The 53,148-nt window shown below is 53.7% G+C and carries 67 protein-coding genes, 3 tRNA genes and 5 pseudogenes; 44 read left to right on the top strand and 31 right to left on the bottom strand.

All coding sequences use genetic code 11. The features are described from left to right. Positions 1-71 precede the first annotated feature (71 nt). The 4 genes from TRICHSKD4_RS03170 to TRICHSKD4_RS03155 form a co-directional block, all read right to left on the bottom strand. Complete coding sequence (locus TRICHSKD4_RS03170) at positions 72-653, bottom strand: NADH-quinone oxidoreductase subunit B family protein (protein WP_009465963.1); 582 nt, start codon at positions 651-653, stop codon at positions 72-74. Further along, the gene (locus tag TRICHSKD4_RS03165) at positions 644-1,009 is read right to left on the bottom strand and encodes an NADH-quinone oxidoreductase subunit A (RefSeq protein ID WP_009465962.1); all 366 of its coding nucleotides are present in this window, start codon (positions 1,007-1,009) and stop codon (positions 644-646) included. Before TRICHSKD4_RS03165 ends, TRICHSKD4_RS03170 begins: the two co-directional genes overlap by 10 nt. Before the next feature lie 414 nt (positions 1,010-1,423). Further along, positions 1,424-1,500: transfer RNA gene (locus TRICHSKD4_RS03160), tRNA-Asp, on the bottom strand. Positions 1,501-1,539: 39 nt separating this feature from the next. Beyond that, positions 1,540-1,616 (bottom strand) — tRNA-Asp (locus TRICHSKD4_RS03155). 501 nt (positions 1,617-2,117) lie between these two features. Between TRICHSKD4_RS03155 and TRICHSKD4_RS03150 the strand changes: the two genes are divergently transcribed. The 4 genes from TRICHSKD4_RS03150 to TRICHSKD4_RS03135 all read left to right on the top strand — a co-directional run bounded on the left by TRICHSKD4_RS03150 (position 2,118) and on the right by TRICHSKD4_RS03135 (position 4,931). Further along, complete coding sequence (locus TRICHSKD4_RS03150) at positions 2,118-2,699, top strand: LuxR C-terminal-related transcriptional regulator (protein ID WP_009465960.1); 582 nt, start codon at positions 2,118-2,120, stop codon at positions 2,697-2,699. A 474-nt stretch (positions 2,700-3,173) separates the two neighbouring features. Beyond that, on the top strand, positions 3,174-3,659 hold the full coding sequence (locus tag TRICHSKD4_RS03145) for a J domain-containing protein (RefSeq protein WP_247642773.1): 486 nt from the start codon (positions 3,174-3,176) through the stop codon (positions 3,657-3,659). After that, positions 3,652-4,698 carry a phage Gp37/Gp68 family protein gene (locus tag TRICHSKD4_RS03140; protein WP_009465958.1) on the top strand — a complete coding sequence of 349 codons (1,047 nt, stop codon included), beginning with the start codon at positions 3,652-3,654 and terminating at the stop codon, positions 4,696-4,698. Before TRICHSKD4_RS03145 ends, TRICHSKD4_RS03140 begins: the two co-directional genes overlap by 8 nt. Continuing rightward, positions 4,695-4,931: a hypothetical protein gene (locus tag TRICHSKD4_RS03135; protein WP_009465957.1), complete on the top strand. Its 237-nt coding sequence runs from the start codon at positions 4,695-4,697 to the stop codon at positions 4,929-4,931. Before TRICHSKD4_RS03140 ends, TRICHSKD4_RS03135 begins: the two co-directional genes overlap by 4 nt. 42 nt (positions 4,932-4,973) lie before the next feature. Here TRICHSKD4_RS03135 and TRICHSKD4_RS03130 read toward each other — a convergent pair whose 3' ends face one another. The 3 genes from TRICHSKD4_RS03130 to TRICHSKD4_RS03120 form a co-directional block, all read right to left on the bottom strand. Continuing rightward, positions 4,974-6,500, bottom strand: a complete 1,527-nt coding sequence (locus tag TRICHSKD4_RS03130) for an IS66 family transposase (protein WP_009465942.1) — start codon at positions 6,498-6,500, stop codon at positions 4,974-4,976. Between the two features lie 69 nt (positions 6,501-6,569). Continuing rightward, positions 6,570-6,917, bottom strand: coding sequence for an IS66 family insertion sequence element accessory protein TnpB (gene tnpB, locus TRICHSKD4_RS03125; RefSeq protein ID WP_009465831.1), 348 nt, complete (start codon positions 6,915-6,917; stop codon positions 6,570-6,572). After that, on the bottom strand, positions 6,914-7,183 hold the full coding sequence (locus tag TRICHSKD4_RS03120) for a hypothetical protein (protein WP_009465502.1): 270 nt from the start codon (positions 7,181-7,183) through the stop codon (positions 6,914-6,916). Before TRICHSKD4_RS03120 ends, tnpB (TRICHSKD4_RS03125) begins: the two co-directional genes overlap by 4 nt. Between TRICHSKD4_RS03120 and TRICHSKD4_RS32175 the strand changes: the two genes are divergently transcribed. Together TRICHSKD4_RS32175 and TRICHSKD4_RS03115 are read left to right on the top strand one after the other, a co-directional pair. After that, positions 7,161-7,394: a hypothetical protein gene (locus TRICHSKD4_RS32175; RefSeq protein ID WP_009465956.1), complete on the top strand. Its 234-nt coding sequence runs from the start codon at positions 7,161-7,163 to the stop codon at positions 7,392-7,394. The two genes, TRICHSKD4_RS03120 and TRICHSKD4_RS32175, sit on opposite strands and share 23 nt — an antisense overlap. An 87-nt stretch (positions 7,395-7,481) precedes the next feature. Continuing rightward, entirely contained in the window at positions 7,482-7,850 is a 369-nt protein-coding gene (locus TRICHSKD4_RS03115; RefSeq protein ID WP_168156970.1) for a helix-turn-helix domain-containing protein, read from the top strand. Here TRICHSKD4_RS03115 and TRICHSKD4_RS28935 read toward each other — a convergent pair. Beyond that, positions 7,838-8,023, bottom strand: a pseudogene (locus TRICHSKD4_RS28935) (transposase); the annotation flags it as partial. The gene TRICHSKD4_RS03115 and the pseudogene TRICHSKD4_RS28935 sit on opposite strands and share 13 nt — an antisense overlap. A gap of 68 nt (positions 8,024-8,091) precedes the next feature. Between TRICHSKD4_RS28935 and TRICHSKD4_RS28930 the strand changes: the two are divergent. Further along, complete coding sequence (locus tag TRICHSKD4_RS28930) at positions 8,092-8,316, top strand: DNA cytosine methyltransferase (protein WP_009465953.1); 225 nt, start codon at positions 8,092-8,094, stop codon at positions 8,314-8,316. On the opposite strand, the gene TRICHSKD4_RS30145 is transcribed toward TRICHSKD4_RS28930, so the two are convergent. Further along, positions 8,310-9,665, bottom strand: coding sequence for a hypothetical protein (locus TRICHSKD4_RS30145; protein ID WP_009465952.1), 1,356 nt, complete (start codon positions 9,663-9,665; stop codon positions 8,310-8,312). The genes TRICHSKD4_RS28930 and TRICHSKD4_RS30145 overlap by 7 nt on opposite strands. A 282-nt stretch (positions 9,666-9,947) precedes the next feature. Between TRICHSKD4_RS30145 and TRICHSKD4_RS03100 the strand changes: the two genes are divergently transcribed. From TRICHSKD4_RS03100 to TRICHSKD4_RS30140, 3 genes are all read left to right on the top strand, one after another. Then, on the top strand, positions 9,948-10,238 hold the full coding sequence (locus tag TRICHSKD4_RS03100) for a hypothetical protein (protein WP_040615985.1): 291 nt from the start codon (positions 9,948-9,950) through the stop codon (positions 10,236-10,238). Between the two features lie 84 nt (positions 10,239-10,322). Further along, positions 10,323-11,072 carry an IS5 family transposase gene (locus TRICHSKD4_RS03095; protein WP_009465951.1) on the top strand — a complete coding sequence of 250 codons (750 nt, stop codon included), beginning with the start codon at positions 10,323-10,325 and terminating at the stop codon, positions 11,070-11,072. A gap of 107 nt (positions 11,073-11,179) precedes the next feature. After that, positions 11,180-12,361 carry a hypothetical protein gene (locus TRICHSKD4_RS30140; RefSeq protein WP_139051948.1) on the top strand — a complete coding sequence of 394 codons (1,182 nt, stop codon included), beginning with the start codon at positions 11,180-11,182 and terminating at the stop codon, positions 12,359-12,361. Positions 12,362-12,628: 267 nt separating this feature from the next. On the opposite strand, the gene TRICHSKD4_RS03080 is transcribed toward TRICHSKD4_RS30140, so the two are convergent. The 4 genes from TRICHSKD4_RS03080 to TRICHSKD4_RS27885 form a co-directional block, all read right to left on the bottom strand. Further along, entirely contained in the window at positions 12,629-12,928 is a 300-nt protein-coding gene (locus TRICHSKD4_RS03080; RefSeq protein WP_009465948.1) for a hypothetical protein, read from the bottom strand. After that, entirely contained in the window at positions 12,921-13,283 is a 363-nt protein-coding gene (locus TRICHSKD4_RS03075; protein WP_009465947.1) for a hypothetical protein, read from the bottom strand. The genes TRICHSKD4_RS03080 and TRICHSKD4_RS03075 overlap by 8 nt, the downstream gene beginning before the upstream one ends. A 138-nt stretch (positions 13,284-13,421) precedes the next feature. Beyond that, a complete protein-coding gene (locus TRICHSKD4_RS03070; protein WP_040616127.1) occupies positions 13,422-13,715 on the bottom strand; it encodes a hypothetical protein in 294 nt (97 codons plus the stop codon). Further along, entirely contained in the window at positions 13,712-14,500 is a 789-nt protein-coding gene (locus TRICHSKD4_RS27885) for a lysozyme (protein WP_009465945.1), read from the bottom strand. The genes TRICHSKD4_RS03070 and TRICHSKD4_RS27885 overlap by 4 nt, the downstream gene beginning before the upstream one ends. Before the next feature lie 129 nt (positions 14,501-14,629). On the opposite strand from TRICHSKD4_RS27885, the gene TRICHSKD4_RS03060 reads away from it, so the two are divergent. The 3 genes from TRICHSKD4_RS03060 (at position 14,630) to TRICHSKD4_RS03050 (ending at position 16,956) form a co-directional block, all read left to right on the top strand. After that, positions 14,630-15,016: a transposase gene (locus TRICHSKD4_RS03060; protein ID WP_009465943.1), complete on the top strand. Its 387-nt coding sequence runs from the start codon at positions 14,630-14,632 to the stop codon at positions 15,014-15,016. Beyond that, complete coding sequence (gene tnpB / locus TRICHSKD4_RS03055; protein WP_009465831.1) at positions 15,013-15,360, top strand: IS66 family insertion sequence element accessory protein TnpB; 348 nt, start codon at positions 15,013-15,015, stop codon at positions 15,358-15,360. The genes TRICHSKD4_RS03060 and tnpB (TRICHSKD4_RS03055) overlap by 4 nt, the downstream gene beginning before the upstream one ends. A gap of 69 nt (positions 15,361-15,429) precedes the next feature. After that, complete coding sequence (locus tag TRICHSKD4_RS03050) at positions 15,430-16,956, top strand: IS66 family transposase (protein WP_009465942.1); 1,527 nt, start codon at positions 15,430-15,432, stop codon at positions 16,954-16,956. Positions 16,957-17,035: 79 nt separating this feature from the next. On the opposite strand, the gene TRICHSKD4_RS03045 is transcribed toward TRICHSKD4_RS03050, so the two are convergent. Genes TRICHSKD4_RS03045 through TRICHSKD4_RS30135 form a run of 3 tightly spaced genes read right to left on the bottom strand, consistent with a single transcriptional unit; the run spans position 17,036 to position 18,566 of the window. Further along, complete coding sequence (locus TRICHSKD4_RS03045; RefSeq protein WP_050763322.1) at positions 17,036-17,275, bottom strand: tail protein X; 240 nt, start codon at positions 17,273-17,275, stop codon at positions 17,036-17,038. 5 nt (positions 17,276-17,280) lie between these two features. After that, entirely contained in the window at positions 17,281-18,402 is a 1,122-nt protein-coding gene (locus TRICHSKD4_RS03040) for a phage late control D family protein (RefSeq protein ID WP_009465940.1), read from the bottom strand. Further along, the gene (locus tag TRICHSKD4_RS30135; RefSeq protein WP_009465939.1) at positions 18,402-18,566 is read right to left on the bottom strand and encodes a phage tail protein; all 165 of its coding nucleotides are present in this window, start codon (positions 18,564-18,566) and stop codon (positions 18,402-18,404) included. Before TRICHSKD4_RS30135 ends, TRICHSKD4_RS03040 begins: the two co-directional genes overlap by 1 nt. A gap of 90 nt (positions 18,567-18,656) precedes the next feature. Here TRICHSKD4_RS30135 and TRICHSKD4_RS03030 point away from each other — a divergent pair. The 5 genes and pseudogenes from TRICHSKD4_RS03030 to TRICHSKD4_RS28915 form a co-directional block, all read left to right on the top strand. Next, positions 18,657-20,008, top strand: a protein-coding gene (locus tag TRICHSKD4_RS03030; protein WP_371256671.1) for an IS3 family transposase whose coding sequence is annotated in 2 segments (ribosomal slippage) — positions 18,657-18,992 and positions 18,995-20,008 — 1,350 coding nt in all. Because the reading frame shifts where the segments join, the coding sequence is not laid out codon by codon here. A 100-nt stretch (positions 20,009-20,108) separates the two neighbouring features. Beyond that, positions 20,109-20,402, top strand: coding sequence for a hypothetical protein (locus TRICHSKD4_RS03025; RefSeq protein ID WP_009465936.1), 294 nt, complete (start codon positions 20,109-20,111; stop codon positions 20,400-20,402). A gap of 17 nt (positions 20,403-20,419) precedes the next feature. After that, a complete protein-coding gene (locus TRICHSKD4_RS03020; protein ID WP_208992984.1) occupies positions 20,420-20,728 on the top strand; it encodes a hypothetical protein in 309 nt (102 codons plus the stop codon). A gap of 91 nt (positions 20,729-20,819) precedes the next feature. Beyond that, positions 20,820-21,125 (top strand): helix-turn-helix domain-containing protein, encoded by a 306-nt coding sequence (locus TRICHSKD4_RS31985; protein ID WP_371256664.1) that lies wholly within the window; start codon positions 20,820-20,822, stop codon positions 21,123-21,125. Positions 21,126-21,217: 92 nt separating this feature from the next. Then, positions 21,218-21,388 (top strand): annotated as a pseudogene (locus TRICHSKD4_RS28915) (DUF2585 family protein); the annotation flags it as partial. 23 nt (positions 21,389-21,411) lie between these two features. Here the strand turns inward: TRICHSKD4_RS28915 and TRICHSKD4_RS03010 are convergent. The 3 genes and pseudogenes from TRICHSKD4_RS03010 to TRICHSKD4_RS03000 form a co-directional block, all read right to left on the bottom strand. Further along, positions 21,412-21,687, bottom strand: coding sequence for a helix-turn-helix domain-containing protein (locus TRICHSKD4_RS03010; RefSeq protein ID WP_139051961.1), 276 nt, complete (start codon positions 21,685-21,687; stop codon positions 21,412-21,414). Between the two features lie 133 nt (positions 21,688-21,820). Further along, positions 21,821-22,111, bottom strand: coding sequence for a hypothetical protein (locus TRICHSKD4_RS32170; protein WP_009465931.1), 291 nt, complete (start codon positions 22,109-22,111; stop codon positions 21,821-21,823). Then, positions 22,108-23,459 (bottom strand): annotated as a pseudogene (locus TRICHSKD4_RS03000) (IS1380 family transposase). The gene TRICHSKD4_RS32170 and the pseudogene TRICHSKD4_RS03000 overlap by 4 nt, the downstream one beginning before the upstream one ends. A gap of 144 nt (positions 23,460-23,603) precedes the next feature. Here TRICHSKD4_RS03000 and TRICHSKD4_RS27880 point away from each other — a divergent pair. The 12 genes from TRICHSKD4_RS27880 to TRICHSKD4_RS02950 all read left to right on the top strand — a co-directional run bounded on the left by TRICHSKD4_RS27880 (position 23,604) and on the right by TRICHSKD4_RS02950 (position 28,752). Continuing rightward, positions 23,604-23,843: a tellurite resistance TerB family protein gene (locus tag TRICHSKD4_RS27880; protein ID WP_009465928.1), complete on the top strand. Its 240-nt coding sequence runs from the start codon at positions 23,604-23,606 to the stop codon at positions 23,841-23,843. 2 nt (positions 23,844-23,845) lie between these two features. Then, positions 23,846-23,971 (top strand): hypothetical protein, encoded by a 126-nt coding sequence (locus TRICHSKD4_RS31535; protein WP_009465927.1) that lies wholly within the window; start codon positions 23,846-23,848, stop codon positions 23,969-23,971. Between the two features lie 41 nt (positions 23,972-24,012). Further along, a complete protein-coding gene (locus tag TRICHSKD4_RS02990; protein WP_009465926.1) occupies positions 24,013-24,417 on the top strand; it encodes a hypothetical protein in 405 nt (134 codons plus the stop codon). A gap of 353 nt (positions 24,418-24,770) precedes the next feature. After that, on the top strand, positions 24,771-24,998 hold the full coding sequence (locus tag TRICHSKD4_RS02985) for a hypothetical protein (RefSeq protein WP_009465925.1): 228 nt from the start codon (positions 24,771-24,773) through the stop codon (positions 24,996-24,998). A gap of 170 nt (positions 24,999-25,168) precedes the next feature. Then, positions 25,169-25,390, top strand: a complete 222-nt coding sequence (locus tag TRICHSKD4_RS30130) for a hypothetical protein (protein WP_139051945.1) — start codon at positions 25,169-25,171, stop codon at positions 25,388-25,390. 18 nt (positions 25,391-25,408) lie between these two features. Continuing rightward, a complete protein-coding gene (locus tag TRICHSKD4_RS02980; RefSeq protein ID WP_009465922.1) occupies positions 25,409-25,630 on the top strand; it encodes a hypothetical protein in 222 nt (73 codons plus the stop codon). Between the two features lie 17 nt (positions 25,631-25,647). Continuing rightward, entirely contained in the window at positions 25,648-25,833 is a 186-nt protein-coding gene (locus TRICHSKD4_RS02975) for a hypothetical protein (protein ID WP_009465921.1), read from the top strand. A gap of 9 nt (positions 25,834-25,842) precedes the next feature. Then, the gene (locus TRICHSKD4_RS02970) at positions 25,843-26,037 is read left to right on the top strand and encodes a helix-turn-helix transcriptional regulator (RefSeq protein ID WP_009465920.1); all 195 of its coding nucleotides are present in this window, start codon (positions 25,843-25,845) and stop codon (positions 26,035-26,037) included. A 12-nt stretch (positions 26,038-26,049) separates the two neighbouring features. Next, positions 26,050-26,556 (top strand): class I SAM-dependent methyltransferase, encoded by a 507-nt coding sequence (locus tag TRICHSKD4_RS02965; protein ID WP_040616125.1) that lies wholly within the window; start codon positions 26,050-26,052, stop codon positions 26,554-26,556. A 4-nt stretch (positions 26,557-26,560) separates the two neighbouring features. Continuing rightward, positions 26,561-26,830, top strand: a complete 270-nt coding sequence (locus TRICHSKD4_RS02960; protein WP_009465918.1) for a hypothetical protein — start codon at positions 26,561-26,563, stop codon at positions 26,828-26,830. 13 nt (positions 26,831-26,843) lie between these two features. Continuing rightward, entirely contained in the window at positions 26,844-27,482 is a 639-nt protein-coding gene (locus TRICHSKD4_RS28905) for a hypothetical protein (protein ID WP_208992983.1), read from the top strand. A 193-nt stretch (positions 27,483-27,675) separates the two neighbouring features. Beyond that, entirely contained in the window at positions 27,676-28,752 is a 1,077-nt protein-coding gene (locus tag TRICHSKD4_RS02950) for a site-specific integrase (RefSeq protein WP_009465916.1), read from the top strand. A 75-nt stretch (positions 28,753-28,827) separates the two neighbouring features. Here TRICHSKD4_RS02950 and TRICHSKD4_RS02945 read toward each other — a convergent pair. The 8 genes from TRICHSKD4_RS02945 to TRICHSKD4_RS02900 form a co-directional block, all read right to left on the bottom strand. Then, positions 28,828-28,903 (bottom strand) — tRNA-Val (locus TRICHSKD4_RS02945). A 191-nt stretch (positions 28,904-29,094) separates the two neighbouring features. After that, on the bottom strand, positions 29,095-29,370 hold the full coding sequence (locus TRICHSKD4_RS02940; RefSeq protein WP_009465915.1) for an HU family DNA-binding protein: 276 nt from the start codon (positions 29,368-29,370) through the stop codon (positions 29,095-29,097). Positions 29,371-29,556: 186 nt separating this feature from the next. Next, positions 29,557-31,986, bottom strand: coding sequence for an endopeptidase La (gene lon, locus TRICHSKD4_RS02935; protein WP_009465913.1), 2,430 nt, complete (start codon positions 31,984-31,986; stop codon positions 29,557-29,559). Positions 31,987-32,312: 326 nt separating this feature from the next. Then, a complete protein-coding gene (gene clpX / locus TRICHSKD4_RS02930; protein WP_040616197.1) occupies positions 32,313-33,578 on the bottom strand; it encodes an ATP-dependent Clp protease ATP-binding subunit ClpX in 1,266 nt (421 codons plus the stop codon). A gap of 257 nt (positions 33,579-33,835) precedes the next feature. Next, entirely contained in the window at positions 33,836-34,471 is a 636-nt protein-coding gene (locus tag TRICHSKD4_RS02925) for an ATP-dependent Clp protease proteolytic subunit (RefSeq protein WP_009465911.1), read from the bottom strand. Between the two features lie 230 nt (positions 34,472-34,701). Continuing rightward, positions 34,702-36,051, bottom strand: a complete 1,350-nt coding sequence (gene tig, locus TRICHSKD4_RS02920) for a trigger factor (protein ID WP_040616195.1) — start codon at positions 36,049-36,051, stop codon at positions 34,702-34,704. 321 nt (positions 36,052-36,372) lie between these two features. Further along, positions 36,373-37,130 (bottom strand): IS5 family transposase gene (locus tag TRICHSKD4_RS28900; protein ID WP_371256663.1). Its coding sequence is split into 2 segments (ribosomal slippage): positions 36,373-36,789 and positions 36,792-37,130, totalling 756 coding nucleotides; the frame shifts between segments, so codons are not numbered across the junction. Between the two features lie 163 nt (positions 37,131-37,293). Next, a complete protein-coding gene (locus TRICHSKD4_RS02900) occupies positions 37,294-37,740 on the bottom strand; it encodes an Lrp/AsnC family transcriptional regulator (protein ID WP_009465517.1) in 447 nt (148 codons plus the stop codon). A gap of 145 nt (positions 37,741-37,885) precedes the next feature. Between TRICHSKD4_RS02900 and TRICHSKD4_RS02895 the strand changes: the two genes are divergently transcribed. Continuing rightward, a complete protein-coding gene (locus TRICHSKD4_RS02895; protein WP_009465518.1) occupies positions 37,886-38,497 on the top strand; it encodes a LysE family translocator in 612 nt (203 codons plus the stop codon). Between the two features lie 356 nt (positions 38,498-38,853). Here TRICHSKD4_RS02895 and TRICHSKD4_RS02890 read toward each other — a convergent pair whose 3' ends face one another. From TRICHSKD4_RS02890 to TRICHSKD4_RS02880, 3 genes are all read right to left on the bottom strand, one after another. Beyond that, complete coding sequence (locus TRICHSKD4_RS02890; protein ID WP_009465908.1) at positions 38,854-39,375, bottom strand: CBS domain-containing protein; 522 nt, start codon at positions 39,373-39,375, stop codon at positions 38,854-38,856. 319 nt (positions 39,376-39,694) lie between these two features. Beyond that, the gene (gene nqrM, locus TRICHSKD4_RS02885; RefSeq protein WP_009465906.1) at positions 39,695-39,919 is read right to left on the bottom strand and encodes a (Na+)-NQR maturation NqrM; all 225 of its coding nucleotides are present in this window, start codon (positions 39,917-39,919) and stop codon (positions 39,695-39,697) included. A 21-nt stretch (positions 39,920-39,940) separates the two neighbouring features. Next, positions 39,941-40,966, bottom strand: coding sequence for an FAD:protein FMN transferase (locus TRICHSKD4_RS02880; protein ID WP_009465905.1), 1,026 nt, complete (start codon positions 40,964-40,966; stop codon positions 39,941-39,943). A gap of 172 nt (positions 40,967-41,138) precedes the next feature. Here TRICHSKD4_RS02880 and TRICHSKD4_RS02875 point away from each other — a divergent pair, with 172 nt between their 5' ends. The 7 genes from TRICHSKD4_RS02875 (at position 41,139) to TRICHSKD4_RS02845 (ending at position 47,903) form a co-directional block, all read left to right on the top strand. Continuing rightward, positions 41,139-42,482 (top strand): Na(+)-translocating NADH-quinone reductase subunit A, encoded by a 1,344-nt coding sequence (locus tag TRICHSKD4_RS02875; protein WP_009465904.1) that lies wholly within the window; start codon positions 41,139-41,141, stop codon positions 42,480-42,482. 3 nt (positions 42,483-42,485) lie between these two features. After that, positions 42,486-43,694 carry an NADH:ubiquinone reductase (Na(+)-transporting) subunit B gene (locus TRICHSKD4_RS02870; protein ID WP_009465903.1) on the top strand — a complete coding sequence of 403 codons (1,209 nt, stop codon included), beginning with the start codon at positions 42,486-42,488 and terminating at the stop codon, positions 43,692-43,694. Next, entirely contained in the window at positions 43,687-44,508 is an 822-nt protein-coding gene (locus TRICHSKD4_RS02865; protein WP_009465902.1) for a Na(+)-translocating NADH-quinone reductase subunit C, read from the top strand. The genes TRICHSKD4_RS02870 and TRICHSKD4_RS02865 overlap by 8 nt, the downstream gene beginning before the upstream one ends. Then, positions 44,508-45,161: an NADH:ubiquinone reductase (Na(+)-transporting) subunit D gene (locus TRICHSKD4_RS02860; RefSeq protein ID WP_009465901.1), complete on the top strand. Its 654-nt coding sequence runs from the start codon at positions 44,508-44,510 to the stop codon at positions 45,159-45,161. The genes TRICHSKD4_RS02865 and TRICHSKD4_RS02860 overlap by 1 nt, the downstream gene beginning before the upstream one ends. Then, a complete protein-coding gene (gene nqrE, locus TRICHSKD4_RS02855; protein WP_009465900.1) occupies positions 45,161-45,769 on the top strand; it encodes an NADH:ubiquinone reductase (Na(+)-transporting) subunit E in 609 nt (202 codons plus the stop codon). Before TRICHSKD4_RS02860 ends, nqrE begins: the two co-directional genes overlap by 1 nt. 10 nt (positions 45,770-45,779) lie before the next feature. After that, entirely contained in the window at positions 45,780-47,003 is a 1,224-nt protein-coding gene (gene nqrF, locus TRICHSKD4_RS02850; RefSeq protein ID WP_009465899.1) for an NADH:ubiquinone reductase (Na(+)-transporting) subunit F, read from the top strand. Positions 47,004-47,360: 357 nt separating this feature from the next. Next, on the top strand, positions 47,361-47,903 hold the full coding sequence (locus TRICHSKD4_RS02845; RefSeq protein WP_139051944.1) for a hypothetical protein: 543 nt from the start codon (positions 47,361-47,363) through the stop codon (positions 47,901-47,903). A gap of 186 nt (positions 47,904-48,089) precedes the next feature. Here TRICHSKD4_RS02845 and TRICHSKD4_RS32165 read toward each other — a convergent pair whose 3' ends face one another. Next, positions 48,090-48,338, bottom strand: a complete 249-nt coding sequence (locus tag TRICHSKD4_RS32165) for a hypothetical protein (RefSeq protein ID WP_009465896.1) — start codon at positions 48,336-48,338, stop codon at positions 48,090-48,092. Here TRICHSKD4_RS32165 and TRICHSKD4_RS02840 point away from each other — a divergent pair. From TRICHSKD4_RS02840 to TRICHSKD4_RS28875, 6 genes and pseudogenes are all read left to right on the top strand, one after another. Beyond that, a complete protein-coding gene (locus TRICHSKD4_RS02840; protein WP_009465502.1) occupies positions 48,316-48,585 on the top strand; it encodes a hypothetical protein in 270 nt (89 codons plus the stop codon). The two genes, TRICHSKD4_RS32165 and TRICHSKD4_RS02840, sit on opposite strands and share 23 nt — an antisense overlap. After that, entirely contained in the window at positions 48,582-48,929 is a 348-nt protein-coding gene (gene tnpB, locus TRICHSKD4_RS02835; protein ID WP_009465831.1) for an IS66 family insertion sequence element accessory protein TnpB, read from the top strand. Before TRICHSKD4_RS02840 ends, tnpB (TRICHSKD4_RS02835) begins: the two co-directional genes overlap by 4 nt. A gap of 69 nt (positions 48,930-48,998) precedes the next feature. Further along, positions 48,999-50,408, top strand: coding sequence for an IS66 family transposase (locus tag TRICHSKD4_RS02830; protein ID WP_009465895.1), 1,410 nt, complete (start codon positions 48,999-49,001; stop codon positions 50,406-50,408). Positions 50,409-50,473: 65 nt separating this feature from the next. After that, positions 50,474-51,534 (top strand): IS630 family transposase gene (locus tag TRICHSKD4_RS28885; protein WP_085979595.1). Its coding sequence is split into 2 segments (ribosomal slippage): positions 50,474-50,966 and positions 50,966-51,534, totalling 1,062 coding nucleotides; the frame shifts between segments, so codons are not numbered across the junction. A gap of 17 nt (positions 51,535-51,551) precedes the next feature. After that, positions 51,552-51,692, top strand: a pseudogene (locus tag TRICHSKD4_RS30125) (transposase domain-containing protein); the annotation flags it as partial. A 308-nt stretch (positions 51,693-52,000) separates the two neighbouring features. Next, a pseudogene (locus TRICHSKD4_RS28875) lies at positions 52,001-53,148 on the top strand (IS5 family transposase); the annotation flags it as partial.

Below are 53,148 nucleotides of genomic sequence, written 5' to 3'. Positions count from 1 at the left end.
CTCACTCCGTTGGAGCCAGAACAGGTAGCGGACGCCCCTGCCCTACAGTCGTCTAGGTTGTCCGAGCGCTGTCAGCGCTCGATTGTGCCTGTGCGGCGGATCTTCTTCTGCAGCATCAGCACACCGTAAAGGAGCGCCTCTGCTGTTGGAGGACAACCTGGAACATAGATATCGACTGGCACTACGCGATCACAACCACGAACCACCGAATAGGAGTAATGGTAATACCCGCCACCATTGGCGCAGGACCCCATCGAAATCACATAACGTGGCTCTGGCATCTGGTCGTAGACCTTGCGAAGGGCCGGAGCCATTTTGTTGGTCAGTGTGCCCGCAACAATCATCACGTCAGATTGGCGCGGCGATGCGCGAGGCGCAAAACCAAACCGCTCAACATCGTATCGCGGCATGGACATCTGCATCATCTCAACAGCGCAACAGGCCAGACCAAATGTCATCCACATCAACGATCCCGTGCGCGCCCACTGGATCAGATTGTCGGTGGAGGTGACCAGAAAGCCCTTGTCAGCGAGCTGATCATTGACCTCAAGAAAGAATGGATCGTCAGCGCCAACAGGCTTGCCGGTATTAGGGTCGATAATGCCCTTCGGCTGCTCGGCGATCAAAGGCTTGGAAGTCTGGGTCAATCCCATTCCAATGCTCCCTTTTTCCATTCGTAGGCAAATCCAATGGTTAGAACACCAAGAAACACCATCATCGACCAAAAGCCGTACCAGCCCAGATCACCGAACACCACTGCCCAGGGGAACAGAAACGCGACCTCAAGATCGAAAATAATGAAGAGAATAGCGACCAGATAGAACCGCACATCAAACTTCATGCGCGCGTCATCAAACGCATTAAAGCCACACTCGTAGGCCGAGAGTTTTTCCGGATCCGGATTTTTGTAGGCAACAATGAAGGGCGAAATCAACAAGGCCAGACCGATCACCAGCGATATGCCGATGAACACGACGATCGGGATATAGTCCCGGAGCAGTTCTTCCATGTCTTTCGCGTCCTTGCATATGTACCAGCTCTGAAGAAGAGCTTGGGGCCAAGGCGTTTTCCCTCTGCGCTACCTTGCAGCAACCTTGGAACCGGTCAGCTTGGTTAAAGCCGACATGCGAAGGCACGCTTATAATACGTATAGGTGCAACGCAAGACCCCTAGCCAATCTAACAATTGCCATGTTTGCCAGAAGATTAGCAGACAGCGGCAATATGCTGGCGTTTCCGACAGTTGTAGAGCGGAAACATAATCGCGCAATGACAGCTGCCAATCTGTCGCACGCATCCTCGAGAGAATCACTAGATTGCACAGTAGCGCGGTTATATTGGAGTTAAACGAAAAAAAATCCACATGCGCACAAGGCGCTGCAGACTTTATCGATATCAAAGATAGATAGACGGTGTTCCGTGAGTGGCGCGAGTGACGGGGCTCGAACCCGCGACCTCCGGCGTGACAGGCCGGCACTCTAACCAACTGAGCTACACCCGCACATTCACGGAATAACGCCAACTTCCTGCTCAAGGGAAGTGGCGCGAGTGACGGGGCTCGAACCCGCGACCTCCGGCGTGACAGGCCGGCACTCTAACCAACTGAGCTACACCCGCTTCGGTGAGCGACTGAGTTGTCGCTGCGAAGTGGCGCTGATGTACGGCGGCACGATTTGGAAGTCAAGCACTCACAAGGCGCTAATGTGACGTTTTTATAATTATCCGGAAATCCCTTGGGTTAGCGACGCAGATTTCTGCCCTTGGTACTGTGGATAAAGAGCGCCATCAAATATGCAGAAACCATCAGTGTGACGCACATCATTGCTCCCCATCGGACACTGCCTTTGGATTTGATGGGGGCGCCCGATCTCATGTTTCGAACAATGTTGCCAGAACCAAGCGATCACTCCTTCATTCGAATGCTCTACAATTTTTTACGTACAGCTTTAGTAGAAGGCGCGGTCTGATTGAAATTGAACCATCCCCACTACATTTGTACGGTAGTAATCCCGTATCGTGCGGGTATATGGTTGTACTAAGAGATTCTTCGCGCTTCGATACTTTTAAGCCTGTTTAACCGAAGCCGAAGAGGAGTCTGTTTGAAGTCTAGGTGCCTTAATGGCGAAAACATTTGCTGAACTTGCCAAAGAAGCTGTTGGTATTTGGAAGAACACCCCGCTGGACGCTGTCGAAACAGCGGCAGATGACGCGGAACGATACCGCGAACTGGCGTCTTTGCCAGGCATGAATCTCCACTACCTTTCCCTCGAGCATGAAGATCCATTGGATTTTGTCATGCACCGGGTCGTGCTGAAGACGCTCATAGGAGCCGACAAACCATTTCGCCTCGGCGACCACGAGGACATCGAATTTATCAAGGACAATATGCTGGACGCGTATTGCGCAGCCAGAGACAAAAAAGAAACGTGTTACGAGCGGATCAATTCAAGCATGGACGGATCTCATGTCGTTTATGATAGATTGATCCTACCAGAGCGCACAGAGGCTCTGAGAGCTCGCTGGGCAGTCGTTTTATTCCACCCTCGTCTCATCCTACCTGCAACCGATGCCTCTGCGCTGGTAACCAACAGGGAGCACGATGTGCTGTCTTTGGTCTTGCAGGGACAAACAGCGCGGGAGATTGCCGAGGCGCTGAACCTCTCGCCAAAATCGGTCGAACATCGCATTGCTGATTTGTAACGAAAATTCCGCGCCCGCAACCTACCTCATCTGGTCAGTCTGGCGGTCAGCGCCGGCCTCAAATGAGTTTTGAAATCGCGTCTTCCCATACCGGAAAAACCGGCTGAACGCACATAACAATGTTCGGAGGGAATGGTGGGCGGTGAGAGACTCGAACTCCCGACATCCTCGGTGTAAACGACCTACTCATTATAATGCATGGCGACATACAGCCATTTTGCTTTTGGAACAAAGTTAGAAAATCGCGAAATGTTCCGTGGTTTCCTGGCAGTTTCATGGCGAACTTAGGTCAACATCGACATATCACTTTTCAATAGCGTTGCCTTCAACCCGGCTAAAACATCCGCCGAGAAATGAGGCAATATGAAAAATGGATACGCCCCACCAACCGCATTCCCGTTGTCATGGCCCGAAACTCTCCCACGCACGGCCAAGCCCACAGCCTCTCGGTTCAATACGAATCTGAATAAGGCAATGAGCAACGTGAAGAATGCCCTCAGACTGTTCAGTGAGGACAGCTCGAAGGGCGTGGCAAATGTTGTGATTTGCTCAAATGTCACACTCGGCGCCAACAACCCTGCCGATCCGGGTGTAGCGATTTGGTTTCAGTGGGATGGCTTGTCTGTCTGCATCGCTGTCGATCGGTACTGCGACGTTCAGGACAACGTACAGGCGATCTACCACATCATCGAAGCCCGTCGCACTGAACTACGCCACGGTGGCCTGAATATCGTCCGTGCATCCTTCGCCGGCTTCAGGGCCCTTCCCTCCAGCGGTAAAAAAGTACACTGGCGTATGGCGCTGAACATCGGCCCAGGAACCACCCCCGACAAGTCGATCATTGAAGAAGCATATCGACAGCTCGCCAAGAAACATCATCCAGATGCCGGTGGCTCTGACGAGCAAATGTCGGAATTGAACCAAGCCCGTACTGAAGCGCTGGAGGAGATCAATGGCTGAGACCTCAATTGAATGGGCGCATTTTACGTACAACCCATGGATTGGCTTTACAAAGGTCAGTCCCGCCTGTGACCACTGTTATGCAGAGACACAAAACAACCACCGAAAATGGGCGGAAGGCTGGGGACCGCATGCGGCGCGGAAGCGGACGAAGACCCGATCCAACCTGCAGAAATGGGACAAGAAGGCCAAAGAACTTGGCGTTCGATACCGCGTCTTCTGTGCCAGCCTCGCCGACATTGGCGACAACCACAAATCCATTGATCCGGAATGGCGCCGTCAACTGGTCGAGGATATCCGCCAGTACACCAATCTGGACTTCCTGCTTCTGACCAAGCGACCGCAGAACATCGCGAAGCTTTATCCCGACCTCATAGAGGACTGGCCGTCAAATGCTTGGATCGGGACAACGGTTGAGAACCAGGTGGAAGCGGATCGGCGGATACCGCGTTTATTGGAGCTACCAGCACCGGTGCGCTTTGTGTCGGTTGAACCCCTGCTCGGCCCTGTCGATCTAACCTCGATCCCTTATGGGTGCCCAATTGGGAACGCACCGAGCTACCAGGATGCATTGTGCGGCAAAATTTGGATGCCAGAGGGTTCAGTTACCTGGGCGACCGACAAATGTGCCACAGCGAATGGCCGTACCTACGTCGACTTATGCGGCTATCTCTCATGGGTCATAGTCGGCGGTGAAACCGGCAAAGGTGGCAGACCGATGCACCCTGACTGGGTCCGGTCAATCCGGGACCAATGCGCCGCCGCTGGTGTTCCATTTTTGGTGAAGCAGTGGGGCGATTGGCTACCGTGGGAACCGGAATATGATCCCTGCTGGAAATCGCAAAACGGCAAGTCCGAAGACCAACACGTCCTATTCCCCTCCGACATAGATAACGATCCCAAATGGGACGATGGCCTTTCATTCATCAATGAAGGACAGGAACACGCCGTGTTTCAGAAGGTGGGAAAGAAGGTAGCAGGCCGCCTGCTCGATGGCGTTCTGCATAACGAGTACCCGACAACAGGAGATATACGATGACCGCGCAACCCAAATGGACGCCTGGGCCTTGGCATGTCGTAAAAGGCTCTCCGGATATTCGAGGAAGCGTTGGACACAAAATCGCCGAAGTCAATATCGGTTTTGATTTTCTCATTCACTGTCGCTCTTCGATCGAAGCGGTTTGCAACTCCTACTTGATCGCAGCAGCACCAGAGTTATACGGCGCCGCGCAGCTGGCTCTTCAAATAGCTGAAGACACAATCCGCAGGTGACCGTCCGGCGAAGGCGCTCTGGCGCGACACCGATGCGGCCTGTTACGCTGCCTGAGCAGCGTAACGCCAGGGCAGAAGTTCGTCGAGGCGTGTGATTTTGTGGTCGGCGACTTGACCGAGGACCCAGGTCAGCCAGGCCTGAGGGTCAACACCGTTGAGCTTGGCCGTTTCGATCAGGGTATAAGCGATAGCCATGGCTTTGCCGCCGCCTTGGGAGCCTGAGAACATCCAATTTTTGCGTCCGATGGCGACGGGTTTAACGGCGCGCTCGGCGGTGTTGTTATCCAATTCCAGATGGCCGAGCTCAAGGTATGGGCGTGCTTTCGGCATTCGGCCCAAGGCATAGCGGATGGCCTGCGCGAGTGGTGACTTTCCCGAGATTTTGGGCAATTGCGTCTGCAACCATTCTTCCAAGGCGTCAAAGATCGGTTTTGCCCTAGCCTGCCGGATGGTAGCGCGGTCTTCGGGGGGCATGCCCCTGATCTCTTTCTCGATAGCGTAAAGCTCAGCAATCCGGCGGATGACTTCTTCGGCAATGGCGCTGCCCTGCGAGGAGAAGACATCCACGAACTTGCGTCGTACATGCGCCATGCAGGCCATCTCATCGGCTTTGTCGTCACCGAACACACCGTTGAACCCGGAATATCCATCCGCATGGACCCAGCCCTTGTATCCCGACAAATGAGCAACGGGATGCTCTCCTTTGCGATCCACCGTGAACTGATACCATGCACAGGGTGGCGATTGGCCAGACCAGGCACGCTCATCCCGCACATAGGTCCAGACCCGCGCCGTTTTGGTCTTCTTGTTGCCGGGGGCCAGCATTTTGATGGGCGTATCGTCGGCAAAAAGCGCAGGTCCTTGCCGCACCATCCGTCCGATGGCATCGGCAAGAGGTTCCAGCAGGGCCGTCGAGCGACCAACCCAGTCGGCCATGGTCGAGCGGTCCAGATCGACGCCTTCACGGGCAAAGATCTGGCTCAGGCGATAGAGGGGTAAATGATCGGCATATTTGCTTACCAGAACATGGGCCAACAATCCCGGTCCGGGCCGCCCACGCTCAATGGGGCGCGATGGCAGCGGCGCTTGCACAATCGCCTCGCACCATGAACAGGCTTTGCGGGGCCGGATGATCCGCTTCACCTTGAAGCGTCCCGGCACGTATTCCAACTCTTCGGTGACATCCTCACCCAGGGTGCGCAAGTTGCCACCACAACGACCGCATTCATCACCGGGAGAGAGCTCCTCGTCTTCCCGATCCAGATGATCCGGCAAGGGCTTGCGGCTGTGTTTGCGCTTCGGCTTTGGATCAACTCCCTCCTGCGACGGGGCGGGCTGTTTTGCCTGGTCTTCAGCGGCCTCAACAATCTCGGCGTCCTCGAGCAGATCGAGATTGAGCTGATCCAGACCCTCAGACTTGGAGCCGAACCGATGCCGATTGGCCCCGTGCAACTGGTGTTGAAGCTGCTCGACCTTGAGGCTCAGAGCCTTGACCTCGTCGGCCAGAAGGCGGTTCACCGCCCTCAATTCGGCGGGGTCCTCCGGGGTGATATCAAGGTCCTTCAGCATCTTCGATCTTATATCAGATCAAGGGCGTAAGTTGAATCCCGAGAGGCGCGCAAACGCCAATATATTGGCCTATCCGACGCTCAGGGGCCGCCATGTTTTTTGCGGCATCCGCCAGTCTATGCCTTCAAGCAACATCGACAATTGCGCGGGCGTCACGCTGACCTTACCGTCCTTCGCAGCAGGCCAAACAAACCGGCCCTTCTCAAGGCGCTTGCTGAACAGGCATGCGCCCTGTCGATCCCACCAGATGATCTTCAGCAGATCACCGCGCCGTCCCCGGAACACAAACAGATGTCCAGAATAGGGATCAAGCTCCAGAACCTTCTCCGCCTGAGCCGCCAAAGTGTTGAACCCGCGCCGCATGTCCGTCACCCCGGCAGCCAGCCAAACCCGCGCGTTGGACGGCACGGGGATCACGGCATTAGACCTTCAACCAAAGCCAGCACCGTCGGCAGCGCCGTCGTCCCTTCCACCAATACCCGCCGCCCGTCCGACAGCGTGATATCAACCCGCTGAGCCGACAACGGCATATCCGAGGCAAGCGCCGCGATCTGGTGGCCTGGTGCGGCCTGCGGGCCCTCTATCTCCACTGGTAGAAACGCCGCTCCATCAAGGACGCAATCGCTGTCTTCTGGCGCAAACCGCTCATCACGCAGCCAGTTGTGGATCAGGTTCGCATTCATCGCAGAGCGGCGCGCAACCTGCGCAACCGAAACCCCCGGCACTCTGGCCTGCAAACAGATCGACCGCTTCTCGTCATCCGACCAAAACCGCTTCTTGCTGCCCTTCTTCGTACCCAAAATGTGCCTCACAATGTCCATTAACGAAAATGGACATTATCACCCCACTGCGCTCCCCGTCAGAGCGGGAATACCGAACGCTCACCGCCCTTGATACCAACCGTCAGATGAAGTGACTCATATTTAGGCTTTCCGTTTTGGCGCGAATATGATTCCAGATGGCAAACGAGAGGAGTTTGCCATGGGAGCCGCGATTTCGCTTCGGAATGACTTTGACGGATGCGACCTTCGCCAGTTGGCGAAACATTGCCGGGATGCCAAGCAGACACGCCGCTTACTTTCACTGGCCGTTATCTATGATGGCGGGAGCCGTACGGACGCGGCCCGCACGGGCGGTGTGACGCTTCAGATTATTAGGGATTGGGTGTTGCGTTTCAATGCATCTGGTCCCGATGGTTTGAAGGATGCGCCCAAGGCCGGTCGCCCCTCCAAACTTGACGAGCAGCAGCGGCGTGCGTTGATCGAGATTGTCCAACGCGGCCCGTATCCCTCGGTGGACGCAGTAGTGCGTTGGCGCCTAATACCAACCAGCCTAATTCAGAACCGATGAGCCCAATCTCGTAGTCCGATGGACATGATTGTCCATGGCTGGTCGGTTAACCTGTTCCATGCCCGGCAGCAGATATCGACGACTTGTTCGTAGGATTTGAAGAGCCGATTTGACAGCCAGTTGTCCCGCATGAACTGCCAGAGGTTCTCGACCGGGTTCAATTCGGGAGATCTCGGCACCATGCAAGGGGTTTTCTGGCCTGTTATCGGAGAAACAATCCCGAAACCTGAAATACCAGGCATTGAATGAGCTGACCCTTCGAGCCGTCTGGCTCGCCATGGAAGCGTACAAGGATGATCCGGTGGAGTTCGTCCTGTTTGAAAACGTTCCGAGGATTGCCACTCGTGGCCGTCAGTTACTCGACAAAATCCAAGCAATCTTGGCGCACTACGGCTATGCCTTCGCTGAAACCACTCATGATTGCGGTGAGTTGGGTGGGGTTGCCCAAATTCGGCGGCTCTACTGAGGTTTCAGAAGCGCTCGATCATCGTCTTGCCCATTTGTAAGTAACTTAGTCTCAGTTTCAAATTCTGGCGTTTGAGATTCTTCTTCTTCATGCTGTATTTTGTCCTCAAGATGGAGTAATTCATGAGCAAGAACATGTTTGATAAAATCTGGCTGCTTATCAAAAAGCCTTTTATCTAGTCTAATGTTGTCTCCTCCTAACTCAGCATCTCCAAAACGTATTTTCCCATTCTTATCGTATTCGCTTAGATCAGAAACAGATATTGTTATATTTTTGTGTTGAGTTTGCGTCAGAATTAAGCGTCTGAAATCTGGGTCTGAATTATAGATTTCATCGAAATATTTAGATATAATTTCTGTTTCCTTTTCACCATTTGGTTCAAATATTACTTTTTCGGGGTCGTATGGAACGACTTCTTTTTCTTTATCATCGCCCTCTTTATTATGAGATTTTAGAACCTGATCAGAAGATGTATTGGGATCCTTGTCGTCAGTATTTTCTTCTTTTGCATCTTTTTCCACCCTATTAGGCAGCATGCACATTCCTTGATCCGCGCTTCCCTGGAACTCACTTTCGTAGGGCATGGGCTTGTTCATCTCGGCAAAGATTAAATTGACAAGATGTTTCACCAAACGCCTCATCAGATTAGGTAAAAATTCATCTCCAAACAGCTGTGTCAGGACAGCTTCAACCGCTCCGGTGATCACGCCAACTTCGCGGCTCAGCTTTGGAGTTGCTGCATCTTGTTCAACGGGCTGCCTCCTATCTTCCTTATCCTTAACAGGTGGGAGACTGACAGAGTAAGAGTTGGAACTGGATTCATAAGAGACCGGCGGCGTGGGTGCTGGTCGAGGCTGCTCTGTGTATGTGAACCGAATGGTTGGCACGCGGTTTTCGCTTGGTGCACTGGAGCGTGTGGTGACAGGTTGGTTCCTCGCCGGAGCAAGCGATGGTGATTCATGCTGCTGTAGCAATTGCCTGAAAATGGATGAACCATTGTAAAAAGTTCTAATCGTATTCCGGTCTGCTGATTGGGATTGCGGATATTTGGTTTCTGTCGATTCAGGAAATAGGCTGTCTAGAACGCTCTTGGTGCTTGAGCCAGCTGGACCTGGGACACTCTGTTGCCACCCTTCTGGAAAAATTCTGTTTACTGCATTACGCAAGTTCTCGCTGACCGCGTATTTCGAAGGAAAATCGGAGATCAAATTGCCAAACCGGCTTAGAACCGGGCTATTGTTTTGGGGGATTGGCGCTAACCGTGGTGATGCTGTCGTGGGTGCAGATCCTGGAACACTGTTTGGAGCTGGTTGAGGAGGTGTTCTGGGCGTGCTGGAAATATCAACCATTTCGAGAACCTATCATGATGACGAGTTAGCATCGGGCGCTAGAACTTCGTCATCTTTGGCCAGATTGGTCTATTCGGATATTTTACGGTCTAAGGCCATAACCCATTGAAGTCATTGTTTTCAGTTAGTAATTCTATTTAATGGGCCAAACCAATAACTGCAATGGGTTTCCCAAGGGCCGAGTGCACTGAGAGTTGCTAAGTAGATAACACTGATTCACATACTGTTAAATATAAGGCAAATCGTTTGATTGGTTGGAATGATTTGTAGGAGGGGCGAAGTATGCTTATTGGGCCCAATAGTGCACACGACGTTTTCGAGAGCGAACGCAAAAAATCAAGTGTGCCTAATACAGCTGAGATTTTTGGAAATCTGTTGCAAGATTTGACTCGAGAACTAGGGTTAAGCCGCCCAGAAGTCATATCTAAACAGGAAGTAAAAGAGATCGTGGATAATAAAGAAGCGCAGAATATGTACTTGATTGATCACAAAGAGCGGACAAATTCGGAAGCGCGCGTCCAAAATATTCAAAACAATAAGCGATATGTAGATAATATACCTCCGAAACAATGACTTGGGGGCAATTCCCATTGAAATCATTGATTTGATGTAGCAAATCAGATTCAAGGTTCCAAAATATGTGATTTGGAGGCTTGTATGGGACATCTGTTTTGGCTGTCGGATGAGCAATGGGCAACGATCGAGCCACTTCTGCCGAGGAACATAGGGGGCGCTCGCAGGGTCGATGACCGCAGGGTGATTTCAGGCATCATCCATGTTCTCAAAGTGGGATGCCGCTGGTGCGATTGCCCGTCAGCCTATGGGCCTTCGACGACGATCTACAACCGCTTCAACCGCTGGTCTCGCAAACGGTTCTGGACCGATCTGGTCGAGACGCTGGCAACGTCGGGCGCGGTGACCAAAAGCACCTCCATCGACAGTACCTACGTCAAGGCGCATCGCTCGGCCCACGGCGGTAAAGGGGGCGAAAAATCAGGCGGTCGGGCCGTCGCGGGGTGGGCAAACCACAAAATCCATGCTCTTACCGACGTGATCGGCCGTCCTTTTGCGTTCCTGCTGACTGGCGGCAATGCCGCAGACACTCCGGTTGCGCCTCATCTGCTGGCAGGCTTGAAGGGAGCAAGGTACCTGCTCGCTGACAAGGGATACGATGCCAACAGCTTGCGCAGACATCTGCGCCAGCGCGCAATCGTCCCGGTCATTCCCGGCCGCTCAAACCGTAAACGCGCCATCCGCTATGATACCGAACGCTACAAGAACCGCCATCTCATCGAAAACGCCTTCTGCCGCCTGAAGGATTTCCGCCGGGTCGCAACCCGCTACGACAAACTCGCCAGAAACTTCCTGTCCGCTGTAGCCATCGCAACACTCGTTGCATTCTGGTAATGAATGTGTCTGAACCCTAAGCACTACGTAGTGACTGTAAGTAATGTTAACGGATTTAAATGAAATAATATAAAATTTAATATAAATATCATAAAAGGGGTTTAGCTATGACTAACAAAGTCAACGACGTAGACGTCTATAATCGTCAACTTACAGATTACCGCGCTGAAAACTTCAAAGCTCACTTGAAAGGGCATAGTGTCAGCCACAAAAACTCCCTCACTAGGCATAGATTAATGAATTTGGCTAATATTATTAACCAGGCGACTGGAGGCCGAATTAAAATTGTGTCGGGTCCCTCAGACACGAGGGAAATTGGTAGCAGAATTTTTGTTCAAAATAATACCATACAAAGTGTTAGTATCGTTGGAAAACCTCAGCTATCTGCAAAACTAACCGCAGCGCTTAAAGGCGTTCGAATAGCTGATAGTTCTATCCCCGAAATTCCAGATGCAGCGCCCTATCTTGTTCTCACAAGGACTTCGAACGGCGCATATGGGACGTTGCGGGCGGTCGGTGATGGCTGGAGAAAGAACGTAAAGCACGATTGCAATACTCATCCCTCACACAAACCAGAAAAACATCACAAGACTGAAAAACATCACAAGACTGAAAAACATCACAAGACTGAAAATCACCACAAACCAGAAAAACATCACAAGACTGAAAAACATCACAAGACCGAAAAACACCATGCAAAGGGCGCTTTGGTCGCCGGCGCAGCGCTAGGCGCCGGGGCTGCTGTTCTGGGTGGGCTAGCAGCAATGGCTTTAATGTGTCCCGTGGCAGTCGATTTGAATGGGGATGGCAAAATTTCGACAACGGGGTCTTCAACTGCAAAGAATAGAACAACAAATGACGTCGGCGATACTATTGCTTTCGACTTGGACGGCGACGGCACTAAGGAGCAAGTTGAATGGATCACAGGTGGTGATGGCCTTGTTGTCGACATGACTAAGATCGGCGCCAATGGCGAAATCGACGGCAACGCTCTGATGGGTGACCAAGGCGGTCGTTACTCAGATGGATACCAGAAGATGGCCAGCTACGACCAGAACGGGGACGGTCAGCTGACCGACGGCGAGATGACCAATATGGGTGTCTGGGTTGATGCAAACGCTAACGGCAAGGTTGATGCTGGCGAACTTCGCTCTGCAGCTGAAGCTGGTGTTACCCAGCTCTCCACACAACGCAAAGACGTTGTGAACGGGCGCGGCGAGACTCTGATGCAATCTTCTGCCAACAACGGTCAGATACTCACTGAAGACGTCTGGTTCGCTAAAGCCTAAATAGCTGATTTAAGAGTAGTTGAGTGATATCCATGAGGTTATTATTCAACTGTCATTGTCGAGAAGATCAAGGATCGGATTTGCGAGAGGATGACGCCGAAGACACTATTCGAGCGCTTAGGATGGTTCGCGGCGTGATTTCGGTAGAGCCTATTGTCGGCAGTGTCGAAGTAGCAATTGCAAAAAACCGAGCCGACAATGAATGGAAGAGGAAACTCTGGGAGTTGACGTCGGAATAGAAAATAACGAGGCGGGGATTATCCCGCCTCACCTAATTCTGCGTTTCTTCAAACACAAAAACAGAAAATAGAACGCTAGGAATGCCAACCCGAAATCCTTCAGAACCCACCAGGGCATCTCGATATCCCTTGGCGGCACACCGGTGGTGATTGTCAGGTAGTTTCTGGCGGTCTGGCCATAAAGCCCCACAGCGGAAAGGATCATACCAAAACGATGCCAGAGCGGTGCGGTCCGAAGCCATTCATTTTGAAATAATGCAAAGATCATCACGGTACCGGCGATTGGGTTGATAATGGACGTTGCCCAGAGAATAACATTCTCAATCATCTTTCCCGTCCTTGACTTTGTTTTCCTTCGCGGGTGGTTGCTGCACGCCTTTGATAGAATGCAGTGTTTTGATTGGCTCGTGCCGGAACCGCTCACTGATCTTGAACAATCCAGCAAGGACGTTCATTCCGACCAGCCCGGTCAGAAAGGCAGCTCCATTCTCAATGGGTTCAGTTATCCCCATCCACTTCACGACAATCGGTGTGCCGTAAATCGCGCAGGCCGTCCCCGTGACTATGTAGAGAAATGCACGACCAGCTGTGAGGTCGCGCATAAAGGTCAAGCTGACAATCGAACCGATCAAGCCAGCAATCATGACAGACACCTTGGCCCCGAGGTGTTGTTCAATATCCATTATCGTTCCTCGTGCTTTTTGCATTCCGATGTGGTCCAAGTGCCAGTCCCGCACAGACCAGCGACCGTGCTGTCGATTTTTTCTTGATCTGCCTCGGTCGCCCCCTTTGCACCGACCAGATCAGTCCCGATGATCTGCCTAGCGCTGAGATTGAGTTTCGGCTTTGACGCACTCGTTGTTTGCGAAGGACCAGGACATCCCCCGACGAGCACGGCACTCCCGACGGCGCAAGCGAGCGCGGTCAGCTTCTTCAGCCAGTTCATTGATTGCGTCCTCTGTGTTGGACTTTGCATCACCCAGCGCACGCTCGACGGCGGCCTCAGTCAGAGCGCCAGCATCGATACGGCCATAGACGTATGCGCCAGTAATCAAAAAAAAGGCGACCACCGCGGCCGCTGCGAGTAGTTTCCACATCATGGGATTGAGCATCATCCCCTCCCCGTCCAGCGGTCGATGTATCCGCCGTCATCCAATCGGGCGTAAAGGGCGAGCAATGCACCGGCTACGACAATGCCACCGACAACAAGTGTCGTGATGTCATCGCTGCTGAGCGCTGCTTTCTGTCCTTCAATGACAGCAATGCACTCACGGACCGGTTCGACGAGGAGAACGGCGCCCCCTGCTCCAGCGACACCGCTACCAGCAGCGGTACGACTCTTGGAAACAGGTTTCGGATTCGGGATCGCCACTCGGGTGGCGGTATTCAGGCTTACCCGCGTACCTTTGGACCACAACACCTTGCCTGCCAGTGTGGCTGGATATGTGTTGACCCTTCCGCCGCCGGAATAAACTCCGTCAAAGAACAGGTTCCGCTCTTTTTTCCGACGAGGAATGATCTCGGTCGGCTTGCGCCATGCCATGAATGACTTCCGAGCGCCGTCCAAATCACCTTTATTGAAAAGCTTGACCCACGTTGCCCGGTGAATGCCACCTGTATTGAAGTCAAAGGATACCGCCGCATCGAACTGTTCTTGTGTCAATGGCTGGGTAAAAGCCTTTCGGACCCGAGCTTCGAACCTAGCGATATCACGGGCGAAAATCTCCATAACCTCCCCAACGGAAAACACACGCCGTTCCTCTTCCGGGTTTGGTGCGCCCGCGCCTGCTGTGTGACCGATGCCAACAGTCCAAACGCCGACACTGTCCTTGTAGGGAGACAATACCATTCCTTCATGGCCAGCGATTTCCGCCAACCCACGCTCGCTAACCGTTTGCATGGCTCGTACCTTCGTTGTTGAAAAGAAAAAGGCCCGCGATAGCGGTGAGCGTTCGGTATTCCCGCTCTGACGGGGAGCGCAGTGGGGTGATAATGTCCATTTTCGTTAATGGACATTGTGAGGCACATTTTGGGTACGAAGAAGGGCAGCAAGAAGCGGTTTTGGTCGGATGACGAGAAGCGGTCGATCTGTTTGCAGGCCAGAGTGCCGGGGGTTTCGGTTGCGCAGGTTGCGCGCCGCTCTGCGATGAATGCGAACCTGATCCACAACTGGCTGCGTGATGAGCGGTTTGCGCCAGAAGACAGCGATTGCGTCCTTGATGGAGCGGCGTTTCTACCAGTGGAGATAGAGGGCCCGCAGGCCGCACCAGGCCACCAGATCGCGGCGCTTGCCTCGGATATGCCGTTGTCGGCTCAGCGGGTTGATATCACGCTGTCGGACGGGCGGCGGGTATTGGTGGAAGGGACGACGGCGCTGCCGACGGTGCTGGCTTTGGTTGAAGGTCTAATGCCGTGATCCCCGTGCCGTCCAACGCGCGGGTTTGGCTGGCTGCCGGGGTGACGGACATGCGGCGCGGGTTCAACACTTTGGCGGCTCAGGCGGAGAAGGTTCTGGAGCTTGATCCCTATTCTGGACATCTGTTTGTGTTCCGGGGACGGCGCGGTGATCTGCTGAAGATCATCTGGTGGGATCGACAGGGCGCATGCCTGTTCAGCAAGCGCCTTGAGAAGGGCCGGTTTGTTTGGCCTGCTGCGAAGGACGGTAAGGTCAGCGTGACGCCCGCGCAATTGTCGATGTTGCTTGAAGGCATAGACTGGCGGATGCCGCAAAAAACATGGCGGCCCCTGAGCGTCGGATAGGCCAATATATTGGCGTTTGCGCGCCTCTCGGGATTCAACTTACGCCCTTGATCTGATATAAGATCGAAGATGCTGAAGGACCTTGATATCACCCCGGAGGACCCCGCCGAATTGAGGGCGGTGAACCGCCTTCTGGCCGACGAGGTCAAGGCTCTGAGCCTCAAGGTCGAGCAGCTTCAACACCAGTTGCACGGGGCCAATCGGCATCGGTTCGGCTCCAAGTCTGAGGGTCTGGATCAGCTCAATCTCGATCTGCTCGAGGACGCCGAGATTGTTGAGGCCGCTGAAGACCAGGCAAAACAGCCCGCCCCGTCGCAGGAGGGAGTTGATCCAAAGCCGAAGCGCAAACACAGCCGCAAGCCCTTGCCGGATCATCTGGATCGGGAAGACGAGGAGCTCTCTCCCGGTGATGAATGCGGTCGTTGTGGTGGCAACTTGCGCACCCTGGGTGAGGATGTCACCGAAGAGTTGGAATACGTGCCGGGACGCTTCAAGGTGAAGCGGATCATCCGGCCCCGCAAAGCCTGTTCATGGTGCGAGGCGATTGTGCAAGCGCCGCTGCCATCGCGCCCCATTGAGCGTGGGCGGCCCGGACCGGGATTGTTGGCCCATGTTCTGGTAAGCAAATATGCCGATCATTTACCCCTCTATCGCCTGAGCCAGATCTTTGCCCGTGAAGGCGTCGATCTGGACCGCTCGACCATGGCCGACTGGGTTGGTCGCTCGACGGCCCTGCTGGAACCTCTTGCCGATGCCATCGGACGGATGGTGCGGCAAGGACCTGCGCTTTTTGCCGACGATACGCCCATCAAAATGCTGGCCCCCGGCAACAAGAAGACCAAAACGGCGCGGGTCTGGACCTATGTGCGGGATGAGCGTGCCTGGTCTGGCCAATCGCCACCCTGTGCATGGTATCAGTTCACGGTGGATCGCAAAGGAGAGCATCCCGTTGCTCATTTGTCGGGATACAAGGGCTGGGTCCATGCGGATGGATATTCCGGGTTCAACGGTGTGTTCGGTGACGACAAAGCCGATGAGATGGCCTGCATGGCGCATGTACGACGCAAGTTCGTGGATGTCTTCTCCTCGCAGGGCAGCGCCATTGCCGAAGAAGTCATCCGCCGGATTGCTGAGCTTTACGCTATCGAGAAAGAGATCAGGGGCATGCCCCCCGAAGACCGCGCTACCATCCGGCAGGCTAGGGCAAAACCGATCTTTGACGCCTTGGAAGAATGGTTGCAGACGCAATTGCCCAAAATCTCGGGAAAGTCACCACTCGCGCAGGCCATCCGCTATGCCTTGGGCCGAATGCCGAAAGCACGCCCATACCTTGAGCTCGGCCATCTGGAATTGGATAACAACACCGCCGAGCGCGCCGTTAAACCCGTCGCCATCGGACGCAAAAATTGGATGTTCTCAGGCTCCCAAGGCGGCGGCAAAGCCATGGCTATCGCTTATACCCTGATCGAAACGGCCAAGCTCAACGGTGTTGACCCTCAGGCCTGGCTGACCTGGGTCCTCGGTCAAGTCGCCGACCACAAAATCACACGCCTCGACGAACTTCTGCCCTGGCGTTACGCTGCTCAGGCAGCGTAACAGGCCGCATCGGTGTCGCGCCAGAGCGCCTTCGCCGGACGGTCACCGATAGCGAGCCTTTGGGAGTGTCTGATCGACGTTAGGACCAGAGAGTGATGAGTGGTTTTGGCTTGGGTGGCGGTGCCTCGGGAAGAATGATCTCAACTCCGGCCGGCAACACCAGCCCGCGGTTTGCCAGTCCCCGATTTGCCTCAAGGATCAATTCAGTCGTTCCTTGATGGCGGCCATAGAATTTCCAAGCGATGTGGTCGACAGTATCCCCGTCCGACGTGATGTAGCGGGTTTTACCGTCTGGACCGGTATGGAATCTGGATGTCATTCTGATCACTCTGGTCCGTCACCAAGAAGACCACTCCCTACCAAGGTTGGGCCGGTTGGCTCTGGTGTAGGGACGGGTGCGGTAGATGCACTGCCTGTCACTTTCGGCTGTTCGCCCAGGCCTTTCTTCGCGCCTCCAGTCGGGGCTTCACACTCGATTTCAGTGGTGTAAGCGGATGATCCGGAAAAGGTATGAACGACGCGGACCGCATGCCATTTTCCATAAACACCGTATCCCAATCCGGAAACCTCGACCTCGGCGCCGGCCATCGCGAACGGATCTCCGTTAATTGTGAAACGCGCAGACCCCTCTGAACGTGTAATTTCACGTGCTTTTGACCTGGCAGCCCGCCTCGCCTCTTCCTCTGTTTGGAATGGGTGACGGATGTGGAACGTCGGCCCTTCTTCACTGGCAGCAGAAGACTGGAACTTGTGCTCGACCTTGTTACGATCAAACCAGGAGGCCTCGACTTTCGAGAACTTTGGCTTGTCGACTTCCGACGCTGAAAAACTGATCAAGTTCACGCCCAACGCCACATTGATCGCAGGGATTTTCTTGCCCGTAACGGACTCGCCAGAGGCCTTGTCGTTGATCACCATATGCCCGTCCTTGATGCTGACACCGGCATCCAGCTTTTCCTTGAGACGGGTGGCAAAGGCGATATCGTTTTCTTCCGATTGAGCCTCGTAGTCGTTCGGCTCGTTGTCGATACGGTCCGCAATCGCAGGTGACCAACCATTACGGGAAGCTATCTCGCGAAAGATATCCCCGTATGTCGGGTAGTCTTTATTGGGATACGCCTTGGTTCGCTGTTCTTTGACTGCAGATTTGGCGTCGATGGTCTGGGCTGAGATGGAAATCGTGACGGGAAACCCATTCACCGAACGCTGATCAATGCGGAACTTCCCAAATTTCCGTGGCTCGCCCTGCTCTTCCCACCCAGCTTCAATATAGACTTCTGCCCCCGTCTCCGGACGTTGCAGGATCATGTTCGGATCAGTGATGTCGATCTGCGCTGTATCTGCGTGGCTATCTAGCTGATCCGTTATCGTGAGGGTGAGACCCAAGTCCTTGAGCTTTTTAGTTACGTTCTCACCATTCACCTTGATCAGATAATACGGCTTCATCAGAACAGCCCTGTTCTGAGTTCGGTGCTGATAGGTCCAGGAACATACCGGGTCAGTCGCAACTGTGTTTCGACTTTGGACGGCATTCCATTGGCATCGAACAGAGTTCGCGTTTCCTGAAGACTGGTGCCGACCCACCTCCCGAGAACTGCGCCGGACAGCATTACTGTCCTCCGTCAGCGCTTAATGGACAAATTGGTTTGATTTCGTAAGGGAGTGATTTTGGCTCATCATTGCTGACTCAGGAGCAAATGATGAGACGAAAGAAGGACCGAGTGACCGACGATGCGGATCGGATCGTAAAAGACATCAAACGCCAGACCCGCCGTCGGTTTTCCGCTGAAGAGAAGATCCGCATAGTGGTTTCTGGTCTTCGAGGCGAAGACAGCATTGCAGAACTTTGCCGCCAGGAAGGTATCGCCCAGAGCCAGTATTATTCCTGGTCCAAGGACTTCATGGAAGCGGGCAAGAAACGGCTTGCTGGGGACGCAGCTCGTGAAGCCAGTTCTGATGAAGTAAAGTCTCTTCGCAAAGAGACGAGGGACTTGAAGGAAGTGGTTGCAGAACAGGCTCTGGAACTTCGCCTTCTCAAAAAAAGCATGATCGGGGATGGGGTCGACGACGAATGAGATATCCCGCCTCCGAGAAACTTGAAATCATTCGACTGGTGGAGCAGTCCCATCTTCCAGTCAGACAGACGCTGGATCGGCTGGGTATTCCAAGGTCAACCTTCTACGTCTGGTATGACAAATATCAAACCGGTGGCATAGATGCCTTGCAGGACACGGCCCCCATGCCTGCACGGGTCTGGAACCGGATCCCCGATGATATCCGCCAACAGGTCATTGATCTGGCCCTGGAAGAACCGGAACTCTCACCTCGGGAGCTGGCTGTCCAGTTTACGGACACAAAGCAGTACTTCGTGTCTGAGGCCAGTGTTTACCGGTTGCTGAAAGCCCATGACCTCATCACCAATCCGGCCTTTATCGTGGTCAAGGCAGCTGACGAGTTCAAGAACAAGACCACAGCGCCCAATGAGCTGTGGCAGACAGACTTCACCTATCTGAAGGTTATTGGCTGGGGTTGGTTTTACCTGTCAACAATCCTTGATGATTACAGCCGCTATGTCATCGCGTGGAAGCTGTGTACGACGATGTTGGCCAGTGATGTCACGGATACGTTGGAACTGGCCTTACAGGCTTCAGGCTGTAATCAGGCCAGTGTCCGCCACCGGCCAAGACTGTTGTCGGACAATGGGTCAAGTTACTTCGCCGGTGAGCTGGCCGACTGGCTCGACGACAAAGGCATGGACCATGTGCGTGGAGCCCCATACCACCCCCAAACGCAGGGCAAGATCGAAAGATGGCATCAGACCTTGAAAAACCGGATCCTTCTGGAGAACTACTTCCTGCCCGATGACCTCAAAGCCCAAATAAGCAAGTTCATCAGCCACTACAATCATCACCGATATCACGAGAGCTTGAAGAACCTCACACCCGCTGACGTCTACTTCGGGCGCGGCGAACAAATCCTGCGCAAACGAGAAAGGATCAAACAAAGCACCATCGAACAACGCCGCTTGCAACACCGCAAACAGGCCGCCTAATATCGACAAACAGATGAGCCAGATACTCCCTTAAACAAAACTCATATCTGCCCAAAAATCCCTGACGATGGACACCTCTTGGGTCCACGGGCTCCCATGCGTGGTGACAGGGCGCATCGGTGAAGGTGTCCAACAGGCGCACATCCGTTACGTCGATCATGAAGCCGACAAACCCCTGACCGGCATGGGACGCAAACCGGATGATCGGTACTCGTTACCGCTGTGGTGGGAACAACACCAGCGTCAGCACTCCATGAATGAACGGGAGTTTTGGGAACGGGAGGGAAAGAACCCGCTCTTGATCTGCGCTCGGCTTCAAGAGCTGTTCCCAGATACGCATGCAGCGACAATTTTCATTCTCGCGCAAATCGATCCGAAGTGGAGAAGACGATGAACGCACATGACCCCAACATGAAAACCGAAAAATCCGGATTCCCCAAAAGCGATAGTCGTTTCGGACGTGCGGATTACAATCTGGCTCCGGGACAACCCGCGCGAAAACCGGCGCCCGAAATCCGAAAAGTGATGTCGGACTTTTTGGATCAACAAGAGACCGCACTTAAAGAGGCAACAGGCCAGCTCGAAGTTAAACATGCCGAACTAGCTTCGCTCACTGCAGATATCTCTGATCTGACCACAAAACAAAGCGAGGCGAAACAGCAAGTCACCGCCCTGCGCGCCGCCCTCTCCGCGCTCTACAGCGACCAATCAACCGACTGAACAGGCAGGTAGACCAATGACTACAAGGAAACCCAACCCAGTAGACACCTATGTCGGTATTCGCGTCAGACAGCGCCGACAGGCATTGAACATGAGTCAAGAAACCTTGGCCGACAAGCTGGGAACATCGTTCCAGCAACTCCAGAAATACGAAAATGGCACCAATCGCATTAGCGCCGGACGCCTTCATGCCATTGCATCCGCACTCGGTGCAACACCTGGCCATTTCTACGAAGGTCTTCCGGATGCACCGGAGGAAGTCGAGACCGATCTTGACGTTCAGAAGCTCCTGACCATTCCCGGCGCCACAGACCTGTTGATGACTTTCTCCAGATGCACTGGCAATGCACAGCGCAGTCTCGTCAACGTAGCGGAGGCTGCGGCAACGACCGCTTGACCTTCGAAGAATCCCCCTGCCCACGACCGCTAAACCATGGACAGGGGCGCAACGGCCGCAAGCGGCCATCACCAACCTAAGTCGATATTATCTGGATGTTGGCAGGCTATTTCTTCGCCGCGCGCATGCCAGCCTGGGGCACCATTCTCGTTGCCATCGCCTTCGAGCTTCTGGCGCTCTGGGTGATCCGGGACAATTTGACCCTCAACGTCATCATGCTGGTCTACCCAATCGAGGCGATTAAGGTCTGGCAGGGCGGGTGATTAACCGTTTAACGCCAGATGTCTTACTGGCGCTCGTTCAGATAAGCACGTGACCAGCTCTCAAGTTCGTCCAGAATCGGCTTCAACGTTTCGCCGTGTTGGCTGAGGCCGTACTCCACGCGAGGTGGAATTTCCGGATAAACTGTGCGTGTGATTATGCCATGGTCTTCCAGCTCACGAAGCTGTTTGGTGAGCATACGCTGGGAAATGCCAGGGATTGTTCGTTGAAGAGCGTTGAACCGCATGGTTTTGCGGCAAATACACCATAGAATCATGCCCTTCCACTTCCCGCCGATCATGCCTAGAATTGTTTCTGTTGGGCAGAAAAGAGGATCATTTTCGGTAGTGGTCACCTAAGCTGCTTCTCCAATAGTTACTGTTTTGTATGTATAGGCCAAAATGTTGCGTACTTGTCAAAAAGTTATGTGAAAATTAGCTCTTCCCTATCTCAAACATAGGGAGTTCATTTATGACCAACACGCAGTCAGTTTTCAAAAAAACATCCATCAACGGATATTTCCCAAGTAACTGTGTGTTGCGACGAGGTTGACCGTTTTCACGGACGTTTGCAACTCTGACGGCAGCGTTGTCGGGGCGATTATCGATTTTGACGGTTACGTAAGCGCGGTTTTTGAGCTTTTCGTGGACTTTATCCCGTTTGGGCTGCGACAAGACACAGCTGTGGAGCCGCATTTGTGTTGGTTTCGTTGTTTGGAGCGTCATGCAGGCCTCGGCGGGGGCTTGAGGGCGCGGATTGCGGCGAGGATTCGTCCGAAGACGTAGCCTGATACAGCCACCTCTGCCAGTTGGAACGTGATTTTGCGCGCATGGCGTACGACCTTTGCCCCGATTTTGATGAGGCGGCTCTGGATACTTGTCAGCGACCAGTCGGCGACCTCTTCCGGGAGGTCTAGCCCTTGCAGGAAGACACCAAGGTTATACGCCAATGCGTGAAGCTGAAGCCGGACCTCATTGTCACAGAACCGCTTGCAGGACAGGCGGGTCCAAGTGATGGCGTTCTTGCCTTCTTTGATGTGCTGTTCGGCTGTGCCGCGCTGATTGTAGAAGCGGATGATCCATTCCGGCTCCATCGGCAAGTTGGTGACGACAAAACCCACGCGAGGGAATAGATCACCGGGATACCATTCGATCTTGGCAACCACCTGACGGGGCTTGCTCCATGAAGCAGCCTGATACTCAAAAACCTCATAGAAGCGCTTGATCTTTGTCTTTGAGGGACGTCCCACGGGGCGGGTCAGCTGATGGCTGATCTTCTCTTCCAGCACAGCGTTCTTTTTGAGGCGGATGGCGTAGCGGTACCCTTCAGCCTCTAAAGTCTCGTAAAGTTCCGGAATGGCAAAGCGGCATCAGCGCGAAAGAAGCGCATGATGTCGCGCTCTGCATAGCGCGCAATGACGGGTATCAGAAGAGCCTTCCAGTCATCCGCGCTGTGGACGCTGCCATTGCGCAGGGCACAGCGTTCCAAGTGGCCAAACTGATTGAAGATGAACAATGGGTGATAGCAGTTGCAGCCGAAATGCCCGTTCCATGCGGTTCCCTCCTGAGCGCCATGGGTGGGGCTGACAGAGCTATCCATGTCCAAGGTGATGTAGTTCAGTCCTTGGCGACCATGCACCGCATCAATCCATTGACCGGGCATATCGGCCAAGGCTTCCCTGTTGGCGGCAGTCGCGAGCACCTCAGTCTCAAAGCGGCCCATCTGGGAGGAGGATGCCGCCTGAGTGTCAACGGCACGGCCCCCGATAATCTGGCGCATTACCGGGTCACGCGACAGACGCACGGCATCATTCACATCTTCATAGCCCGCAAGGCGACCAAATATCGATTGGCGCAGCAGGCCCATCAAGGTGTGAACGCCATTCTTACCTTTGCGGGTATCCCGAAGGAACCGAACCGCTTTGCCGAAAAGGCCAAGGGCGTCATCAAGCTCCCGGTAAAGCAGAAGACCGCCATCAGAACTGATCTTTGAACCGTGGAATTCCAACCGCACCCGAGGGTCAAAATCCAGCCGAAAATCGCTCTCAGAACCCGCACCCGTTGGGTGTGCCATTTTTCAGCCCTCCGTCATCAAGTAACACGCTGTAATATAAAGAGAAAAATAGGATAGAAGAAGCTAAATCAGCTGACTACTTGGGAAATCCGGGATAAGGAAGCTAACATGCTTGGGAAATTGAAACAAAGGCTCTAAGGATCGATGAACCGGTTCAAGGGCAAGACGGACTTTCTGGAAGCGGTATGTGCAGCAGCCGCACTTGTCGCCGCCGCCGATGGCGAGATTGAGGACATTAAGGACGACCCGGATATGGCCGAGACGGTTTATCTGACAGCGCTCGACATCTCCGAGAGCGACGGCCAGATCGAGCCTGAAGAAAAGGCGGTCCTTGAGAAGATCGCCGCCAAGCTCGGCTTGAACCCGGCGAACTACGACGTCTGATCGTGTTCTCTTTCCTCATTTTGATCAGTGGCATCGCGCTTGGTTGGTACCTGCGCGGTGCGGCGGGAAAGGCCAACCCGATCAACTACATCAAAGGCCTGTTTTCAGGAAAGGACGGGGCGCAATAGCGCCCTGCCACCTCAACGAAAGACGCAGGAAAGGATCCAACATGAAAGATTTCGGGATCGGAGCGATTGTAGCCGCGATCGGCATAGCATGTCTCGGACTTGTTGTCGGCGGTGGTTGGTACTCATACAAAACCGTGCAGGTCTGGGGTGCCGAGATGAGCGGCAAGGCTATCCTCGCAGAGGCAGAATTCAGCAAACAGGCTGGGGTTAAAGAGGCGCAAGCAAAAGCAGATGCGGCCTCGCTTGAGGGGCAGGCCGAACTGACCCGTGCCGAGTTTGCTGCAAAAGCAAATGCTGCACTGACTGAAGGACTGGGCGGCCCGGAAGCGTACCTTCGCTACCTCTACATTCGCATGCTTGAGGAACAAAGAGCGTCAAAACAGGTGATTTATCTTCCAACAGAAGCAGGTATGCCAATCCTCGAAGCTGGACGTCTCGGCAAATAAGCACCCGCCCAAAGGTCAACGAGATGGCTGGATGACGTTAGCAGGTGCCAAGACGGCCAATAAATGTCCAGTGAACCTGCCCTGTCGACTAGAGACTAGTCGGCCCTAACGCCGGGGTTACGAGCGTGACAGCCCGGAGAGACGGGCAACCTGAGAAATTTGCGGGCTGCTGTGTCGCGGACATTTAGCCCACGCCCAATCCGAAAATAACCGCCTTTGGAATGGTGAGCCAGGGCGACACAGCCGAAGGATTGGGACCGCTGCGACGGACATTTGGGGGCCTGTGCCGGGCCTCAACTTAGCTCGCAGGTAAAGCCCTCCCAAGGCAGGCAAGAAATTTGAGGGGAACGGCCATGAGCAAATCAAGCGAAGATACCACCCGCAGCTATGCGGCAGGAAAAGCCATCATCGATGGCCGGGATCCGAATGAAGCTCCAGAGATAATGATGACGCTGGAGCAGACCGTAGCCGCTGTGCTGCTCCTTCTTTACCCCGACCATAGGATGGCGGCGGCAATGCTCAATGAGGGCCTGCTCGAAGGCGTAGAGCGGCGAATTTCAATGCATCAGGCGAAGCAGTGAGGTCTACCAGATGTTTCAACTCGAAGTGAATGGCAAGGACGTCCGCGGATGGCACTGGATTTGGGGAGCGCCGGTATTGGCCCTGCTCTTGTTCGTATCCTTCGGGTTTTGGCTATGGGGCCTAGTTGCATTTGTGCAGTGGATCGCCGGATAGAAAAAGGCCCCCAATCATGCCCGAACCAACACTCGCAACTCCACACATAAAGCGCTGTGCTGCAGCGCTCCAGAGCGGTTTTTCTACCGTTAATCGTTTCAGGGCGGCGAAGATCATGCTGGAACTAGCAGCAGACCGCGATCGGCTTCGAGAAGAAAACGAGCACCTGAAAAGCTTGCTTCCCTCATCACCTGAAGCGGCAGCAGCGGGCGGCGGCTTTGATCCTTACAACCCGTGACTTAGTAGGACAAAAGATATGAAGCATGACAAATTCTGGATGGTCTGGAACCCGATCGGGCACACACCTACACGTAAGCACCGGTCACGTGAAGATGCCAATCGTGAAGCAACCCGGCTTGCCAAAAAGAATCCTCGGCAGAACTTTTTCGTACTGAAGGCTGTGGGCGGTTTCGCAACTGAGGATACGCCTGTCATTCCGATCAAGATGACCACCGCGAAAGATAACACCCCGTTTTGATCAGAGAGGCCCGACAGATGAAAACCCGTTCCGACAAAGCCGACGCGCTGGACCTGAAGCTTTTCAACCTGTCTCGCGAACTTGAGGAGTTCGCAAAAGAGTATCGCGACCCGCAGGTCGATGAGGCTTCCCGTAAAATCTTCGGAATGAGAACCGTTGTCCGAAAACACATGACCGAAGAACAACGCAACCGCACCAGTTGAGGCCTGCAGATGCCGAACCGGATCAAAAGCTACCGCGAGAAATCAGGCATGACCCTTGAACAACTCGCTGAAAGGACCGGTTCGAGCAAGGCATATATGTGGTCTTTGGAAAACAAGGCCAGTCCGAAACCAACAGTGCAATTGGCTATCAAGCTCGCACGGGCTTTTGGCGTCACGGTTGAACAGCTTTTTGCAGAGACGTGAAGGACCTGATCATTGAACAAACCCGTTCTGGATCCATGCTGCGGTAGTCGAATGTTCTGGTTCGACAAAGCCGATGAAAGAGCAATATTCGGTGACATTAGATCAGAGCGCCATGAGCTTAAGGATGCCTCCAGCAAGGGCGGCTCTCGTCAACTTGTCATCCATCCTGACCTGCAGCTCGATTTCTGTCAGCTGCCCTTTCCGGATGAGCAATTTCACTTAGTCGTCTTTGATCCACCGCACCTCGTCCACAACGGCTCACATAGCTGGCTAGCGAAGAAATATGGGAAGCTTGGCACCGCTTGGCGGGACGATGTCCGGTGTGGGTTTGCAGAGTGTTTTCGGGTGCTGAAACCATTCGGTACTCTAATTTTCAAATGGAGCGAAGCGGACGTGAAAGTGTCTGAACTTCTCATGCTCACCGAAGAAAAACCGCTGATCGGGAACCGGTACGGGAAGAGATCCCAATCGCACTGGTTGGTTTTCATGAAACCCGGCCGGGAGGCCCATTCGGAGTAAGACAATGGCAAAGCGCTGGACCATGGAAGAGGATGAGTTTCTCTTCAATTTCTACTGCACTGCAACTGAGAGGATGATCGCCCTCAATGATCTGGATCGGTCACCATCAGCAATTAGGGCTCGAGTGAAGCTCATGCAAGACTCCGGGGCCTGGCGGGTACTGGAAGAGTGGTCTGAGGCAATGTCAGCGTTTCAGGAACGCTACGACGCCTGTTTCATCAACGCTGCCAAAACGAAAAAGCCTAAACCCAAGCATCTAAAAGTCGTCAATTAGTGAGGCTAGACCGATGTTCCATACCTCAGACTTTATAGCCGCCGCCAAAGTACCGAGGCACCTTCTACCATGGAAGAGTGAAGACCATACCCGAAATGCCAGGCTTCACGATGGACATGCATTCCTATTTGACGCCACCTCCCTCGCTGCCCTGCACTTGGTCGATGATCACGGCTTTAACGGCTACACCATCATGGATGACAGTGACTGGGAAATCCAACGCCATATGGAGGCAATCCGCGCTGCAACAGGCCGCGTCCTGAAAACCGGACTCGGGTTCGGTTGCTTTGTCCGTGCCTGTCTTCAAAAACCGGAAGTCGACCACATCGATGTTGTCGAGATCGACCGCGCGATCATTGACCACTTCGGTGCGGAGTTTGCCAGCAATGACCGAGTTACGATCCATCATGCCGATGCCTTCAAATTCCGTCTCGACGGCAGGCAATGGGATATGGCCTGGCACGACATCTATTGTGACGGGAATGACGGCCTTCAAAGTCTGCACGGCGAACTTCTGATCCGGTACCGCGATCACGTCAAACAGCAAGGTGCATGGCAATTCCCGCGTTGGGCAGCCAGACTTTGGACGCGGTGCTACGGAGAACACCTTGTCGGCTCGCCACGACCATCCCGAACCTCATGCGTGGAGTGACCATCATGAAGCACACAATGGATTGGGATGAGGATACCCCAATCACACTCGAAGAAGCCTGTGAAGTGTTGTTCAGAGGCACCATAAGTCCCGCCACACTGAGGGCAGAGGCGGAACGAGGAAAACTCAGGCTTGAGAAAATTGGTCGGAGATTTTTCACCACGCCTGCTGCTGTTGAGGAGATGAGAAAACAATGCCGCGTCCCAAAAAACCACCCCGTCTCTGGCTCCGCAAAGGAAAAGGTGGAGCCCAGTGGGTCATCCTCGATGGAACAAGATACATCCGCACAGGTTGCCCTGAACTCGCAATTGGAGAAGCTGAAAAAAAGCCCTCCGAATACATCGCGGAAAAATACACACCAAAAGTCAGCGGAGATCCACAAACTACCCAATGCGCGGAAGTAATGTTGTATTACGCCACGCACAGAGTCCCGCAACTTTCCAACCCGAGAAACGAGGCAGACTTCTTGTCTCAGCTCTCCACCTTCTGGGGTGGAAAATTTCTTTCTCAGGTATCGAAGGAAACAAGCAGGGAGTATGCGGCCCTAAGATTGGCGGAAGGTGTGTCCTCTGGAACAGCACGGCGCGAATTGGAAAGCTTCCGATCAGCGGTCAACTATTACGTAGACGAACATCAGATTGCCTTCCGGCCCAAAATAGAGCTACCTGAGAAGGCTCCTCCGCGTGATCGATGGCTGACACGCTCAGAGGCCGCAGCCTTCGTACACGCCGCTCGTAGGCGCGGGAACCATCACTTGGCTCGTTTGATATTGATAGGTCTTTATACTGGCACCCGCACAGGAGCGATCATTAAGATGCGTTGGCTCCAAAGTATCGACGCTGGCTGGTTTGATCTGGAAAATGGCGTGATGTATCGGCGCGGCCAAAACGAACGCCTTACCAACAAGCGGCGACCGTCTGTCAGAATACCCAACAGGCTCCTGCCCCACCTCAAACGTTGGAAAAAGTTGGATGGAATATGCGTCAACGTTATCCATCGGGACGGCTTACCAATAAAATCCGCTCGCAAAGCCTGGGCAAATAGTCGGGATGACGCGAATCTTGGTCCGGACGTTGTCCCGCATGTCCTGCGTCACACCTGCGCGTCCTGGGGAATGCAGAACATTGTGAACAGTTCAGACTTACCAGTCTTGGCAAGTTTCCTCGGAATGTCGCTAAAAGTGTTGATCGATGTCTATGGTCACCACAATCCTGAGCATCAACAAGGCGCTATAAACGCGATTTCTGTGCGACCAGGAGCCAAGATTTAATCAGGTTTCTTGGCAGTATCGTGGCAAGGAACGCTATAACCAAACTTCAACTAGAGGCTAACCTATTGAAAAGAATGGTGGGCGGTGAGAGACTCGAACTCCCGACATCCTCGGTGTAAACGAGGCGCTCTACCAACTGAGCTAACCGCCCCAACGGCGTGGGGAGCCTTGTATGCACATTCGGCTCACGTTGCAAGCGCTATTTGAGAAGTTTTTTGAACAAAATTTGGCTGCCTGTGGATCACTGCCCACGTGACGCAGCGAAGCGCTTGGGCAATCAAAAAACCCCGCACACGAGAAACGCATGCGGGGTTAAATTTTCTGACTGTGGACGCCTGTGGGTTAAGCGTTTACAGCGTCCTTCAGGCCCTTGCCGGCCTTGAACTTCGGCGTCTTGGACGCCGGGATCTGAATCGTTTCGCCTGTGCGCGGGTTACGGCCTTCTGTGGCAGCACGCGCGGAGACACTGAAGTTGCCGAAGCCGATGATGCGAACTTCGTCGCCAGCTTTCAGTGTTTCGGTCACAGCTTCGAAAGTAGCGTCAACAGCTTCACCGGCCTGGGCCTTTGTGAGGCCGGTCTTTTCTGCGACGGCTGCGATCAGATCGTTCTTGTTCATAGCAGATACCTTTCTAAGAAACGGCAGCAAGCCGACGATTCTCGTCAGCGCCGTTGCCGGAAATTCGGGCGAAAACGGCAGGAAAGCAAGCCATATTTGGCAGAAAACCGCCAATCTGGTCGCTTATTCAAAAGAAAAGCCCCGGAAAAACCGGGGCTCGCCTTGTTCTGTGGATTAATGTGTATGTCAGTGGGCTACAAATCCGGCCTGATCTTCATCAGGATTTGCCGGTTTTGTGCTGGATTCTACCGCACTTTCATCCCATTCAATCGGCTCAGGAACGCGCACAAGCGCCGTCTTGAGCACTTCATCCATGCCAGAGACCGGAATGATCTCGATGGAATTTTTCACCGAGTCCGGAATGTCGGCCAGGTCCTTGGCGTTGTCTTCCGGGATCATCACTGTCTTGATACCGCCGCGAAGAGCGGCAAGCAGTTTTTCCTTCAGACCACCAATTGGCAGAATCCGTCCACGGAGCGTGATCTCACCAGTCATCGCCACATCCCGGCGAACCGGAATGCCCGTTAGGGTGGAGATGACGGCTGTTGCCATGCCGATACCAGCTGACGGACCATCCTTTGGAGTTGCCCCTTCTGGAACGTGGACGTGGATATCCTTCTTGTCGAACAACGGTGGTTCGATGCCGAAATCAACCGCGCGAGAGCGAACGTAGGAAGCGGCTGCCGAGATGGACTCCTTCATAACGTCCTTCAGGTTACCAGTGACCGTCATCTTGCCCTTGCCCGGCATCATGACACCTTCAATGGTCAGCAATTCGCCGCCAACTTCGGTCCATGCCAAACCGGTGACAACGCCAACCTGATCTTCCAGTTCCGCTTCGCCATACCGGTAACGCGGAACGCCGAGATACTCCTCGACGATCTCTGGTGTCACCGTAATGGTTTCCTTGTCACTCATCAGGATGTCCTTGACCGCCTTACGGGCCAGGGTTGCCATTTCGCGTTCAAGATTACGCACACCGGCTTCACGGGTGTAACGGCGCACCACGAATTGCAGAGCGTCATCGTCAATGGAGAACTCTCCATCTTTCAGACCGTGATCTTTCTCGGCCTTCGGAATCAGGTGACGACGGCAGATTTCAACCTTCTCTTCTTCCGTGTAGCCGGCAATCCGAATGATTTCCATCCGGTCCATCAGCGGACCTGGAATATTCAGTGTGTTTGCCGTGGTCACGAACATCACATCTGACAAATCGTATTCGACTTCCAGATAGTGATCCATGAAGGACGAGTTTTGTTCCGGATCAAGCACCTCAAGCAACGCCGATGATGGATCACCGCGGAAATCCATACCCATCTTGTCGATCTCGTCGAGCAGGAAGAGCGGATTGGACTTCTTCGCCTTCTTCATCGACTGAATGACCTTACCGGGCATTGAGCCAATGTAAGTGCGGCGGTGACCGCGAATCTCGGCTTCATCACGCACTCCGCCCAAGGACATGCGCACGAATTCACGACCAGTTGCCTTGGCAATGGACTTGCCGAGAGACGTTTTACCGACACCTGGAGGCCCTACAAGGCACAAGATTGGTCCACGCAACTTGTTGGCACGGCTTTGGACCGCGAGATACTCGACGATCCGCTCCTTAACCTTCTCAAGTCCGTAGTGGTCCGTGTCGAGAACCTTTTCGGCCAGAGCCAGATCATGCTTGACCTTGCTCTTCTTGTTCCACGGAATGCCAATCAGCCAGTCGAGGTAGTTGCGCACGACCGTCGCTTCCGCCGACATTGGGCTCATTTGCTTCAGCTTTTTCAGCTCAGCAGCGGCGCGCTCCTTCGCTTCCTTGGAAAGCTTGGTCTTATTGACCTTTTCTTCCAGTTCAGCAATTTCATCCTTACCGTCTTCGCTGTCGCCAAGCTCCTTCTGAATGGCCTTCATTTGCTCATTAAGATAGTACTCGCGCTGGGTTTTCTCCATCTGGCGCTTCACGCGAGAGCGGATACGCTTCTCCACCTGCAGGACGGAGATTTCACTCTCCATCATGCCAAGAACGCGCTCAAGCCGCTCAGACACGGAAACGATGCCAAGGATTTCCTGCTTTTCCGGGATCTTGATCGCCAGATGCGAGGCAATGGTATCGGCCAGTTTCGAATAGTCGTCGATCTGGTTGACGGCGCCTATGACTTCCGGTGAAACTTTCTTGTTCAGTTTCACATAGTTTTCGAACTCGGACACGACAGAGCGCGCCAAGGCCTCAACCTCAACGTCCTCGCCATCCTTTTCCGGAAGCACTGTGGCATATGCTTCGAAATAGTCATCCCGCTCGCCATATTCGCCAATCGTGGCACGCGCACCGCCCTCTACAAGTACCTTGACCGTGTTGTCAGGCAGCTTAAGGAGCTGGAGCACCGTTGCGACGGTACCAACTTCGTAAATGTCATCGGGGCCAGGGTCGTCATCCGCCGCATTCTTCTGGGTAGCGAGCAGAATGTGCTTGTCGTTCGTCATCACCTCTTCAAGCGCGCGAATGGATTTTTCGCGGCCTACGAAAAGCGGAACGATCATGTGTGGGAAGACAACGATATCCCGCAGTGGCAGCACAGGATAGACGGCAGTGCCGTCCTCATCGAAAGCGCGGGTTTGGTCGTCGCTCATTTTTTATCCTTTCTCTGCGTGCCGAAACCCCTTGGCTAAAAGGCAGTCCCGAACACTGGAAAGACGGCGCAACTCGATACTTGCAAGGCCAAACCAGGAAACCCCAAATGGGCATTTACCAGTTTGCTGAGCCGTCTGGTTATCTTATAGGTGGCCCTCTCCTTCCCAAGTGTCAAGGCGCTGAAATCAGAGGGTTTGCAAACTCTGTTGACGACTCGGGACAACCGGGCTTCGCAAGGCGAAGATCGTGAAGAACGTGTGATAAAACGAAAAAATGCCGCCCCATTGGGACGGCATTTTTGACCTTGTTGGATTTCGCGCAAACTCTAAGCGGTGCTTGCGGAACTCTCCTCTCGATCGGTGTAGATGTAGAGCGGCCGTGACTGACCTGCGACAACCTCCGGAGAGATCACCACTTCCTTTACACCCTTGAGGCCCGGAAGTTCGTACATCGTGTCCAGAAGGATTGCTTCGAGGATTGACCGAAGACCACGAGCGCCGGTTTTGCGCTCGATTGCCTTACGAGCAATGGCTCTCAACGCTTCTTCATGGAAGGTCAGTTCGACCTGCTCCATCTCAAACAGACGCTGGTACTGCTTGACCAATGCATTTTTCGGCTCAACCAAGATGGTCACCAGAGCGTCTTCGTCGAGATCTTCCAATGTCGCGATAACCGGCAAGCGGCCCACGAATTCTGGAATCAAACCGAACTTCAGAAGATCTTCCGGTTCCATCACTGAGAAGAGTTCGCCCACACGGCGATCTTCCGGAGCCTGAACATTGGCCTTGAAGCCGATAGATGTCTGCGTTCCACGATCAGCGATAATCTTATCCAGGCCAGCAAAAGCGCCGCCACAGATGAACAGGATGTTAGTCGTATCCACTTGCAGGAACTCCTGCTGCGGATGCTTGCGCCCTCCCTGAGGTGGAACAGAAGCGACCGTGCCTTCCATCAGTTTCAGCAAGGCTTGCTGTACGCCTTCTCCGGACACATCGCGAGTGATCGAAGGATTGTCAGACTTGCGGCTTATCTTGTCGACCTCATCGATGTAGACAATGCCGCGCTGCGCCCGCTCAACATTGTAATCAGAGGCCTGGAGCAGCTTCAGGATGATGTTTTCGACGTCTTCACCGACATATCCAGCTTCGGTCAGGGTCGTTGCATCTGCCATCGTGAACGGCACATCAAGAATGCGCGCCAGCGTTTGAGCCAGCAACGTCTTGCCGCAACCGGTCGGACCTGCGAGCAGAATGTTGGATTTTGCGAGTTCCACATCGTTGTTCTTCGACGAGTGGTTCAGGCGCTTGTAGTGATTGTGGACGGCCACAGACAGGACTTTCTTAGCGCTGCCCTGCCCGATGACATAATCATCAAGGACATCGCGAATTTCCTGAGGAGTGGGAATTCCATCCCGAGACTTCACCAGCGAAGACTTGTTCTCTTCGCGAATGATATCCATGCACAGCTCGACACATTCATCGCAAATGAAAACAGTCGGGCCGGCGATCAGCTTGCGAACCTCATGCTGACTTTTGCCGCAGAAGGAGCAGTAGAGCGTATTCTTGGAATCGCCGCCGCTGGCCTTTGTCATGTATTCAACCCCGCGTTCTTCGGAAAACATCCCAGCTAATCGGGACACTCTCCCTTTTCTCTCCGGATCGGGCCAAATTATGGCTCAATCGGCGATCAATCGCACGCCCGGTAGCGTTCACTCATAACCGCTTCAATGTCACCATGCTTGGCCACTAAAAATCAATATAGGCTTAAAGCGTAGGTGTAAAAGTTGCAATTCCGGGCTTCTCTCTGGATAACGCCCCGATTGCCGGAGCGTAATCCTGTTATTTATACTTAGCTTTCACTGTCAGAATGTAAACTTGCGCGATCTGTTATCACACTGTCCACAATACCGAATTCCTTTGCCTTTTCAGCGGTCATGAAGTTGTCGCGCTCCAGCGCCTCTTCCACTTCATCAAGACTTTGGCCTGTGTGCTTCACATAAATTTCATTGAGCCGACGCTTCATGGCGAGAATTTCCTGAGCATGAAGCATGATGTCAGCTGCCTGACCACGGAAGCCACCTGAAGGCTGGTGAACCATGACTCGCGCATTCGGCAAAGAGAATCGCATGTCTTTCTCACCGCCGGCCAAAAGCAGAGACCCCATGCTGGCAGCCTGACCAATGCAGAGCGTGGACACCGCCGGGCGGATAAACTGCATCGTGTCATAGATGGCAAGCCCAGACGTTACGAGGCCACCAGGTGAGTTGATGTAAATAGCGATTTCCTTGGACGGATTGTCAGCTTCCAGAAACAGAAGCTGCGCGCAGACCAAGGTCGCGACATGGTCTTCGATTGGACCAGTCAGGAAGATGATGCGCTCCTTGAGGAGACGCGAATAGATATCGAAAGACCGCTCGCCCCGATTGGTCTGCTCAACGACCATGGGCACGAGTGTGTTCATGTAGATATCGGCAGGATCTTTCATATCTTATCCATATGCTTTGAGGAGCCACCGGGCCGTTGCAGCCCGAAACGGATGTGCACAGAGCCATTTGCAGATGCAATCAAGAATCGCAAATGACCCCCAAAGTTGAAAAAAGCGACACCCCATACATAAGGGATGCCGCCTTATTCGCAAAGTGTTGACAGATGCGGCGTGAACGCAAGGTTAAAAACCCCGCCGCATCCACAAATTTCCCACTGACTGGCGACGCCTTATGCGTCGTCTTCGTCTTCGGCAACAAGCTTCTCCAGCTCTTCCTTGGTAACCGTCTTGTCGGAAACCTTGGCCAGTTCGAGGATGAAGTCAACGACCTTCTCCTCGTAGATCGGCGCACGCAGAGACGCGAGAGCCTGCTGGTTGTTTTTGTAGAATTCAAACACCTGCTGCTCCTGACCCGGGAACTGGCGAACGCGGTCATAAAGTGCGCGTTGCATTTCCTCGTCAGTGACCTGGATGTTGTTTTTCTCGCCAACTTCAGAAAGCACCAGACCAAGACGAACGCGGCGTTCAGCAATCTTGCGATATTCTTCGCGAGCTGCTTCTTCAGTCGTGTTTTCGTCTTCGAAAGTCTTCTCGTTGCGCTGCATGTCTTCTTCGACCTGCTTCCACACAACCTCAAACTCACTGTCGAGCAGGCGCTGCGGCAGGTCGAATGTGTAGGTTTCATCCAACTTGTCGAGAAGCTGACGCTTTACGCGCTGACGGGTCATCTGGCCGAATTGGCTTTCGATCTGACTGCGAATCACTTCTTTCAGATTGTCGAGTGACTCAAGACCGAGGCCTTTTGCAAACTCATCATCCAGCGTGACTTCACCCGGTGCCGCGATCTCCTTGGCAACGACGTCGAACTGAGCGGTCTTACCTGCAAGGTGAGCAGCCGGGTAGTCTTCCGGGAACGTCACATCGATGGTCTTTTCATCGCCAGCCTTGATGCCAACAAGCTGCTCTTCAAAACCCGGAATGAACTGGCCGGAGCCGAGAACAAGCTGACCGTTTTCGTCAGCACCGCCTTCAAAGGCTTCGCCGTCGATCTTGCCAACGTATGACATGGAGACGCGGTCGCCGTCTTCTGCAGCACCTTCCTTTGTGTCGAACGGCTTGCTGTTTTGGGCGATGTCATTGATGCGCTCATCAACTTCAGCCTCAGCAACCTCAACAACCGGGCGCTCGATTTCGATGCCCGAAAAATCGACAACTTCAAAGTCCGGCAAAATGTCGTAGGACATCTTGAAGGACAGGTCAGCGTCACCAGCCAGGATCTTTTCTGCATCTTCTTCCGGAAGATCAATATCCGGGTTCAGAGCCGGACGCTCCTTACGGTCTTCGATGGCCTTCTGGGTTGTTTCCTGAATCGTGTTGGACAGGATTTCAGCCATGGCCTGACGACCATACATCTTTTTGAGGTGCGCAACTGGCACCTTGCCCGGACGGAAGCCCTTGATCTGGGCCTTGGACTTCATGTCGTCCATATAGGCATCAAGCTTGGAGGCCAGATCGCCGGCCGGGATTTCGATTTTGAGCTCTCGCTTGAGGCCCTCGGCGAGGGTTTCTGTTACCTGCATGGGTTTTGCTTCGTCCTCGGTCATGGAGCCTGAAACTCAGCTCCATCTTCTTGTTGTGAATTCCTTTAGCTGCGCTGGTAGAGACCACCAAAAGGGAAATTGGTCAAATCCGCAGCGCGACGCCCTTCGGCACCGCCAAGGCGCACGATGGGAGCGCGATAAAGGTTGGGGTGCAAAGTGTCAAGTGTTAGCGCGGGGTATGCCGGTTTTCGCTCACCGGTTTCGCGCCTTGCCGCCGTTCAAAGCAAGGATTGATATTATGTCAGGAAATGCAATGGCCTAGACAATTCTCAACCCGCACGCCCTTGCTAGGGTCAGGACTCATAACCAGAAGATGATTGTTGCTGCGAGATAGATTGCGGATCGGAATGTATGAGCGCATCGGTCATAGCGCGTAGCGATGCGCCGCCAGTCTTCCAGCTTGGCAAACAGGTTTTCGACTTTGTATCGGGTTTTGTACGTGGTCTTGCAGTATTCGATTGTTTCTTTTCGATTTTTCTTCGGCGGAATACAGGGTGCAATCTTTTGTTCCGCTAACATCTCGCGGATTTTGTTGCTGTCGTATCCACGATCCCCAATCAGGGTTTCGGCCTTGGGCAGGTCTTTGAGCAAAACATCTGCGCCTTTGAAGTCACTTCGTTGGCCTTCCGTCAGGTGTAGGCGCACAGGTCGCCCAAGATTGTCACACACGGCGTGTAGCTTTGTATTCAAGCCGCCTTTTGTGCGCCCAATCAGCCTCGGCTCGTCGCCCCCTTTTTTAGGCTGGAAGCTGTGCGGTGGGCTTTCAGGTGCGTGGCGTCAATCATTAGGATATTTCCCGACTCGTCCTGCGTCTTGGCCAGTTCTTCGAAGATGCGCTCGAACACACCATTTTCCGACCATCGCTTAAACCGGTTATAGAGCGTCTTGTGCGGCCCGTAATCAGGGGGTGCATCGACCCATTGCAGCCCGTTCTTGATGACATAGATTATCCCGCTCAGAACCTTGCAGTCATCGGCACGGTCAACCCCACGGGGCTTTGGAAAGAACGGTGCAATCTGTTCAACCTGCTCTTGAGTAAGCCAAAATAGATGTGACATGGGCACCCCTCCTCGTTACCATGAATCACAGTAGTGAGCCGAGAGGAACCCTCTTTATCGAACGGCCGCGATGCGGGACAAAGCACCATTTCGCTGCGATCGCACCGATGGAAGCTCTGGTGCAAATCATTACACACGCCAAGACATGTGACCCGGACCAGTTTCAGTCAAGCGGTGGGGGGCGCATCCGGACCGGGCTGGATTTAACGATTGCCGTCTGAGTAGACGCATGCGTCGAGAAGTCTTCCAGTAGCCCATCAAGTTCTGAGATGTCTTTGAGGAGCATCCTCGCAACAAACGCGTCTTCGCCGGTGACTTTGTCGCACTGAACGATGCGATCTGACATGATGATCTTTTCAGCCAGCAGATAAACCTTTCCGGGAAAAGGCTTGAATCGTACTATCGCTTCGAGGGTGTAGCCAAGTTCTATCGGCGACAGCTCTACACCAAACCCTGTAATTACGCCCGTGTCTTCGAGCCGTTTGATGCGATCACGAACAGTAGGTGCAGACACATCAGTCAATGATGCAAGCTCACGCCAGCTCAGCCTCGCGTTGCGGCTCAGCTCTTGAAGGAGTGTTCGGTCCAGTTGATCAAGTATGATTTTCATTACGACAGCCCACTAGCCTTTTTGCTTTCGATTTGGCCAAACTGTTATCGTTTTGCCTCCGGAAGGCAAAGCACTTCGACTATGACGGTGTATAAAATCCGGTTTGGCGCTTCAACTATGGTGCGCAAGGCAGAGGATTTGAGGCATGGCTTGGGCAATATGGCTTTCATACGCGACGATATCAGTGGCCAACATCGTAACACCGGGGCCTGCGAACTTGAACACGCTCAGACGGGCATTGCAGCTTGGTTTTATGCCGGTCCTGCCAACTATCTTTGGTAACGCTTTGGGTCTTGCCGTGGGCGGCATCCTTTGTGCGGGTGGCGTGGCTGCTTTCGTCGTGACGTCAGACGTGCTTTGGACGGTATTTCAATGGCTCGGGGTCGCTTATTTAGGCGGTTTGGGACTCAAACTGATCATAAAGCGTGACCACATAGCCTTCGGGAAGGGACTGATCCAGCAGGTGCCGCCACGGCTTTTGTTCCGGGAGGCATTCTTGCTTGCGGTCACAAACCCCAAAGCCTTGTTGTTCTATCTTGCACTTTTCCCGCAAGTTCTAGACCCATCCCAGCCGCTTTGGTCTCAATCAACTATGCTAGTATTGACCTACTGCGGGCTGTCCATTCTATCGCTTAGTACCTACGCACTGCTGGCAGAAAAAATTCGCGGGCGTTTTCTAACGCAAGCACGTTATGACGTTTTCCGGGTCTGTTCCGGGCTTGTATTGATAGGCTTCGCCTTAAACTTGGCCTCGTAACATCACAAAGTGGTCATTGATGTTTTGTGCAGCATCCGTGACTATGGGCTCATCGTCGACACTTGTCTCTTACCCCATTTTATGGGTCCTGACCCTAGAAGCAGCGTGAGTTTGGCATTGGCCTGTTTCAGATCTTGAATTATACCCTTAGCAGCGGCGTGCCTGTTCTAGTTAAGAACTAGGTCACGACGGATTGACACCACCCTCTAAACAGCTTTTAAATTCTACTATTTCAAATACTTATATTTATTTATTCACATATCACTTTGAATTATTCCGCACCCATTCCAATCGCTGACGACCCGATATGCCCGGGCCGCAATACTGGCCCAGGCATAGTGGTCTAATTTGCTCAATTAACCCACGATCAGCTGCTTTAGCTGGAGCGATTCATACTCAAGCTCTTTCAGTCGGAAATTGACCACATCACCGATTGTCACCATGCCCACGACTGCCTCACCTTCAACGACCGGCATATGGCGGAAGCGGCCGTTCGTCATACGCTGGAGCACGGAGATCAATGCGTCATCGGGCTCACACGTCTGAACACTCTTGGTCATGATGTCTTCGACCTTCTGACCGAGGGTCTGACCAGGGGTATCTGCCAAACGTCGCACAATGTCACGCTCTGACAAAATGCCCGCCAATTTCCCGTCATCACCTTTGACGATCAGCGCACCAATGCCCTTCTCGCGTAGCATAACGACAGCTTCATGGAGCGAGTTGGATGGTGAGATGGAAAAGACATCACCTTGCTTGCCCGCGATAACCTTTTTCACTGTTGCGGTAGTGCTGGTTGTATTTGTCGCTGAGGATTGGCTGCTGGTTCGGGTCTGCTGCTTGTCTTTACGGCTTGGGGCCTGATAAGAGCTTGGCATGTGTTAGGGCTCCTTTTTGTCCAACCTCCTCCGAGGAGATAAAACAGCTTAGCCGAAATATGCCGACCTAAGGAACTCTTGAAATTGGAAGAATTTATGCTGAGCTCAACAACCGCAACGATATTATTCGTTTTGGCCTGCTTTTCAGGCTTTCAATACCGTCGGGTGTGGGTAAAGGAAGGCCCAAGGTGGCAACTTTGGCTATTTGGGAGCGCAGCCGCTCTCTGCCTGGCGCTGGTTGCCTTTATTCCAGTCTCGGCGACATCATAGCCGCCAAGACACTGGATTTCATGAGAAATTCAGAGAATCAGGCGTCTGCTTACATCTGAGCAAGCATCTTGCGAGCACGTGGGCACTGCAAACGATCACGCAGCGGGCTGTTCGGATCAATATCCTTGCTGCAAACCACACATTTGTCCGCATCTGCGATGGCATTTAAACCACCGCAGCTGCCTTTAATGGTCTTGCCGGCGAAGATGACACCAAGTGCCATCCCGACAACAATCAGCAGAATGATACCGAAAGCTAGAACGAACGTCAGCACGCCCTCTCCCTTGCTATATTCTTATGCCTGAAGTGCAGCGAACTTAGTGCTTGCGGAGGTGGTGAACCCTTCGCTCTCACCACGGTCCATGAACAGCACGGCAAGATTTTGCTGGTTTGCGATTTCGAGGCCGCGTTTGGTCCCCACAACAAGCAAAGCAGTTGCCCAGGCGTCTGCAAGCATCGCGTTCTCTGCAAGAACAGTGACGGACGCTGTGTTGTGCGTGATCGGGCGTCCGGTTTTCGCATCGATGATATGCGAGTAGCGCTGGCCGTCGCGCTCGTAGAAGTTCCGGTAGTCGCCGGATGTCGCCATACCGAGATTGGAGACGCTGGCGATTTGGTAAGCTTCGCGTGTGCGGGCATCTGGTGTCTCGATACCGATCTGCCAATCCATGCCGTCGCGATTCTGTCCGGAGACATAGATATCGCCGCCGATTTCGACCATGAAGTCGCGCAAGCCAAAGCCTTTCACAACTTCGGCAACTTTATCCACACCGTACCCCTTACCGATGGACGGTAGGAAGATTTCCAGACCCGGATTGCTCTTGCTCAGCATGTTGCCGTCAACAGTGAGCTCATCCATTTGACCAGCGGTCTGCATGGCAGCTGCAACAATGTCCGCTTCAGGTGCTTCGCCAAAGCCAGCATTCTTAGCGCCGAAACCCCATGCCTCGATGACCGGGCCAAGCGTGATGTCGAACTGACCATCACTCGCCAGGTTGATATCCTTGGACGCTTTAACAACTGAGGCCAGCGCATCAGAAACTTGAACCGGCGCTGTAGAGTTCATCGCATTAAAGCGCGAAACCTCTGATTTAGCGTCCCAATTCGACATCAGTGCGTTCACTTCAAGCAGGCTCTTTTCGATAGCCTTGTTCAAAGCGACCTTGTCGACGGAACCGTCATGATCCACGGCTGTGACAGAGTATTTGGTCCCCATTGTGGAACCGGAAAACTCCAGAATGTCGGAACCGCCCTTACAAGCAGCCAAAGACAGCGACATAAGAATGAAGCTGCGCCGGGAGAATGTCAGTTTATTGATCACCTTAACCGTCTCCGAATAATTCGTGAGCGACGTTTGTCGCGTGTCATATGGCGCTTTTCATTCGTTTCGCACCTTGATTCAACAAAAAATTTGGCGAATTAGGCCAAAATAACTTTTTTATTCAGTAAAAACATAGCATATGGCGGGCAAGCGAACACTGGAGGCCGGATGCGTGCAAAGCTTTAAGCTAAAAAAAGGTCTTGATCTGCCTGTGCTCGGGGCACCCGTTCAGCAGATAAGTGAAGGACGCGCGTTTCGTGCCGCCGCGGTCCTTGCTGCAGATTATGTAGGGCTCAAACCACGATTGGTTGTGGAAGAAGGTGACCGGGTGGAAGTCGGATCGCCGATTTTTTTCCACAAGGACACACCAGACGTCAAAATTACCTCACCCGCTGCTGGGCGCGTTAAAGCCGTAAATCGCGGCGCACGGCGCGTTTTGATCAGCGTGGAAATCGAAATCGATGAAAATGGCGGCGAACCTGTCGATTATTCTTCGGTTGGCGACATTACAACCGCAGACGGATTGACAGAGCGGCTTTGCGCCTCAGGACTTTGGACGTCCTTCAAAACGCGTCCTTATTCAAAGGTACCTGACCCGGCAACCAAGCCAGCGGCAATTTTCGTCACAGCGATGGACACCGAGCCGCTTTCTCCTGATGCAGCGCTGATCATTTCAGAAAACGCAGCGGCATTTGAAAAAGGTCTGGAAGCTGTATCTACACTGAGCGACGGCAAGACATACCTTTGCCATGAGACGGGGGCCTCTGTTCCTGGATCGAATACTGCTGGTGTTGAGACCGCGACATTCTCAGGTCCGCATCCGGCGGGACTTGCAGGCACCCACATTCACTTCCTTGATGTGCCAACTGCAGAGAAAACAGTTTGGTCAATCGGGTATCAGGATGTGATCGCAATCGGTCAATTGTTGCAATCCGGTAAGGTAGACCCAACACGGGTCATCGCCCTCTCCGGTCCGATGTGCGCAAATCCGCGACTGATCAAGACCGTCATGGGTGCTTCCATGGTAGAGCTCAGCGAAGGCGAGCTCACTGACAATCTCCCTGTCCGACTGATTTCCGGCTCGATATTGAGCGGTCGTTTGGGCGAAGGCCCAAGCGCCTATGTCGGTCGATATGCACGACAGATCACGCTGATAGAAGAAGATCACAAGCAAATCCCGATGGGCTGGATACGACCTATGCCATCGAAATTTGCAATCCAACCCGTACTTGGCTCGGCCTTTACCAAAAAGCTCTATGCGTTGACGTCCAACCTCAACGGTGGTCGCCGGGCAATGGTGCCGATTGGAACTTTTGAGGCGCTGATGCCACAGGACTTCCTCCCTACTCAGCTGCTGCGTGCCCTGCTTGTGATGGATACCGATCAGGCGCAGGCTCTTGGCGCCCTTGAGCTGGACGAAGAAGACCTTGGTCTGGTCGGGTTTGCCTGCCCAGCTAAGTATGAATATGGCATGGCGCTTCGCGATTGCCTCACCAAGATCGAAAAGGAGGGCTAGACCTTGGGTCTGCGCAGCTTCTTTGACCGCATCGAGCCTCATTTTGAGAAGGGCGGCAAATACGAGAAGCTTTTTCCCATCTACGAGATGGTCGAAAGTTTCCTCTACACCCCGAAAATAGTAACAACGGCAGCGCCTCATGCTCGGTCTTATATCGACATGAAGCGTATCATGACCTACGTGGTCATTGCCACAATCCCCTGTATCCTGTTCGCATGGTACAACACGGGTCTGCAGGCCAACTCTGCGATCGCGGTGCTCGGCGAAAGTGCAGAAACCGGTTGGCGGATCTGGCTCCTGCAAGCCTTTGGAATTGGCCTAAATCCGGACAGCATAATCGCTTGTATAATCCACGGGATGTTGTATTTCTTCCCGATCTACATCGTGACGCTTATCGCAGGTGGTATTTTCGAGGTCATTTTCGCAACCGTGCGCGGGCACGAAGTCAACGAGGGTTTCCTCGTTACTTCAATGCTTTACACACTGATTGTGCCAGCCTCCACGCCGCTCTGGCAGGTTGCCCTTGGCATCATCTTCGGTGTTGTCATCGGTAAGGAAGTGTTCGGTGGTACCGGCAAGAACTTCCTGAACCCGGCGCTAACCGGGCGTGCGTTCCTCTATTTCGCTTATCCGGCGCAAATGTCGGGCGATGCGATCTGGACACCAGTGGACGGCTTCTCCGGCGCAACGGCTCTCGCTGTTTCAGCGTCTGCAGGTTATGAGCAGCTGGCTGCGAATGGCATTAGCTGGATGGACGCGTTCATCGGCACCATTCAGGGCAGCCTTGGCGAAACATCCACCCTCGCCTGCCTGATCGGCCTTGCCTTCCTTCTTATGACGAAGATCGCGAACTGGCGATTGGTCGCAGGCTGTATGGTCGGCATGATTGGCTTCTCGGCCTTGCTGAATGTCATTGGTTCCGACACGAACCCGATGTTTGCAATGCCATGGTACTGGCATCTGGTCACGGGTGGTTTCGCATTCGGCCTTGCCTTCATGGTCACTGAGCCGGTTTCCGCCTCGCACACCAATACCGGTCGCTTCATTTATGGTGCGCTGATCGGCTTCATGGTCGTGATGATCCGGGTGATCAACCCAGCGTTTCCAGAGGGCATGATGCTTGCCATCTTGTTCGGTAACGTTTTCGCACCGCTGATCGACTACTTTGTGGTGCAGGCAAATATCAAACGCAGGGCGAAACGACATGCCTGAAGATAACGGACACAACACCGAAGACAAAAAGGGTTTCGTGCAGCGTTTTCTTGAGCTGTCACCGGACTCTGTTCCTAAAACACTGTTTGTTGCCGTCACCTTGTGTCTGGCCGCATCCATGATCGTTTCTGCGACAGCCGTTTCCTTGCGGCCGTTGCAGGAGGTCAACAAGCTGAAGGACAAGCAGATCAATATTCTGCAGGTCGCCGGCGTGTATGACCCCGATCAGAATGTGCTCGAAGCTTTCTCAGCTTTCGAACCGCATGTCTTGGAACTTGCAACAGGCAAGTTCACCGATCAGTTCGATCCAAAGACGTTTGATGATCGTGCCGCGGCCGATGACCCTGCCCTGTCAGTTGCGTTGACAGACGACCCGGCAGCGATTGGCCGGAAGGCCAAGTTCGTAACGGTCTATCTTCTGCGCAATGAGGATGGCAGCCTCGACAAGGTCATTCTGCCCGTTCACGGTTACGGCCTGTGGTCGACGCTTTACGGCTTCATTGCGCTCGAAGAAAACGCCAACGACATTTTTGGTCTGCAATTCTACGCCCATGGTGAAACACCCGGCCTTGGCGCCGAAGTGGACAATCCACGCTGGAAAGCGCTCTGGAAGGGCAAGAAGCTGGCCGACGACAGTGGTGACCTGCTCATTACTGTGGCAAAGGCGGCTCCGCCAGCAGGCGCTGACTATCATGTCGACGCGATTGCAGGCGCAACTCTGACCTCCGTCGGCGTCGATAATCTGGTGCGCTTCTGGCTCGGCGAAGCCGGCTATGCGCCGTTCCTTGCAAATATCAAAGCGGGAGAGATCTAATGCCTCAAACCAGAAGAGAAATGCTGATCGACCCGCTCGTCGATAACAACCCGATCACGCTTCAGGTTCTCGGCATTTGTTCCGCCCTTGCGGTGACTTCGTCGTTGAAGGTGTCCCTCGTCATGGCCATCGCCGTGACCTTCGTGACCGCTTTCTCGTCGCTGTTCATCTCCATCTTGCGGAACCAGATTCCGGGCTCGATCCGGATCATCGTGCAGATGGTCATCATCGCATCGCTCGTCATCATCGTGGACCAGTTCCTGAAGGCATATGCCTTTGAGATCTCAAAGACACTGTCGGTCTTCGTCGGGCTGATCATCACAAACTGTATTGTGATGGGCCGCGCGGAAGCGTTCGCCATGAAGAACCCGCCTGTTGCGTCGTTCATCGACGGCGTCGGCAATGGTCTTGGCTACGGCTTGATCCTGCTGATGGTTGGCTTCATTCGTGAGTTGTTCGGCGCGGGCAGCCTGTTTGGCATCACTATTTTGGAAACAGTCAACAATGGCGGCTGGTACATCGCAAATGGCATGCTGCTGCTTCCGCCGTCAGCGTTCTTTGTAATTGGCCTAATCATCTGGGCCTTCCGCACCTGGAAGCCGGGACAGGTTGAAGAGCGTGAATACAAAATCCAAACCGTGGAGGCGCATTGATGGAACAGCTGCTTTCCCTTGCTGTTAAAGCCGTCTTTGTTGAGAACCTTGCGCTCTCGTTCTTCCTCGGAATGTGTACGTTTATCGCCGTTTCCAAGAAGATTTCTACGGCAATTGGTCTCGGAATTTCGGTTATGGTCGTGCAGACCATCACCGTTCCGGCCAACAACCTGATCCTGACCTATCTGCTTGCGCCCGGTGCGCTGGCGTGGGCAGGCTTAAGCGATGTTGACCTGACCTTCCTTGGACTGATTTCCTATATCGGCGTAATTGCAGCGCTGGTGCAGATCCTTGAAATGGTTCTCGATAAGTACTTTCCGCCGCTCTACAACGCGCTTGGCGTGTTCCTGCCGCTCATCACGGTGAACTGCGCGATCCTTGGCGGTTCGCTGTTCATGGTGGAGCGTGGGTATGACTTCACACAGTCGTTCACTTACGGCGTTTCCTCCGGCTTCGGCTGGGCCCTTGCAATCACGGCCATGGCCGGGGTTCGGGAAAAGCTGAAGTATTCCGACATTCCTGATGGGCTTCAGGGCCTTGGCATCACCTTCATCACTGCGGGTTTGATGGCCATGGCGTTCATGTCCTTCAGCGGCGTAAAATTGTAAGGAGATCCCGGTGGTCACATTTGGACTAGGTATCCTGCTCTTTACCCTGATCGTGGTTGCATTGGTCACGATCATCCTCGGGGCGCGCTCGAAACTTGTTTCAGCGGGCAATGTCAACATTAACATCAACGGCGAGAAGACCATTTCCGTTCCCGCCGGTGGCAAGCTGCTGCAAACACTGGCGGAACAAAAGCTGTTTGTTCCGTCGGCTTGTGGCGGTGGTGGCACCTGTGCGCAGTGCCGCGTTAAAATCCATTCCGGTGGTGGCTCGATCCTGCCGACCGAGGAAAGCCACATCACAAAACGTGAAGCTGCGTGTGGTGATCGCCTCTCCTGTCAGGTAGCTGTCAAACAGGATATGGAGATCGAGGTTCCGGAAGAAGTCTTCGGCGTGAAGAAGTGGGAGTGTACCGTTCGCTCCAACGAAAACGTTGCGACCTTCATCAAGGCTCTGGTTCTCGAACTTCCAGAAGGTGAAGACGTGAACTTCCGTGCTGGTGGGTACATTCAGATCGAAGCGCCGGCGCACAAATTGAAATACACCGAATTCGATGTGGAAGAAGAATACCGCGGAGATTGGGACCGGTTTAACCTCTGGCAGTATGAGTCCACCGTGGATGTGCCGATTGAGCGTGCATACTCCATGGCGAACTACCCGGATGAAAAGGGCATGATCATGCTCAACGTCCGCGTAGCCTCCCCGCCTCCTGGTTCTGAAGGTATTCCTCCGGGGCAAATGTCCAGTTACATCTTCAACCTGAAGCCGGGCGACAAGGTCACTATTTCCGGTCCGTTCGGTGAATTCTTCGCCCGCGAAACCGAAAAAGAAATGGTGTTCATCGGCGGTGGTGCTGGCATGGCGCCAATGCGCTCACACATTTTCGACCAGCTCAAGCGCTTGAAGAACAACGATCGCAAGATCACATTCTGGTACGGTGCCCGTTCCAAGAAAGAGATGTTCTTTGTTGAAGATTTCGACCAGCTGGCCGAAGAGTTCCCGAACTTTACCTGGCACGTCGCCCTGTCCGATGCACAGCCAGAGGACGATTGGAAAGGCCACACCGGCTTTATCCATAACGTGCTCTACGAAGAGTATCTGAAGGACCACCCGGCGCCAGAAGACTGCGAGTTCTACATGTGTGGCCCTCCCATCATGAACTCCTCGGTCATCAATATGCTGGTGGACCTGGGTGTGGACCGCGAAGACATCATGCTCGACGACTTCGGCGGCTAACACTTCAGAAAATCAAACGACGTCAAGAACCGGTACAATGTGCCGGTTCTTTTTATCTGAATTTCCAATAGCGACCTACCTGAAGCGTCAATTCTCGTTTGACGGCTGACCCATGGAAGCAAAATTCTAATTATCCAATAAGGTAGCCAGCCGATATGATGATACATCACAACTTAATGCATGCCTTGGAAGTGTAGTTCATTTGCCCATCTTCTTTTTGTACAAAAGGAGCAGAATACAATGTGGGCATCTCAATCAGTTTGGATCTGCCTTTGATTTCAATCCTGCCCTTGGGTATTGGATCGGAATTGCTATAATCGAGATCTCTGATTTTAATTGCAGATGCAAAATTTGAACATGAATCATACAGTCAATAATCGAATAAAATGCCCGATAGTAGCTGCGTATATCGCTTTGATGGTATCGACAGGCGGCGCTTCCGCTTGCATCGCTCATGTTCCATTTCATGCGCCGGACACAAAAGCGGCAAACATCGTTTTCAGTGGCGAGATCAAATCCTATCGTAAGCTACATGAAGAATTCGCGTCTGCAGTTGTTACGTTCAACGTCACACAAATATATCGTGGCAATGCTGGGTCGGAAGTAACGGCATTATGGCAAAATAGCACCTTTTCCGTTCCGGAAGACTTAGTTGAATTCACGGCACTCTTTGGAAGTAGACTTGTTGTTGGCATAACCTCGCACAAAACCCGGCTACCGCTTCGCGGCCCGAGCGCAACCTTCATGCCTCTAAACGACGAAGAATTGTCCAGTCTGCCGCGTATTCTACAGGCCCCTTGCTCGGATCCATTCATGTTCCGAACAAAAGACGCAGACGATATTTTGACCTTTGTGGAATTCACCAATCATCTGGGAGCAATTCAAAAGATGTGGCGGTGACGTGCGCTCTACCCGAAACGCAAATTGATAAGTATTGGGAACAAATGCACTCAAGTATCCAGAAAAGCGGTAGCGCAAATAAAAATGGTGCGGATGGAGCGCACTAAGTAAGTAATATTATATATTTATATCAATAACTTATAAATTTCTTAAGAAAATTTGTTATGTCTTTTGTTATGTACTTTATTATGTCCTTGTGCGGTATTTTTCGTGAGCGTTCGGTATTCCCGCTCTGACGGGGAGCGCAGTGGGGTGATAATGTCCATTTTCGTTAATGGACATTGTGAGGCACATTTTGGGTACGAAGAAGGGCAGCAAGAAGCGGTTTTGGTCGGATGACGAGAAGCGGTCGATCTGTTTGCAGGCCAGAGTGCCGGGGGTTTCGGTTGCGCAGGTTGCGCGCCGCTCTGCGATGAATGCGAACCTGATCCACAACTGGCTGCGTGATGAGCGGTTTGCGCCAGAAGACAGCGATTGCGTCCTTGATGGAGCGGCGTTTCTACCAGTGGAGATAGAGGGCCCGCAGGCCGCACCAGGCCACCAGATCGCGGCGCTTGCCTCGGATATGCCGTTGTCGGCTCAGCGGGTTGATATCACGCTGTCGGACGGGCGGCGGGTATTGGTGGAAGGGACGACGGCGCTGCCGACGGTGCTGGCTTTGGTTGAAGGTCTAATGCCGTGATCCCCGTGCCGTCCAACGCGCGGGTTTGGCTGGCTGCCGGGGTGACGGACATGCGGCGCGGGTTCAACACTTTGGCGGCTCAGGCGGAGAAGGTTCTGGAGCTTGATCCCTATTCTGGACATCTGTTTGTGTTCCGGGGACGGCGCGGTGATCTGCTGAAGATCATCTGGTGGGATCGACAGGGCGCATGCCTGTTCAGCAAGCGCCTTGAGAAGGGCCGGTTTGTTTGGCCTGCTGCGAAGGACGGTAAGGTCAGCGTGACGCCCGCGCAATTGTCGATGTTGCTTGAAGGCATAGACTGGCGGATGCCGCAAAAAACATGGCGGCCCCTGAGCGTCGGATAGGCCAATATATTGGCGTTTGCGCGCCTCTCGGGATTCAACTTACGCCCTTGATCTGATATAAGATCGAAGATGCTGAAGGACCTTGATATCACCCCGGAGGACCCCGCCGAATTGAGGGCGGTGAACCGCCTTCTGGCCGACGAGGTCAAGGCTCTGAGCCTCAAGGTCGAGCAGCTTCAACACCAGTTGCACGGGGCCAATCGGCATCGGTTCGGCTCCAAGTCTGAGGGTCTGGATCAGCTCAATCTCGATCTGCTCGAGGACGCCGAGATTGTTGAGGCCGCTGAAGACCAGGCAAAACAGCCCGCCCCGTCGCAGGAGGGAGTTGATCCAAAGCCGAAGCGCAAACACAGCCGCAAGCCCTTGCCGGATCATCTGGATCGGGAAGACGAGGAGCTCTCTCCCGGTGATGAATGCGGTCGTTGTGGTGGCAACTTGCGCACCCTGGGTGAGGATGTCACCGAAGAGTTGGAATACGTGCCGGGACGCTTCAAGGTGAAGCGGATCATCCGGCCCCGCAAAGCCTGTTCATGGTGCGAGGCGATTGTGCAAGCGCCGCTGCCATCGCGCCCCATTGAGCGTGGGCGGCCCGGACCGGGATTGTTGGCCCATGTTCTGGTAAGCAAATATGCCGATCATTTACCCCTCTATCGCCTGAGCCAGATCTTTGCCCGTGAAGGCGTCGATCTGGACCGCTCGACCATGGCCGACTGGGTTGGTCGCTCGACGGCCCTGCTGGAACCTCTTGCCGATGCCATCGGACGGATGGTGCGGCAAGGACCTGCGCTTTTTGCCGACGATACGCCCATCAAAATGCTGGCCCCCGGCAACAAGAAGACCAAAACGGCGCGGGTCTGGACCTATGTGCGGGATGAGCGTGCCTGGTCTGGCCAATCGCCACCCTGTGCATGGTATCAGTTCACGGTGGATCGCAAAGGAGAGCATCCCGTTGCTCATTTGTCGGGATACAAGGGCTGGGTCCATGCGGATGGATATTCCGGGTTCAACGGTGTGTTCGGTGACGACAAAGCCGATGAGATGGCCTGCATGGCGCATGTACGACGCAAGTTCGTGGATGTCTTCTCCTCGCAGGGCAGCGCCATTGCCGAAGAAGTCATCCGCCGGATTGCTGAGCTTTACGCTATCGAGAAAGAGATCAGGGGCATGCCCCCCGAAGACCGCGCTACCATCCGGCAGGCTAGGGCAAAACCGATCTTTGACGCCTTGGAAGAATGGTTGCAGACGCAATTGCCCAAAATCTCGGGAAAGTCACCACTCGCGCAGGCCATCCGCTATGCCTTGGGCCGAATGCCGAAAGCACGCCCATACCTTGAGCTCGGCCATCTGGAATTGGATAACAACACCGCCGAGCGCGCCGTTAAACCCGTCGCCATCGGACGCAAAAATTGGATGTTCTCAGGCTCCCAAGGCGGCGGCAAAGCCATGGCTATCGCTTATACCAAACGTCAGATGAAGTGACTCATATTTGGGCTTCCGGTTTTGTTGCGAATATGATTCCAGATGGCAAACGATGGGAGTTTGCCATGGGAGCCGCGATACCGCTTCGAGATGACTTTGACGGTTGTACCCTTCGCCGGTTGGCGAGGGTGTGCCGGGACGCCAAACAGACCCGTCGCCTTTTGTCATTGGCGGTGATCTATGATGGGGGGAGCCGTTCGGACGCAGCTCATATTGGCGGAGTGACGCTCCAAATCATTCGCGATTGGGTGCTGCGTTTCAATGCTTCTGGTCCCAATGGTCTGAAGGATACGCCCAAGTCAGGTCGCCCCTCAAAACTTGACGAGCAGCAGCGTCGTGCGTTGATCGAGATTGTCGAACGAGGCCCGTATCCATCGGTGGATGCAGTGGTACGTTGGCGCTTGAAGGATCTCGCTGCGTGGATCCTGTCTGAATTTGGCATTGTCGTTGACGAGCGTACCGTATCGCGGGAGCTGAAGAATGCGGGTTATCGGCGTCTGACGGCCCGGCCGCAGCATCCGGCGCAAAACGAGTTTGCCGTCGAGGATTTTAAAAAAGCTTCCCAGCCGAACTGGCGGAAATCGGCAATCAGCTTGAAAGCGGCACCCCGATAGAGGTTTGGTTTCAGGACGAGGCGCGTGTGGGTCAAAAGACCAAGATCACAAGGCGATGGGCAAAACGCGGGACAAGGCCGCGGGCCCCCAAGGATCAGCGGACAAAGTCAGCATGGATATTTGGGGCCATCTGCCCGGAACGGGGTGTCGGTGCTGCGCTCGTCCTTCCCAAGTGCAACATCATGGCCATGCAAATGCATCTTCAGGAAATCTCGTCGCAAGTCGCTCCGGGAGCCCACGCCGTTGTCATCCTTGACCAGGCTGGCTGGCACACATCTGGCAAACTCGACATTCCCAACAACATTACCCTTCTCCCATTGCCACCGAGGTCTCCCGAATTGAACCCGGTCGAGAACCTATGGCAGTTCATCAGGGATAACTGGCTGTCAAACCGGGTCTTCAAATCCTACGAACAAATCATCGATATCTGTTGCCGCGCATGGAACAGGTTAATTGAACAACCATGGACCATCATGTCCATCGGAATGCGAGATTGGGCCCATCGGTTCTGAATTTTGACGGTTGGTATTATACCCTGATCGAAACGGCCAAGCTCAACGGTGTTGACCCTCAGGCCTGGCTGACCTGGGTCCTCGGTCAAGTCGCCGACCACAAAATCACACGCCTCGACGAACTTCTGCCCTGGCGTTACGCTGCTCAGGCAGCGTAACAGGCCGCATCGGTGTCGCGCCAGAGCGCCTTCGCCGGACGGTCACTATTTTTCCGTAATTCAATGTAGCTAAACACTGCCATTTTCACAACAACTGGTACGCTGACCACCAGACAAACAAATACAGCGCACACAAACTCGATAGGGCAACTGCCACGCTTAAAGCGTGGCGCACTCTCTGAAATAGAATAAGTCGTTCGCGCTGAAAAACCCCTTAACTGATTGAAGAGTATGGATACCCATTGGGTTTTGGATGTGTGAATATGCCGGTTAGTTGATCCGAAGCACGCATTTTCTGGCATATTCTCATGAGACCTTCAAAACGCAACAAACGGTGTGGCGATCTGTTCAAGGAACGCCTGGCCGCAATCATCGATATGAACCATTCGTTGGTGCGGCTGTCTGGTCTGATGCCTTGGGATGAATTTGATGCGGAGTTCGGCAGGCATTATCGCCCCTTGGGACGACCGGCCAAACCAACGCGTCTGATGGCCGGGCTGCACTTTCTCAAGCACATGTACGATCTTTCCGATGAAGAGACGGTTGAGCGTTGGGTTGAAAACCCCTACTGGCAGTCTTTCTGCGGTTTTGAGTTTTTCCAGCACCAATTCCCCATTGATCCCTCAACCATGACCCGCTGGCGCAAACGGATTGGTCCTGAGGGAATGGAAAAGCTTCTTTCTGCTACGGTAGGTGTTGCGATTGAGAGCGGGACGATCAAGAAGAGCAGCCTTGAGCGGGTCTTGGTTGATACGACCGTTCAACCCAAAGCCATTGCCCATCCCACCGATAGCCGTCTTTATCACAAGGCCTTGCAGCTTCTGGTGCGCAGGCCAAGAGGGCCGGCATCATCTTGCGTCGCAGCCATACCAGAGTTGCCAAAAAGGCGGCCTTGATGGCGGGCCGTTATGCCCATGCCAAACAGTTCAAGCGGATGCGCCGGGAACTCAAAAAGCTGAAGACCTATCTGGGCCGGGTCTATCGCGACATCTCCCGCAAGATCGCAGGCAACGAAGGTCTTGAGCACCGGTTCTCCCGTCTGCTGGGACTGGTGGAGCGGCTTCTGGCCCAGACCCCCAAGGACAAAAACAAGATTTATTCCATGCATGCGCCGGAAGTGGCCTGTATTGCCAAGGGCAAGGCGCGAACACCTTACGAGTTCGGGGCCAAGGTTGGCATTGCCACGACCAATCGGGAAGGATTGGTTCTTGCGGCGAGGGCTTTTGAGGGCAATCCCTATGATGGGCACACCTTGAATGACACCATCAGTCAGGCTGAGAAAGTCTGCGGCACCAAAGCTGAGCGTGTCTATGTGGACCGTGGCTATCGGGGGCATGATTATGAGGGCGACGCCAAGGTCATGATCTCCGGCCAGAAGCGCGGGCTGACGGCACAGATGAAGCGTGAGCTGAAACGACGATCAGCGATCGAGGCCACCATCGGCCACATGAAAACA

The organism is Roseibium sp. TrichSKD4, from assembly GCF_000148725.1.
Taxonomy (GTDB): domain Bacteria; phylum Pseudomonadota; class Alphaproteobacteria; order Rhizobiales; family Stappiaceae; genus Roseibium.
The sequence above is the reverse complement of the archived record's forward strand: the minus strand, read 5'-3'. Positions and strand labels throughout refer to the sequence as shown.

Coding starts and splice junctions, on each gene's coding strand:
- TRICHSKD4_RS03170 (WP_009465963.1), bottom strand. CDS start 653: ATGGGATTGACCCAGACTTCCAAGCCTTTGATCGCCGAGCAGCCGAAG.
- TRICHSKD4_RS03165 (WP_009465962.1), bottom strand. CDS start 1,009: ATGGAAGAACTGCTCCGGGACTATATCCCGATCGTCGTGTTCATCGGC.
- TRICHSKD4_RS03150 (WP_009465960.1), top strand. CDS start 2,118: ATGGCGAAAACATTTGCTGAACTTGCCAAAGAAGCTGTTGGTATTTGG.
- TRICHSKD4_RS03145 (WP_247642773.1), top strand. CDS start 3,174: ATGAGCAACGTGAAGAATGCCCTCAGACTGTTCAGTGAGGACAGCTCG.
- TRICHSKD4_RS03140 (WP_009465958.1), top strand. CDS start 3,652: ATGGCTGAGACCTCAATTGAATGGGCGCATTTTACGTACAACCCATGG.
- TRICHSKD4_RS03135 (WP_009465957.1), top strand. CDS start 4,695: ATGACCGCGCAACCCAAATGGACGCCTGGGCCTTGGCATGTCGTAAAA.
- TRICHSKD4_RS03130 (WP_009465942.1), bottom strand. CDS start 6,500: ATGCTGAAGGACCTTGATATCACCCCGGAGGACCCCGCCGAATTGAGG.
- TRICHSKD4_RS03120 (WP_009465502.1), bottom strand. CDS start 7,183: ATGAATGCGAACCTGATCCACAACTGGCTGCGTGATGAGCGGTTTGCG.
- TRICHSKD4_RS03115 (WP_168156970.1), top strand. CDS start 7,482: ATGGGAGCCGCGATTTCGCTTCGGAATGACTTTGACGGATGCGACCTT.
- TRICHSKD4_RS30145 (WP_009465952.1), bottom strand. CDS start 9,665: ATGGTTGATATTTCCAGCACGCCCAGAACACCTCCTCAACCAGCTCCA.
- TRICHSKD4_RS03100 (WP_040615985.1), top strand. CDS start 9,948: ATGCTTATTGGGCCCAATAGTGCACACGACGTTTTCGAGAGCGAACGC.
- TRICHSKD4_RS03095 (WP_009465951.1), top strand. CDS start 10,323: ATGGGACATCTGTTTTGGCTGTCGGATGAGCAATGGGCAACGATCGAG.
- TRICHSKD4_RS30140 (WP_139051948.1), top strand. CDS start 11,180: ATGACTAACAAAGTCAACGACGTAGACGTCTATAATCGTCAACTTACA.
- TRICHSKD4_RS03080 (WP_009465948.1), bottom strand. CDS start 12,928: ATGATTGAGAATGTTATTCTCTGGGCAACGTCCATTATCAACCCAATC.
- TRICHSKD4_RS03075 (WP_009465947.1), bottom strand. CDS start 13,283: ATGGATATTGAACAACACCTCGGGGCCAAGGTGTCTGTCATGATTGCT.
- TRICHSKD4_RS03070 (WP_040616127.1), bottom strand. CDS start 13,715: ATGATGCTCAATCCCATGATGTGGAAACTACTCGCAGCGGCCGCGGTG.
- TRICHSKD4_RS27885 (WP_009465945.1), bottom strand. CDS start 14,500: ATGCAAACGGTTAGCGAGCGTGGGTTGGCGGAAATCGCTGGCCATGAA.
- TRICHSKD4_RS03050 (WP_009465942.1), top strand. CDS start 15,430: ATGCTGAAGGACCTTGATATCACCCCGGAGGACCCCGCCGAATTGAGG.
- TRICHSKD4_RS03045 (WP_050763322.1), bottom strand. CDS start 17,275: ATGACATCCAGATTCCATACCGGTCCAGACGGTAAAACCCGCTACATC.
- TRICHSKD4_RS03040 (WP_009465940.1), bottom strand. CDS start 18,402: ATGAAGCCGTATTATCTGATCAAGGTGAATGGTGAGAACGTAACTAAA.
- TRICHSKD4_RS30135 (WP_009465939.1), bottom strand. CDS start 18,566: ATGCTGTCCGGCGCAGTTCTCGGGAGGTGGGTCGGCACCAGTCTTCAG.
- TRICHSKD4_RS03020 (WP_208992984.1), top strand. CDS start 20,420: ATGAAAACCGAAAAATCCGGATTCCCCAAAAGCGATAGTCGTTTCGGA.
- TRICHSKD4_RS31985 (WP_371256664.1), top strand. CDS start 20,820: ATGAGTCAAGAAACCTTGGCCGACAAGCTGGGAACATCGTTCCAGCAA.
- TRICHSKD4_RS03010 (WP_139051961.1), bottom strand. CDS start 21,687: ATGATCGGCGGGAAGTGGAAGGGCATGATTCTATGGTGTATTTGCCGC.
- TRICHSKD4_RS32170 (WP_009465931.1), bottom strand. CDS start 22,111: ATGACGCTCCAAACAACGAAACCAACACAAATGCGGCTCCACAGCTGT.
- TRICHSKD4_RS27880 (WP_009465928.1), top strand. CDS start 23,604: ATGAACCGGTTCAAGGGCAAGACGGACTTTCTGGAAGCGGTATGTGCA.
- TRICHSKD4_RS02990 (WP_009465926.1), top strand. CDS start 24,013: ATGAAAGATTTCGGGATCGGAGCGATTGTAGCCGCGATCGGCATAGCA.
- TRICHSKD4_RS02985 (WP_009465925.1), top strand. CDS start 24,771: ATGAGCAAATCAAGCGAAGATACCACCCGCAGCTATGCGGCAGGAAAA.
- TRICHSKD4_RS30130 (WP_139051945.1), top strand. CDS start 25,169: ATGCCCGAACCAACACTCGCAACTCCACACATAAAGCGCTGTGCTGCA.
- TRICHSKD4_RS02980 (WP_009465922.1), top strand. CDS start 25,409: ATGAAGCATGACAAATTCTGGATGGTCTGGAACCCGATCGGGCACACA.
- TRICHSKD4_RS02975 (WP_009465921.1), top strand. CDS start 25,648: ATGAAAACCCGTTCCGACAAAGCCGACGCGCTGGACCTGAAGCTTTTC.
- TRICHSKD4_RS02970 (WP_009465920.1), top strand. CDS start 25,843: ATGCCGAACCGGATCAAAAGCTACCGCGAGAAATCAGGCATGACCCTT.
- TRICHSKD4_RS02960 (WP_009465918.1), top strand. CDS start 26,561: ATGGCAAAGCGCTGGACCATGGAAGAGGATGAGTTTCTCTTCAATTTC.
- TRICHSKD4_RS28905 (WP_208992983.1), top strand. CDS start 26,844: ATGTTCCATACCTCAGACTTTATAGCCGCCGCCAAAGTACCGAGGCAC.
- TRICHSKD4_RS02950 (WP_009465916.1), top strand. CDS start 27,676: ATGCCGCGTCCCAAAAAACCACCCCGTCTCTGGCTCCGCAAAGGAAAA.
- TRICHSKD4_RS02940 (WP_009465915.1), bottom strand. CDS start 29,370: ATGAACAAGAACGATCTGATCGCAGCCGTCGCAGAAAAGACCGGCCTC.
- lon (WP_009465913.1), bottom strand. CDS start 31,986: ATGAGCGACGACCAAACCCGCGCTTTCGATGAGGACGGCACTGCCGTC.
- clpX (WP_040616197.1), bottom strand. CDS start 33,578: ATGACAAAGGCCAGCGGCGGCGATTCCAAGAATACGCTCTACTGCTCC.
- TRICHSKD4_RS02925 (WP_009465911.1), bottom strand. CDS start 34,471: ATGAAAGATCCTGCCGATATCTACATGAACACACTCGTGCCCATGGTC.
- tig (WP_040616195.1), bottom strand. CDS start 36,051: ATGCAGGTAACAGAAACCCTCGCCGAGGGCCTCAAGCGAGAGCTCAAA.
- TRICHSKD4_RS02900 (WP_009465517.1), bottom strand. CDS start 37,740: ATGAAAATCATACTTGATCAACTGGACCGAACACTCCTTCAAGAGCTG.
- TRICHSKD4_RS02895 (WP_009465518.1), top strand. CDS start 37,886: ATGGCTTGGGCAATATGGCTTTCATACGCGACGATATCAGTGGCCAAC.
- TRICHSKD4_RS02890 (WP_009465908.1), bottom strand. CDS start 39,375: ATGCCAAGCTCTTATCAGGCCCCAAGCCGTAAAGACAAGCAGCAGACC.
- TRICHSKD4_RS02865 (WP_009465902.1), top strand. CDS start 43,687: ATGCCTGAAGATAACGGACACAACACCGAAGACAAAAAGGGTTTCGTG.
- TRICHSKD4_RS02860 (WP_009465901.1), top strand. CDS start 44,508: ATGCCTCAAACCAGAAGAGAAATGCTGATCGACCCGCTCGTCGATAAC.
- nqrE (WP_009465900.1), top strand. CDS start 45,161: ATGGAACAGCTGCTTTCCCTTGCTGTTAAAGCCGTCTTTGTTGAGAAC.
- TRICHSKD4_RS02845 (WP_139051944.1), top strand. CDS start 47,361: ATGAATCATACAGTCAATAATCGAATAAAATGCCCGATAGTAGCTGCG.
- TRICHSKD4_RS02840 (WP_009465502.1), top strand. CDS start 48,316: ATGAATGCGAACCTGATCCACAACTGGCTGCGTGATGAGCGGTTTGCG.
- TRICHSKD4_RS02830 (WP_009465895.1), top strand. CDS start 48,999: ATGCTGAAGGACCTTGATATCACCCCGGAGGACCCCGCCGAATTGAGG.